General features: G+C 71.4%; 58 protein-coding genes and 1 tRNA gene (2 of these 59 running past the window's edge). 29 read left to right on the plus strand and 30 right to left on the minus strand.

Translation table 11 applies throughout. From position 1 onward, the window contains the following. The 3 genes from ASF49_RS24105 to ASF49_RS21415 all read right to left on the minus strand — a co-directional run. A protein-coding gene (locus ASF49_RS24105) for a hypothetical protein (protein WP_056477814.1) crosses the window boundary here: on the minus strand, window positions 1-100 show its 5' portion. The gene continues 86 nt to the left of window position 1, outside the view; 100 of the gene's 186 nt are visible here — the first part of the coding sequence; its start codon is at window positions 98-100; its stop codon lies off the left edge, out of view. An 81-nt stretch (window positions 101-181) separates the two neighbouring features. Further along, entirely contained in the window at window positions 182-304 is a 123-nt protein-coding gene (locus ASF49_RS24795; RefSeq protein WP_272481520.1) for a hypothetical protein, read from the minus strand. Between the two features lie 309 nt (window positions 305-613). Next, window positions 614-1195 carry a 3'-5' exonuclease gene (locus ASF49_RS21415; protein WP_243214819.1) on the minus strand — a complete coding sequence of 194 codons (582 nt, stop codon included), beginning with the start codon at window positions 1193-1195 and terminating at the stop codon, window positions 614-616. Between the two features lie 110 nt (window positions 1196-1305). Between ASF49_RS21415 and ASF49_RS21420 the strand changes: the two genes are divergently transcribed. The 5 genes from ASF49_RS21420 to ASF49_RS21440 all read left to right on the plus strand — a co-directional run bounded on the left by ASF49_RS21420 (window position 1306) and on the right by ASF49_RS21440 (window position 5156). Beyond that, entirely contained in the window at window positions 1306-2391 is a 1086-nt protein-coding gene (locus tag ASF49_RS21420; protein ID WP_243214818.1) for a phosphatase PAP2 family protein, read from the plus strand. Window positions 2392-2447: 56 nt separating this feature from the next. After that, a complete protein-coding gene (locus ASF49_RS24665) occupies window positions 2448-2852 on the plus strand; it encodes a hypothetical protein (protein WP_082511461.1) in 405 nt (134 codons plus the stop codon). A gap of 152 nt (window positions 2853-3004) precedes the next feature. After that, a complete protein-coding gene (locus tag ASF49_RS21430; RefSeq protein WP_056477964.1) occupies window positions 3005-4483 on the plus strand; it encodes a protein adenylyltransferase SelO in 1479 nt (492 codons plus the stop codon). A gap of 69 nt (window positions 4484-4552) precedes the next feature. Beyond that, the gene (locus ASF49_RS23980; RefSeq protein WP_156653139.1) at window positions 4553-4849 is read left to right on the plus strand and encodes a hypothetical protein; all 297 of its coding nucleotides are present in this window, start codon (window positions 4553-4555) and stop codon (window positions 4847-4849) included. Between the two features lie 118 nt (window positions 4850-4967). Continuing rightward, entirely contained in the window at window positions 4968-5156 is a 189-nt protein-coding gene (locus ASF49_RS21440; RefSeq protein WP_056477823.1) for a hypothetical protein, read from the plus strand. Window positions 5157-5177: 21 nt separating this feature from the next. Here ASF49_RS21440 and ASF49_RS21445 read toward each other — a convergent pair whose 3' ends face one another. Together ASF49_RS21445 and ASF49_RS21450 are read right to left on the minus strand one after the other, a co-directional pair. Further along, entirely contained in the window at window positions 5178-6512 is a 1335-nt protein-coding gene (locus tag ASF49_RS21445; protein WP_082511462.1) for an adenylate/guanylate cyclase domain-containing protein, read from the minus strand. 78 nt (window positions 6513-6590) lie between these two features. Next, window positions 6591-7076 (minus strand): MmcB family DNA repair protein, encoded by a 486-nt coding sequence (locus ASF49_RS21450; protein WP_056477827.1) that lies wholly within the window; start codon window positions 7074-7076, stop codon window positions 6591-6593. A gap of 206 nt (window positions 7077-7282) precedes the next feature. Between ASF49_RS21450 and ASF49_RS21455 the strand changes: the two genes are divergently transcribed. Beyond that, window positions 7283-7711, plus strand: coding sequence for a hypothetical protein (locus tag ASF49_RS21455; RefSeq protein WP_243214817.1), 429 nt, complete (start codon window positions 7283-7285; stop codon window positions 7709-7711). A 6-nt stretch (window positions 7712-7717) separates the two neighbouring features. On the opposite strand, the gene ASF49_RS21460 is transcribed toward ASF49_RS21455, so the two are convergent. Both ASF49_RS21460 and ASF49_RS21465 read right to left on the minus strand, forming a co-directional pair. Further along, window positions 7718-8503, minus strand: coding sequence for a cobalamin-binding protein (locus ASF49_RS21460; RefSeq protein WP_056477829.1), 786 nt, complete (start codon window positions 8501-8503; stop codon window positions 7718-7720). 6 nt (window positions 8504-8509) lie between these two features. Further along, window positions 8510-9031, minus strand: coding sequence for a DedA family protein (locus ASF49_RS21465; protein WP_056477830.1), 522 nt, complete (start codon window positions 9029-9031; stop codon window positions 8510-8512). A gap of 151 nt (window positions 9032-9182) precedes the next feature. Between ASF49_RS21465 and pdxY the strand changes: the two genes are divergently transcribed. From pdxY to ASF49_RS21480, 3 genes are read left to right on the plus strand one after another with little or no spacing between them, the layout of a single operon-like run. Next, window positions 9183-10031 (plus strand): pyridoxal kinase PdxY, encoded by an 849-nt coding sequence (gene pdxY / locus ASF49_RS21470; protein ID WP_056477832.1) that lies wholly within the window; start codon window positions 9183-9185, stop codon window positions 10029-10031. A gap of 36 nt (window positions 10032-10067) precedes the next feature. Next, window positions 10068-10964, plus strand: a complete 897-nt coding sequence (locus tag ASF49_RS21475) for a PhzF family phenazine biosynthesis protein (RefSeq protein WP_056477834.1) — start codon at window positions 10068-10070, stop codon at window positions 10962-10964. Next, a complete protein-coding gene (locus ASF49_RS21480) occupies window positions 10957-11673 on the plus strand; it encodes a hypothetical protein (RefSeq protein WP_056477836.1) in 717 nt (238 codons plus the stop codon). The genes ASF49_RS21475 and ASF49_RS21480 overlap by 8 nt, the downstream gene beginning before the upstream one ends. Here the strand turns inward: ASF49_RS21480 and ASF49_RS21485 are convergent. After that, on the minus strand, window positions 11664-11996 hold the full coding sequence (locus ASF49_RS21485) for a hypothetical protein (RefSeq protein WP_056477838.1): 333 nt from the start codon (window positions 11994-11996) through the stop codon (window positions 11664-11666). The two genes, ASF49_RS21480 and ASF49_RS21485, sit on opposite strands and share 10 nt — an antisense overlap. Before the next feature lie 189 nt (window positions 11997-12185). Beyond that, window positions 12186-12671 carry an SRPBCC family protein gene (locus tag ASF49_RS21490; protein ID WP_056477840.1) on the minus strand — a complete coding sequence of 162 codons (486 nt, stop codon included), beginning with the start codon at window positions 12669-12671 and terminating at the stop codon, window positions 12186-12188. A gap of 562 nt (window positions 12672-13233) precedes the next feature. Here ASF49_RS21490 and ASF49_RS21495 point away from each other — a divergent pair. Both ASF49_RS21495 and ASF49_RS21500 read left to right on the plus strand, forming a co-directional pair. Continuing rightward, window positions 13234-14811: a 2-isopropylmalate synthase gene (locus ASF49_RS21495; protein WP_056477842.1), complete on the plus strand. Its 1578-nt coding sequence runs from the start codon at window positions 13234-13236 to the stop codon at window positions 14809-14811. Window positions 14812-14914: 103 nt separating this feature from the next. After that, window positions 14915-14990: transfer RNA gene (locus ASF49_RS21500), tRNA-Lys, on the plus strand. A 57-nt stretch (window positions 14991-15047) separates the two neighbouring features. On the opposite strand, the gene ASF49_RS21505 is transcribed toward ASF49_RS21500, so the two are convergent. The 7 genes from ASF49_RS21505 to ASF49_RS21535 form a co-directional block, all read right to left on the minus strand. Continuing rightward, window positions 15048-16256, minus strand: a complete 1209-nt coding sequence (locus ASF49_RS21505; RefSeq protein ID WP_056477844.1) for a hypothetical protein — start codon at window positions 16254-16256, stop codon at window positions 15048-15050. Next, window positions 16256-16513, minus strand: a complete 258-nt coding sequence (locus tag ASF49_RS21510; RefSeq protein ID WP_056477845.1) for a hypothetical protein — start codon at window positions 16511-16513, stop codon at window positions 16256-16258. Before ASF49_RS21510 ends, ASF49_RS21505 begins: the two co-directional genes overlap by 1 nt. A 4-nt stretch (window positions 16514-16517) precedes the next feature. Next, entirely contained in the window at window positions 16518-17081 is a 564-nt protein-coding gene (locus tag ASF49_RS21515) for a MerR family transcriptional regulator (RefSeq protein ID WP_056477847.1), read from the minus strand. Between the two features lie 125 nt (window positions 17082-17206). Beyond that, window positions 17207-17524, minus strand: a complete 318-nt coding sequence (locus ASF49_RS21520) for a hypothetical protein (protein ID WP_056477849.1) — start codon at window positions 17522-17524, stop codon at window positions 17207-17209. 233 nt (window positions 17525-17757) lie between these two features. Continuing rightward, the gene (locus tag ASF49_RS21525) at window positions 17758-18021 is read right to left on the minus strand and encodes a hypothetical protein (RefSeq protein WP_243214816.1); all 264 of its coding nucleotides are present in this window, start codon (window positions 18019-18021) and stop codon (window positions 17758-17760) included. Then, window positions 18012-18503, minus strand: coding sequence for a hypothetical protein (locus ASF49_RS23985; protein WP_156653140.1), 492 nt, complete (start codon window positions 18501-18503; stop codon window positions 18012-18014). Before ASF49_RS23985 ends, ASF49_RS21525 begins: the two co-directional genes overlap by 10 nt. An 11-nt stretch (window positions 18504-18514) precedes the next feature. Beyond that, entirely contained in the window at window positions 18515-18694 is a 180-nt protein-coding gene (locus tag ASF49_RS21535) for a hypothetical protein (RefSeq protein ID WP_243214814.1), read from the minus strand. Window positions 18695-18871: 177 nt separating this feature from the next. On the opposite strand from ASF49_RS21535, the gene ASF49_RS24295 reads away from it, so the two are divergent. The 8 genes from ASF49_RS24295 (at window position 18872) to ASF49_RS21570 (ending at window position 25218) form a co-directional block, all read left to right on the plus strand. After that, on the plus strand, window positions 18872-19144 hold the full coding sequence (locus ASF49_RS24295) for a toxin-antitoxin system HicB family antitoxin (protein ID WP_200930098.1): 273 nt from the start codon (window positions 18872-18874) through the stop codon (window positions 19142-19144). Continuing rightward, entirely contained in the window at window positions 19141-19479 is a 339-nt protein-coding gene (locus ASF49_RS21545) for a hypothetical protein (protein ID WP_243214812.1), read from the plus strand. The genes ASF49_RS24295 and ASF49_RS21545 overlap by 4 nt, the downstream gene beginning before the upstream one ends. 5 nt (window positions 19480-19484) lie before the next feature. Further along, window positions 19485-19622 (plus strand): DarT ssDNA thymidine ADP-ribosyltransferase family protein, encoded by a 138-nt coding sequence (locus ASF49_RS23990; protein WP_156653141.1) that lies wholly within the window; start codon window positions 19485-19487, stop codon window positions 19620-19622. Window positions 19623-19782: 160 nt separating this feature from the next. After that, window positions 19783-20304, plus strand: coding sequence for a helix-turn-helix domain-containing protein (locus ASF49_RS21550; RefSeq protein ID WP_243214707.1), 522 nt, complete (start codon window positions 19783-19785; stop codon window positions 20302-20304). A gap of 67 nt (window positions 20305-20371) precedes the next feature. Then, window positions 20372-21691 carry an O-antigen ligase family protein gene (locus ASF49_RS21555; RefSeq protein ID WP_056477857.1) on the plus strand — a complete coding sequence of 440 codons (1320 nt, stop codon included), beginning with the start codon at window positions 20372-20374 and terminating at the stop codon, window positions 21689-21691. After that, window positions 21688-22848: an acyltransferase family protein gene (locus tag ASF49_RS21560; RefSeq protein WP_056477858.1), complete on the plus strand. Its 1161-nt coding sequence runs from the start codon at window positions 21688-21690 to the stop codon at window positions 22846-22848. The genes ASF49_RS21555 and ASF49_RS21560 overlap by 4 nt, the downstream gene beginning before the upstream one ends. A gap of 163 nt (window positions 22849-23011) precedes the next feature. Then, a complete protein-coding gene (locus ASF49_RS21565; protein WP_056477971.1) occupies window positions 23012-23305 on the plus strand; it encodes a GCG_CRPN prefix-to-repeats domain-containing protein in 294 nt (97 codons plus the stop codon). A gap of 146 nt (window positions 23306-23451) precedes the next feature. After that, window positions 23452-25218, plus strand: a complete 1767-nt coding sequence (locus ASF49_RS21570; protein ID WP_056477860.1) for a methanol/ethanol family PQQ-dependent dehydrogenase — start codon at window positions 23452-23454, stop codon at window positions 25216-25218. Window positions 25219-25240: 22 nt separating this feature from the next. On the opposite strand, the gene ASF49_RS21575 is transcribed toward ASF49_RS21570, so the two are convergent. Beyond that, window positions 25241-25726 (minus strand): hypothetical protein, encoded by a 486-nt coding sequence (locus tag ASF49_RS21575; RefSeq protein WP_056477862.1) that lies wholly within the window; start codon window positions 25724-25726, stop codon window positions 25241-25243. A gap of 110 nt (window positions 25727-25836) precedes the next feature. After that, window positions 25837-26931, minus strand: coding sequence for a replication protein RepA (locus ASF49_RS21580; protein ID WP_056477864.1), 1095 nt, complete (start codon window positions 26929-26931; stop codon window positions 25837-25839). A 635-nt stretch (window positions 26932-27566) separates the two neighbouring features. On the opposite strand from ASF49_RS21580, the gene mazG reads away from it, so the two are divergent. Next, window positions 27567-28391: a nucleoside triphosphate pyrophosphohydrolase gene (gene mazG, locus ASF49_RS21585; protein WP_056477867.1), complete on the plus strand. Its 825-nt coding sequence runs from the start codon at window positions 27567-27569 to the stop codon at window positions 28389-28391. Here the strand turns inward: mazG and ASF49_RS21590 are convergent. The 4 genes from ASF49_RS21590 to pabB are packed head-to-tail and all read right to left on the minus strand — an operon-like array spanning window position 28388 to window position 31668. Further along, window positions 28388-28825 (minus strand): DoxX family protein, encoded by a 438-nt coding sequence (locus ASF49_RS21590; RefSeq protein ID WP_056477869.1) that lies wholly within the window; start codon window positions 28823-28825, stop codon window positions 28388-28390. The genes mazG and ASF49_RS21590 overlap by 4 nt on opposite strands. Next, on the minus strand, window positions 28822-29655 hold the full coding sequence (locus tag ASF49_RS21595; protein WP_056477871.1) for an aminotransferase class IV: 834 nt from the start codon (window positions 29653-29655) through the stop codon (window positions 28822-28824). The genes ASF49_RS21590 and ASF49_RS21595 overlap by 4 nt, the downstream gene beginning before the upstream one ends. Beyond that, window positions 29642-30262: an anthranilate synthase component II gene (locus tag ASF49_RS21600; protein ID WP_056477873.1), complete on the minus strand. Its 621-nt coding sequence runs from the start codon at window positions 30260-30262 to the stop codon at window positions 29642-29644. The genes ASF49_RS21595 and ASF49_RS21600 overlap by 14 nt, the downstream gene beginning before the upstream one ends. Further along, window positions 30259-31668, minus strand: coding sequence for an aminodeoxychorismate synthase component I (gene pabB / locus ASF49_RS21605; RefSeq protein WP_056477876.1), 1410 nt, complete (start codon window positions 31666-31668; stop codon window positions 30259-30261). Before pabB ends, ASF49_RS21600 begins: the two co-directional genes overlap by 4 nt. A 269-nt stretch (window positions 31669-31937) precedes the next feature. Between pabB and rimO the strand changes: the two genes are divergently transcribed. Beyond that, window positions 31938-33293, plus strand: coding sequence for a 30S ribosomal protein S12 methylthiotransferase RimO (gene rimO / locus ASF49_RS21610; RefSeq protein WP_056477877.1), 1356 nt, complete (start codon window positions 31938-31940; stop codon window positions 33291-33293). A 99-nt stretch (window positions 33294-33392) separates the two neighbouring features. On the opposite strand, the gene pncA is transcribed toward rimO, so the two are convergent. Together pncA and ASF49_RS21620 are read right to left on the minus strand one after the other, a co-directional pair. Next, entirely contained in the window at window positions 33393-34025 is a 633-nt protein-coding gene (gene pncA, locus ASF49_RS21615) for a bifunctional nicotinamidase/pyrazinamidase (protein ID WP_056477973.1), read from the minus strand. 44 nt (window positions 34026-34069) lie between these two features. Beyond that, window positions 34070-35044, minus strand: a complete 975-nt coding sequence (locus ASF49_RS21620; protein WP_056477879.1) for a quinone oxidoreductase family protein — start codon at window positions 35042-35044, stop codon at window positions 34070-34072. A gap of 343 nt (window positions 35045-35387) precedes the next feature. Between ASF49_RS21620 and ASF49_RS21625 the strand changes: the two genes are divergently transcribed. Continuing rightward, window positions 35388-35612, plus strand: coding sequence for a hypothetical protein (locus tag ASF49_RS21625; protein ID WP_056477881.1), 225 nt, complete (start codon window positions 35388-35390; stop codon window positions 35610-35612). Window positions 35613-35670: 58 nt separating this feature from the next. Here ASF49_RS21625 and ASF49_RS21630 read toward each other — a convergent pair whose 3' ends face one another. Next, window positions 35671-37062, minus strand: coding sequence for a GntP family permease (locus ASF49_RS21630; RefSeq protein ID WP_056477883.1), 1392 nt, complete (start codon window positions 37060-37062; stop codon window positions 35671-35673). Window positions 37063-37247: 185 nt separating this feature from the next. Here ASF49_RS21630 and ASF49_RS21635 point away from each other — a divergent pair, with 185 nt between their 5' ends. Continuing rightward, the gene (locus tag ASF49_RS21635; RefSeq protein WP_056477885.1) at window positions 37248-38459 is read left to right on the plus strand and encodes an FAD-dependent monooxygenase; all 1212 of its coding nucleotides are present in this window, start codon (window positions 37248-37250) and stop codon (window positions 38457-38459) included. Here the strand turns inward: ASF49_RS21635 and ASF49_RS21640 are convergent, their stop codons facing one another. Next, window positions 38460-39743 carry a patatin-like phospholipase family protein gene (locus tag ASF49_RS21640; protein WP_056477887.1) on the minus strand — a complete coding sequence of 428 codons (1284 nt, stop codon included), beginning with the start codon at window positions 39741-39743 and terminating at the stop codon, window positions 38460-38462. A 206-nt stretch (window positions 39744-39949) separates the two neighbouring features. Between ASF49_RS21640 and ASF49_RS21645 the strand changes: the two genes are divergently transcribed. Together ASF49_RS21645 and hspQ are read left to right on the plus strand one after the other, a co-directional pair. Continuing rightward, entirely contained in the window at window positions 39950-41002 is a 1053-nt protein-coding gene (locus ASF49_RS21645; protein WP_056477889.1) for an HpcH/HpaI aldolase/citrate lyase family protein, read from the plus strand. A 108-nt stretch (window positions 41003-41110) separates the two neighbouring features. Then, on the plus strand, window positions 41111-41437 hold the full coding sequence (gene hspQ / locus ASF49_RS21650; RefSeq protein ID WP_243214705.1) for a heat shock protein HspQ: 327 nt from the start codon (window positions 41111-41113) through the stop codon (window positions 41435-41437). A gap of 122 nt (window positions 41438-41559) precedes the next feature. Here the strand turns inward: hspQ and ASF49_RS21655 are convergent, their stop codons facing one another. Continuing rightward, the gene (locus ASF49_RS21655; RefSeq protein ID WP_056477893.1) at window positions 41560-42351 is read right to left on the minus strand and encodes an invasion associated locus B family protein; all 792 of its coding nucleotides are present in this window, start codon (window positions 42349-42351) and stop codon (window positions 41560-41562) included. A 562-nt stretch (window positions 42352-42913) separates the two neighbouring features. On the opposite strand from ASF49_RS21655, the gene ASF49_RS21660 reads away from it, so the two are divergent. Continuing rightward, window positions 42914-44224, plus strand: coding sequence for an AMP-binding protein (locus tag ASF49_RS21660; RefSeq protein WP_056477895.1), 1311 nt, complete (start codon window positions 42914-42916; stop codon window positions 44222-44224). Between the two features lie 307 nt (window positions 44225-44531). Beyond that, window positions 44532-44876, plus strand: coding sequence for a hypothetical protein (locus ASF49_RS21665; protein ID WP_056477975.1), 345 nt, complete (start codon window positions 44532-44534; stop codon window positions 44874-44876). 85 nt (window positions 44877-44961) lie between these two features. Here the strand turns inward: ASF49_RS21665 and mfd are convergent, their stop codons facing one another. Next, window positions 44962-48555, minus strand: coding sequence for a transcription-repair coupling factor (gene mfd, locus ASF49_RS21670; RefSeq protein ID WP_056477897.1), 3594 nt, complete (start codon window positions 48553-48555; stop codon window positions 44962-44964). A 969-nt stretch (window positions 48556-49524) separates the two neighbouring features. Here mfd and ASF49_RS21675 point away from each other — a divergent pair. Beyond that, on the plus strand, window positions 49525-51537 hold the full coding sequence (locus ASF49_RS21675; RefSeq protein ID WP_243214703.1) for a PAS domain-containing protein: 2013 nt from the start codon (window positions 49525-49527) through the stop codon (window positions 51535-51537). A gap of 39 nt (window positions 51538-51576) precedes the next feature. Here ASF49_RS21675 and ASF49_RS21680 read toward each other — a convergent pair whose 3' ends face one another. Then, window positions 51577-51927 carry a hypothetical protein gene (locus tag ASF49_RS21680; RefSeq protein ID WP_056477900.1) on the minus strand — a complete coding sequence of 117 codons (351 nt, stop codon included), beginning with the start codon at window positions 51925-51927 and terminating at the stop codon, window positions 51577-51579. Between the two features lie 312 nt (window positions 51928-52239). Further along, window positions 52240-52533 (minus strand): FAD assembly factor SdhE, encoded by a 294-nt coding sequence (locus ASF49_RS21685; RefSeq protein WP_056477903.1) that lies wholly within the window; start codon window positions 52531-52533, stop codon window positions 52240-52242. Between the two features lie 319 nt (window positions 52534-52852). Between ASF49_RS21685 and recG the strand changes: the two genes are divergently transcribed. Next, a protein-coding gene (recG, locus tag ASF49_RS21690; protein ID WP_056477904.1) for an ATP-dependent DNA helicase RecG crosses the window boundary here: on the plus strand, window positions 52853-54529 show its 5' portion. It continues 471 nt past the right edge of the window; 1677 of the gene's 2148 nt are visible here — the first part of the coding sequence; the start codon lies at window positions 52853-52855; the stop codon falls past the right edge of the window.

Here is a 54529-nt window from a genome sequence, read left to right on the forward strand (position 1 = left end):
GTTTGGGGGCGATCTTGCCGACCTGTTCGATCAAGAGGCCCGCGAAGTGGCCTCTGCGCCCAGCCAGCCTGACGCGGCAGACGAAATCCTTGCCGACCACCTTCAGCAGGAAGCTGTCCGGCCGTTGGAAGGACGCAGGGACCGCGATCTCGGCGCCGGTCTTCGAGAGGTCCTTGACGGTTCAGGGGATCTCGATGCCCTCCAAGGTCCGGATGAGCCCGATCCAGTCCGTCTCGTTGCGGGGCGCGCGCGCACCGAACTCCGCCGAGGCATCCGCACGCGCCTCTTGCCCGTCCTGAGACATTTCCGATCACCCCGGCGCCTTCGTGAGCGAGATTTTGAACCAGCGCGCATAAGAACCTCGTCGGGGCCCGCTGCGGCTGTAGCCGGATGGGAATCGCGCGATCCATGATCGACAGCCTTCGCGATCACCCGCCAGCCCGACCGAATCCAGGGCCTGCGGCCAGAGGGGGGGGCACATCTAAGCGGCGCGTGTGAGCATGTGGGATCCGTATTTTGACGGTGGAGGGCCGACGCGCTCCTCGCCCTCGGCGTGGGAGAGGAGCGCGTCCGCGAACGCCAGGCGATCGGCCGGCCTTCGCCGTCAGACCGCTCAGCCCGCCGGGCGGCCGACGTCCTCGCGGAGAAGCGCCTCGGCGCGGCTGCGGGCGCGCGCCCAGCGCCGGCACTCGCGCTGGGCATCCGACAGGGCGCGATGCTCGGCCGCCGGATCGTCGCGCGCCTCCACCCGCAGGGCCGCCAGGAGCTTGCCGGCCTGGGCATCGCGCGCGGCCGGCGCCACGCCGCCCGCCGCGAGCACGTCGAGGATGACGCGGCGCTGCGCCTCCGCCGTGGCCCTCAGGCGAAGGGCGTGGCGCGGCAGGCCGGCCGCGCGCAGCAGCCGGCTCAGCCACTGCCCGTCCCAGGAGGGCGCCGAGGCGTAGAGCGTCACGTCGCGCAGGGCGGTGAGCATGTGCAAGGCCACCCAATCATGGGCCGCGCCCTCGCGCGCCAGGCGCTCCCGGGCGAGCCCGTGCACCGCTTCGGCCTCGGGCGCCCAGTCGGTCCAGCCCGGAGCCGGGCGGATGAGGAAGCTCTCCGAACCGCCATCGGGAAACACCCACGCCACCTCGATCGGGTAGCTGGTCTTGGCCAGCGAGGATGCCTCGAAATCCAGGAAGGCGATGCGGCTCAACGGTGGACCATCGGGACTGAGACCGGACCGGGATCGGAAAAGGAACGATGCTGGGCAACAAACCGGCGCAAAGCCGAGTTCCGGCTTCGACGAACCAAGAAGGATTCCGGGTGAGCGACGCAACACCGATCCCGATGCCCGCGCGCGGAACCCGCCGCTGGCTCGCCGATGCCGCCCCCGTCGCAGGATCCTTTCTCGTCAGGTCCGCCACCCTCGCCAGGCCCGTCGCGCGCATCCACCGGATCTCGGCCGCCCTGGCCGCGCCGCATCCCGCCCTCTGGGGCCTCGCCGTGGCGGTCGCCCTCCTCGATGCCGTGTGGCTGCGCCGGAGCGGGATCACCCTGGCGCCGTTCGGCTTCGGCGTTGCGGCGGCGCTGGTGGCAGCGCTCCTCGCCCTCGCGGTCCTGTTCGGCCCGGTCCTGTCCGAGCCGAAGCTCCGGGCGATGGCCCTGGCGAGCGCCTGCCTCATCGCCGTGACCGTGCCCATCGCGGTGCTGCACTACCTCACCGCCACCTGGGCGCTGCCGCTGGCCGATGCGCGCCTGGCGCGGGCGGAGGCCGCGCTCGGCTTCGACTGGCCCGCCTACCTCGCCGCCCTGCAGGCGCAGCCGCGCCTCGCCTGGTGGCTGGCCCTCGCCTACCACACCAGCGGGCCGCAGGTCGGGCTCACGGTGATCGTGCTCGGCGCCACCCTCCGGGTCGGCCGGCTCTGGGCCTATGTGCGCCTGTTCGCGGTGCTGCTCCTCGCGGTCGTGCTCGCCGCCGCCCTGGTGCCGGCGGCCGGACCCTTCGTGCATTACGGTCTCGGCACCGTGCCGGACGGGTCCATCGAGACCCTGGGCGCGCTCTGGCACCTCGACGCCCTGGAGCACCTGCGCGCCGGGACCCTGCGCACCCTCGCCCTGGAGGACATCCGCGGCCTCGTGACCTTTCCCTCCTTCCACGTCTGCCTCGCGGTGCTGACCGCCTGGGCGCTGGCCCCGGTCCGGGTCCTCGGCCCCCTGGTCATCGCGCTCAACGCCGTCATCGTCGTGGCGACCCTCGGGGCCGGCGGGCATTACCTGCCCGACCTGCTCGCGGGCTTCGCGCTCTCGGTCACGGTCATCGGCGGACGCGCGGCCCTGCGCGGACGCCGCACGCATGCGCCGGGCCTCCGGCCAGAACCCGCCCCGCACGGGTCGCGTTGTCCGGGGTGAACGCGCGCGGCCGAGCCCGGCGGCACGCCCGACCCCATCCGACGGAGAGGATCGACATGCGTCCTTCCAGCCTCGCCATCGCGGCGGCCCTGGCCTGCGCCGCGGCCTCCGCCCTGCCGTTGCCGGCCGCGGCCCAGAGCACCGGCTACGTCACCGGTTTTCCCGGCAAGGACCCGGCCGGCGACGACGAGATCGGCTGGGGGCCGGCCTATCGCCCGGAGACCAGCTTCACGCAGCCGGGCACGCCCCCGACCCCGGGCGATTTCGCGGGCGCCGCCTACCGGGCGCGCACGGGGCGCGGCCCCTACGACGAGGTGCAAGGGATCCGGCGGGAGGCCGGGCCGCGGTCCGGCCTGCGCGGCGCCCGCTTCGCGCCCGACGATGCGGTCGAGGCTCCGCCCCGTCGGCGTCACCGCGCCGTCCGCCATCACACGGCCCGGGGAGGGCGCGCCGACCGCTGAGGCCCTCGCTCTCCGACAGGACGGCACCGCGCGACGTCAGGCACGGAGTCCGGCGCGCTGTCGGGGCTGACAGGATTTGCCTTGGCGCGCGCGGCGCCCCACCTCGTGGATCGAAGCCGTTCGCGGCGCCGCACATGGGACCGACCCCCTCGATGACAGCCGCCATCCCCTTCGCCAACACCTATGCCCGCCTGCCGGAGCACTTCTTCGCCGCGGTGAATCCCACGCCCGTGGCGGCGCCCCGGCTGATCCGGGTCAACCGGGAACTCGCCGCGGAGCTCGGGATCGAGGCCGCCTGGCTCGAGAGCCCGGAAGGCGTCGCGGTGCTGGCGGGCAACCGGGTGCCGGAGGGGGCCGAGCCCCTGGCCATGGCCTATGCCGGGCACCAGTTCGGCAACCGCGTCCCGCAGCTCGGCGACGGGCGGGCGATCCTGCTCGGCGAGGTCGTCGGGCGCGATGGCCTCCGCCGCGACATCCAGCTCAAGGGTTCCGGCCCGACCCCGTTCTCCCGGCGGGGCGACGGCCGCGCCGCCCTCGGGCCGGTCCTGCGCGAATACGTGGTCAGCGAGGCCATGACGGCGCTCGGCATCCCCAGCACCCGCGCCCTGGCGGCCGTGCTCACCGGGGATTCCGTCATGCGCGAGACGGTCCTGCCCGGCGGCGTCCTCACCCGCGTCGCCACCAGCCACATCCGCGTCGGCACCTTCCAGTACTTCGCCATGCGGGGCGACGTCGACGGCGTACGGGCGCTCGCCGACCATGTCATCGGCCGGCACTACCCGGAACTGGCGGAGGCGCCGAATCCCTACGGCGCGCTGCTGACCCGGGTGGTCGAGCGCCAGGCCGACCTGGTCGCGCGCTGGCTCCTCGTCGGATTCATCCACGGGGTGATGAACACCGACAACTGCGCCGTCTCCGGCGAAACCATCGATTTCGGCCCCTGCGCCTTCCTCGACGCCTACGATCCCTCGGCCGTGTTCAGCGCGATCGACGAGCATGGCCGCTACGCCTACGGCAACCAGCCGGGCATCCTGCACTGGAACCTCACCCGCTTCGCCGAGGCACTCCTGCCGCTGCTGGCGCCCGAGACCGAGGACGGCATCGCCGTGGCGCAGGACCTCCTCGGCGCCTTCGGCCCCCGGTTCGAGGCGGCCTATTACGGCGGCCTGCGGGCCAAGCTCGGCCTCACGACGGAGCGGGAGGAGGACCGCGAACTCGGCCGCGCCCTCCTGGAGGCGATGCAGGCCGGGGGCGCCGACTTCACCCTGACCTTCCGGCGTCTCGGGGGGGCGGCCCTCGGCCCGGAGAGCGACGGACCGGTGCGCGACCTGTTCACCGATCCCGCGGCCTATGACGCCTGGGCTGCGCGCTGGCGGGCACGCCTCGCCGCGGAGCCGTTGGACCCGTCCGAGCGCCGGGCGGCGATGGACCGGGTCAACCCGGCTTTCATCCCGCGCAACCACCGGGTCGAGGCGGTGATCGAGGCGGCGATCGCGCGCGACGACTTCGCGCCCTTCCACGAGCTCGTGACGGTCCTGGCCCGGCCCTACGACGACCAGCCCGCCTTCGCGCCCTATGCCGCGCCGCCCCAACCGCACGAGCGGGTGCTGCGGACCTTCTGCGGCACCTGATCCGAACCGGCTCCGTCCGGGCGGCGTTCTCCGGTCGAGGAGACCCTGCTCATGACGGAGACGCGCCGGATGCCGACAGATCCCTTCGCCGAGGCCGGCTCCGACCCGTCGCGCGGTCCCATCGTTGCAGCCAAGCCGGAATCGGGCGGCCTCGCCACCGGGCCGCGAGACACGGTCACCGGGCAGGTCGAGGACGCGCCCGGCGAACCGATGGACCGGCCCGGAACCGAGGCGGCGGAGGACGGCGCCATCGACGGGCCGCGCCTGACACCGCAGGGCCGCACCGGCGACGCGGCGCAGGACGCGGACGAGACCGATCCGATGGGCGGCGTGAAGACCGGGCAGACGGACAAGGCCGAGGGCTGAGGCCGCCGGACCGATCGATCCGTTCTCCCCAAGCGGTGACGGAACACGGCTTGGCTTGCGGCGTTTCTGGTATACTGTATTTCACCGACGACCGTCACCGCATGCCAGGGGTGTCCCGATGAACCAGACAGTGAAACCGGACCGTCCGATCTGGCCCTCCGTCCCGGACGATGTCCCGTCGCCGCAGACCACGCGCCCGGAGGCCCCGGTTCCCGAGATCGATCCCGCGATCCTCGAGCGGCCGAAGCTCGACGAGGCCGCGAGCCAGCGCGTCGGCTTCGAGGGCTTCGGGTCGTTCTCGGGCTGAGCGGCCGGAAAGCGCCCCGGCTCACGCCAGGCTGGCGACCGGCTGCTCAGGCGCCGCGACATCCTCGGTCCAATCCACCGCGAACAGCACCATGTCGCGGGTGTCGCGGCACTCCGAAGGCGGCATTCCGGAGAGTCGCAGGACCGCATGCGTGGCGGGCGAGAGCAAACGGATCACATCGTCCGAGGCCGCCAGGGTCAAGTCGGCGGCCTTCGCCCGGGCCTCGATCCGCGCGAGGCGGTTCATCGCCGTGCCCAGCACGGTGAACTCGGCGCGATGCCCGTCGTCGAAGACCCCGACCAGCACCTCGCCGGCATGCAGCGCCATGGTGACGCGCAGCTCCGGGCGCCCGTCCCGGCGACGGTCCCCGTTCAGGCTCACGAGGCGCGCGACGATGGTCCGGGCGCAGGCCAGCATCGCCTCGGCCTGGGCCTGTGGCCGACCGACGATGAACTGTGCCAGGATGCCGTCGCCCACGTACTTGTCGACGATGCCGCCGTGCTCGCTCACCGCCACGTGGGTCAGGGCGCGGATATCGAGCAGGGCCCGCACCACCTCCTCCTGGGCCTGATCCCGGGAGAAGGCCGAGAAGCCGCGCAGGTCGAGCCCGAACAGGCCGGCATGGCGGGACTGCACCGCGCCGACCCCGCCGCCGCTCTCGGCGAGTTCCCCCGCCACCCGGCGCGGCACGAAGCGCGCGAGGCTGGTGCGTTCCCGCTCCATCCGCAGGGCGGTCGTCACCGCCATCTGCAGCCGCCGCACGCCGTCGATCACCACGAGGCTCGCGGCCAGGAAGGTGAGGAGGCCCGGAACCTCCTCATCGAGGGTGACGTGCGGACCGAGGAGGGCACTCTCGGGAGCGAGGTAGGCGAGGAGGATCGTGCCGCCCCAGGCGAGGCTCACCAGCCCCGAGAAGACGGCGGTGTGCCAGACCCGCATGCTGAGCCCGGTCTGGAGCAGGAGCAGGAAGGCCGGCAGCCGGCTCACCGCGGTCGCGGTCTCCTCGGTCTCCACCGCGCCGACCAGCATATGCTCGACGATGAGGAACAGCGCGACGCCGGCATTCAGCAGGGTCGCGGTCCAGGCCAGCCACTCCCTCCCGGGCTCCGCCCCGACGTCGCGGCGGGACGCGCGCCAATCGGCGATCCCGAGGCCGAGGGAGAAGACCGCGTAGATTCCGAGGCCGATCCAGTGGTGCGCGGAATGGCTCGAACCGTCGTAGCCCTGGGCGGTGGCCAGGAGCACCAGGACGATGACGAAGTAGAGCGCCAGTGAGCGGCGGCCCGAGGCGGCCTGGAGCCGTCGCAGGATGGTGGGATCGCCGTCGATGGGACGGCGACGGGAGGGCAGGCGCATGATGTCGGCCGTCGCTGAGTGGAGCGTGGCTCCTTATCATGCCGGGCCGCCGGCGCAGCGGCGGCGATTCGCCGTGCCTCAGAGCGCGCCTTCGCGGATGGCGCCGGGATCGGCCAGCGCGTGCAGGAGGCGCGCCGCGCTGTGGGCGAAGCGCAGGGTCACGGCCTTGCGCCGGGGGCCGCTCAGGGGATGGTCCGCCGGGTCGCGCAGGATCGCGGCGCCGAAGGCGTCGGCGACGATGAGGCCGGCATCCTCCGGGGTCAGGGTGGTGGAGAGCGTCTCCGGGATCGCGAAGTAGAAACGATCGCAATAGTCCCGGTAGTCCGGCCATTTCCGGTCGGCCCGGAAGTCGGCGACGCTGGACTTGATCTCCACGATGGTGAGGCGTCCGGCCGGACACAGGGCGATGACGTCGGCGCGCCGGCCGTTCGCCAGGGAGAATTCCGGTATGGTGACGTGGCCGAGTTCGGCGAACAGGCGCCGGACGCCACGCTGGACCTGGAGCGCGGTCGCCGACTGACGCCGGTCGGGCGGAAGGATCACGGACGCGAGGGCTGCTGACATACGGCTCTGATGCATCGGAACGGTGTCCCGAATCGGGACCGCCGCCAGGAAATCAGCCGCCGGGCGGCTTGTCACCTGCGACCTCGTTGCCGCTGCCGGGGTGGAGCGGAAGCCCGGTTCGTGGCACCCATGCGGCGGAGCCGATACGGGGGGAGGCGGGTCTGCCGGAGAACGGAACCGCGGTTCGGGCTGCGGAGGCGGCCCGGGTGTCGCGCGAACTGGAGCGGCTGGAGGCGCTGGCCGCACGACGGCGCCTGCGGGTGCGCCTCCTGCGGGCCGCGCGCGGCTTCCTCGGGGGCGGCGCGACCCTGGCGGCCCTGATCAAGCTCAAGCTCGCGGGCTCGCTGGCGCTCAAGCTCGGGATCGCCGCGCTGGTGGCCCTCGGCCTCGCCTGGCCCTTCGCCGCCCTGGCGGTTCTGCTGCTCGTCGGTTTCGTCGTGTCCCTGGTGAGCCTGTTCGAGGGCGGTGCCCTCGACTGTCCCGACGCTGCGTCCTGCGACGGCTGCGAGCGCCGGGAAAAGCGGGCCGCACGCCTGCGCCACCTCATCGCCCGGCGCCGGGCCTGGCTCACGGCCCCGTCGGGACCGGCCCCGAGCGCGCGCCGGCGCGAGGCCGACCCCCTGCCGGCCGCGTGAAACGCCTCAGGGGCCGTCCCGCAGGGCGGCGCGGATCGCGTCGAATCCGTCCGTGAGGGCGGCGGGTCCCGGCTGAAGGATGAGCGGCGACTTGATCTCGTGGATGCGCCCGGCCGCCACGGCCGGGATCGCGTCCCATCCCGGGCGGGCGCGGATGCGCTCGCGGTTCACCCGCTTCCCGCACCACGAGGCCAGGATCACGTCGGGCCGTGCCGCGATCACCGCCTCCGAGCTCACGATCCGGTCCCGGGCCGCCGCCTGTCGACTGAGTTCCGGGAAGACGTCGTCGCCGCCGGCCGCCGCGATCAGGTCCGAGACCCAGCCGATGCCGGAGATCATCGGCGCGTCCCATTCCTCGAAATAGACGCGCGGGCGCGGCCGGCCGGCGCTCTCCAGCGCCGCCTCGGCAGTCCGGTCGGCGAGCCGCGTCGCCAGCGCGTCGGCCTCGGCCGGCACGCCGGTCAGCGCGCCCACCGTCCGGATCATCGCCAGGCAGCCGGCCAGGTCGCGCTGGTTGAACAGGTGCACGGCGATGCCGGCCCGGGCGAGGTCGGCCACGATCTCCGCCTGCAAGTCGGAGAAGGCGAGGACCAGGTCGGGAGCCAGGGCCAGGATCTTGGGCAGGTCTGCGCTGGTGAAGGCCGAGACCCGCGGCTTCTCCCGCCGGACCCGGGCCGGGCGCGCGGCATAGCCCGAGACCCCGACGATGCGGTCCTCCTGGCCGAGGAGGTAGAGCGTCTCCACCGTCTCCTCCGTCAGGCAGACGATGCGCTCGGGCGGAAACCGGCGCACGGCGCCTCAGCCCTTCAGATAGCCGAGGAGCCCGGCCCCCGGCGCCAGCATGAGGAAGGCCCAGGCCAGCGCCGAGGTCACGTTGGCGATCTGGAACGGCAGGCGCTTCACCCCGAACACCCCGGCGATCAGCGGCACCACGGCTCGGGCCGGCCCGATGAAGCGCCCGATCAGGATGCCGCCGGCCCCCCACTTGCGGCAGAACTCCTCGGCGCGGGCGACGATCGCGGGATAGCGCCGCATCGGCCACATCTGCTTGGCGCCTTCCTTGTAGTAGTGCCCGAACTCGTAGGAGACCCAGTCGCCGAGTGCCGCCCCGAGGGCACCGGCGAGCATTACCGGCCAGAACGGGATGCCGATCGACCCCATCAGCGCGCCGATCCCGAGGAGCAGGAAGGTGGCGGGCACCAGCAGCGACAGGAAGGCCAGGGACTCGCAGAAGGCGAGCACGCCGACGATCAGCGGCGTCCAGCCCTGGTTCGCCTCCACGAAGGCGAGGGTGCTGGTGCGGATTGAGTCGAAGTCCATGGGTCTCGCTTGAGGTTCGGCGCCTCCCTGTGACCGAGGGCGCGGATCGGGGCAAGCGCACGGGGCGCCGGTGGGGGTGCGTCGGGACGGAAAACCGGGTTAAGGGCTGGCGCCACCGCTGCTTCGCCGCGCGACCTCGGGAGATTCCATCATGAACATCCTCTCGATTCAGTCCCACGTCGCCTTCGGCCACGTGGGCAACGCCTCCGCGGTGTTTCCGATGCAGCGCCTCGGCGTCGAGGTCTGGCCGATCCACACGGTGCAGTTCTCCAACCACACCGGCTACGGCGCCTGGCGCGGGCGGGTCTTCGACGGCCCGGCGATCGAGGACCTCGTGGCCGGCATCGCCGAGCGCGGCGTGCTCGGGACCTGCGACGGGGTGCTCTCGGGTTACATGGGCTCGGCCGATATCGGCACCGCCATCGTACGGGCGGTGGCGTCGGTGCGGGCGCTCAACCCGCAGGCCCTCTATGCCTGCGACCCCGTGATGGGCGACACCGACCGCGGCATCTACGTGCGCCCGGGCATCCCCGAATTCATGCGCGAGCAGGCGGTGCCCGCGGCCGACATCGTGACCCCCAACCAGTTCGAGCTGAACCACCTCTCGGGCCTGCCCACGGGCACCCTCGCGGAAGCCAAGCGCGCGGTGGCCTCGGTCCAGGCGCTCGGACCCCGTGTCGTCCTCGTCACGTCCCTGATCACGCACGACACGCCCGACGACGCCATCGACCTCCTGGCCGGGGAGGGTGGCCATTTCTGGCGCCTGCGCACGCCGCGCCTGCACCTCGACGTGAACGGCGCGGGCGACGCCATCGCGGCCCTGTTCCTGGTGCACTACGCCCGGACGCGCTCGGCCGCCCTGGCGCTGGGCATGGCCGGTGCCTCGGTCTACGGGCTCCTGCGCCGCACCGCCGAGGCCGGCTCGCGCGAGATCCTCACGGTGGCGGCCCAGGACGAGTTCGTCACGCCGAGCGAGACGTTCCCGGTGGACACCGTTTAAGGTGATCCCACGCTCGCAGCGCCCGGAGACCCCGCCATGCCTCGCCGCTTCGTGACCCTCGACGTGTTCACCGACACGGCGCTGACCGGCAATCCCCTCGCCGTCGTGCTCGATGCCGAGGGGCTCGACACCGCCGCGATGCAGGCCCTGGCGGCCGAGTTCAACCTGTCCGAGACGGTGTTCGTGCTCCCGCCCGAGGCGCCGCGGCACCGCGCCCGGATGCGCATCTTCACCCCCGCCTCCGAACTCCCCTTCGCCGGGCATCCCACCCTCGGCACCGCCATCCTCCTCGCCCTGCGCGACCAGCGGGCGGGACTCGCCGACGCGATGGCCTTCGGGCTTGAGGCCGCGCTGGGGACCCTGGCCTGCGTCGTCGAGCCCGGGGAGGGGCGCGGCACGGGGCGCTTCAAGATGCCGGTGCTGCCGGAATACCTGGGGGAGGGGCCCGAGGCGGACCTCGCCGCCGCCGCCCTGGGCCTGGAACCGGGCGAGATCGGCTTCGCCCGCCACGCGCCGAGCCGGCACCGGGCGGGGCCGGCCTTCCTGTTCGTGCCCCTCGCGAACCGGGCGGCCCTCGACCGGGCCCGCGTGGTGCCCGCCGCCCTCGACGAACTCGGGTCGCCCGCGGCGCTCTACTGCTATGCGCCCGATCCCGACGGCCTCGGCCATCGCTATCAGGCCCGGATGTTCGCGCCCCATCTCGGCGTGCCCGAGGACCCCGCGACCGGGTCGGCGGCGGCGGCCTTCGCCGGCGTGATGATGCAGTTCGAGCCCCTCGGCGACGGCGAGCACGACATCGTCCTGCGTCAGGGCGTCGCCATGGGCCGGCCGAGCACGATCGGGGTCCAACTCGTCATCGAGGCCGGCGCCCTGCGCTCGGTGGAGATCAGCGGGGCGGCGGTCCTGGTGAGCGAGGGCACGCTGCTTGTCTGACGGCTTCGCGCTGACGCCACTCCGGCGAATCGAAGCCCGGCTGGTGCCCTCCGACTGGGCCTGGGCCCGCGACCACGCCGAGGCGATCGCCGAGACCTGGGCGGCCCGGCGCGCCGAGCGGCCGGACCTGTTCGACGGGCGGGTGCTCCTTGCCCGCGACTGCCGCATCGACGGATCGACCTGTCTCGTGGACCTGTTCGAGGTCGCGTATTCCCAGTTCCTCGCCTTTCGCCTCGCCGGCTCCCCGGATCCGGCCGTGACCAACGCCTTCGCGGCGGTGGTGCCATGGAGCGCCGACGGCGCGGCCCTCCTCGGCATCATGGGCGGACACACCGCCAATGCCGGGCAGATCTACTTCGCCTGCGGAACTCCGGACCGGGCCGATATCCGCGACGGCGGCCGCGTCGACCTCGCCGGCAGCGCCGGGCGGGAGTTCCTGGAGGAGACGGGCCTCGCCCTGCCGCCCGACGCACCGGACGCGTGGGTGCTGGTCTCGGGCCAGAGCCAGCGCGCCTTCCTGCGCCCGGTGCGCTTCGCCGAGACGGCCGCGGCGCTGCAGGCCCGGATGGAGGCGCATCGCCTGAGCGAGGCCGCGCCGGAACTCGCCGGCTTCGCCGTCGCGCGCGGACCGGACGACCTCGATGCCGCCCGGACGCCCGGCTTCGTGCGGGCCTATCTCGCCCGCGCCTTCGCGGAAGCTCAGCGGTAGCCGTAGCGCGCCTTGGCGGCCCCGAGCAGGCTCAGCGCCTCGCGCTCGCGGCCGCCCGCGCAGGCATCGGCGGCGTTGCGCAGGTCGGCGCTGAAGCGTTCGCCCACGGGCGGGTTGAGATTTCCGGTTGCGACATCGCTGTCGACCACCGCCTGGGTGCGGGCGATGGCCGGGCCGCAGCCATTGCCCTGCGGCAGCGGCGCCGCGACCACGGGAGCGGCGGCGGCGACGGCGGCCGCGGGCGGCGCCGAGGCGGTGGGCTTGCAGGCGCCGAGCAGGGCGGCGGAGAGAAGGGCGGCGACGGCGAGGCTGACCCGGGACACGGCGGCTCCTGACTGTAACCGTGCCGGGAAACGGCACAGCTTGATCCGGGGCGGTTTTGCGCCGTGCGCCCCGGCCGGTCAATCGGGCGGGGCCGATCGAGCCTGCAAGGGGAGGGCGTCCGGGAGGGCCGCCCTCGGTCTCGATCCGGTTCCGTGGTTCGGTTTGCCCGGATCAACTTGGACTTGGATCTACTTGGACTTGTCGGCGATGGCCTTGAGGCCCGAATCGTAGATGCCCGAGACGGCGTCGACCGCGACGGCGTCCGGGGCGCCCTTGGCCTTGAAGCTGCCGGTCCAGTTCACCGTCGAGCCCGAACCCTTCGGCATCACCGAGATCGTCGAGGAATAGTCGCTCACCGGCAGCGGGCCGGAGACGATGGCGTAGGTGTAGGACATCGCCTTGTCGTCGCGCTTGGTCTGCGATTCGACGATGGTGCCGCCGCCCTTGAGGCTCAGGGTCCGGAGGGTCTTGCCGCCGTCCTGCGACAGCACGCACTTCTCGATGGCCGGATGCCACTGCCCGATGCCGCAGAAGTCGCCGATCGTCGCCCAGACCTTGGCCGGAGGCGCGGCGACGTCGATGGTCTTGGCGGCATCGAGTGCCAGCACCGGCGCCGTTCCGGCGAGCAGGGCGAGGATGGGCAGGGCCAGGGTGCGCGACAGCATCCGCGACATGGTGGGGGATTCCTTCCAGATTTTTTCTTGCGTGGACGGACTGATTTCGCCGCCGGATCGTATTCGATCCGTCAGCGAAGCTAGGCGGAGCGGCCCCCACGGCAATGCGTTCGACACAAACGATCGCGAATTCCGTCGATACCTTGTGGGGAACCGGGCCCGACGGACGGATTCGGTCTCCTTCGGTGGCCGGGAGGGGCACGGCGGCCGCGCTGCCGAACCTTGTCAAGCCGGCGGCCAGCAGCTAGGTACACCGCCTTCGCAAGCGTTCGCGCGCCGTCGCGGCGCGCCCTTGCCCCTCGGGAGAGACGAGCCTTGGCCAGCGCCGGCTCCACGCGCAGCACCACCGACGCCGCCTTCGCGGCCGCCCGGTCGCGCGCGTCTCTTGCCGCCCTGCTGCTCCTTATCCGCCCCTGAGGGCCGTCCGGGCGGATTCGCCTGGGCTCTCAGGGGCGTGCCGTTCGCGAAGGCCGGCGCCGGGACCGTGGCGTCCGGCCCGGACCCCTTCGATCTTCAGGGCGCCGCGTCCCTTCCCGGACCGCGCCGCGACAGGACATCCGCCATGACCAGCTCATCGAATCCGGCCCCCGACGCCCGCGCGAAGGACCGCGTCCTCATCTTTGACACCACCCTGCGCGACGGCGAGCAGTGCCCCGGCGCGACCATGACCCTCGACGAGAAGCTCGCGGTCGCCGAGCTCCTCGACACGATGGGCGTCGACATCATCGAGGCGGGGTTCCCTATCGCCTCGCACGGCGACTTCGAGGCCGTCGCCGAGATCGCCCGACGGGCCAAGCGCGCGACCATCGCGGGCCTCGCCCGCGCGATCCCGGCCGACATCGCCCGGGCCGGCGAGGCGGTGCGGCAGGCCAGGCGCGGCCGCATCCACACCTTCGTGTCGACCTCGCCGATCCACCTCGCCCACCAGATGCGCAAGTCCGAGGACGAGGTGGTCGAGATCATCCTCAAGACCGTGTCCCAGGCCCGCGACCTCGTCGAGGACGTGGAATGGTCGGCCATGGACGCGACCCGCACGCCGATCGACTACCTCTGCCGCTGCGTCGAGGCGGCGATCCGCTCGGGTGCCACCACCATCAACCTGCCCGACACCGTGGGCTACGCCACGCCCGACGAGTACCGCCGGATGTTCCAGGATGTCCGGAGCCGGGTGCCGAACGCCGACAAGGCGATCTTCTCGGTGCATTGCCACGACGATCTCGGGCTCGCCATCGCCAACTCCCTGGCGGGGGTCGAGGGCGGCGCGCGCCAGGTCGAGTGCACCATCAACGGCATCGGCGAGCGCGCCGGCAACGCCGCTCTGGAGGAGATCGTCATGGCGATCCGCACCCGCGGCGACGTGATGCCCTACGAGACCGGCATCGAGACCACGATGCTCACCCGCGCCTCGAAGCTCGTCAGCCACGCGACCAACTTCCCCGTGCAGTACAACAAGGCGATCGTCGGCCGGAACGCCTTCGCGCACGAGAGCGGCATCCACCAGGACGGCATGCTCAAGCACACCGAGACCTACGAGATCATGACCCCGGCCTCGGTCGGCGTCGCCAAGACCTCGCTGGTCATGGGCAAGCATTCCGGCCGGGCCGCCTTCCGTTCGAAGCTGGACGAGCTCGGCCTCGTGCTGAGCGACAACCAGCTCCAGGACGTGTTCGAGCGCTTCAAGGCGCTGGCCGACCGCAAGAAGCACGTCTACGACGAGGACATCGAGGCGCTGGTCGACGAGAACCTCGCCACGGCCCATGACCGCATCCGCCTCGTCTCCCTGTCGGTGATCGCCGGCACCCGGGGTCCGCAGCGGGCGACCCTCAAGCTCGACATCGACGGCCGCGTCGTCACCGAGGAGGCCGACGGCAACGGCCCGGTGGATGCGGTGTTCAACGCGATCCAGGCCCTGGTGCCCCACGCGGCCGACCTCGAACTCTACCAGGTCCACGCTGTGACCGAGGGTACGGACGCCCAGGCGGAAGTCTCGGTGCGCCTGAAGAGTGGCGAGCGCAGCGTCACGGCGCGCGGTGCCGACCCCGACACCCTGGTCGCCTCGGCCCGCGCCTACCTCTCGGCCCTCAACAAGCTCGAGGCCTGGGCGGTGCGCCTGCACGCCCAGAGCCCGGCCTCGGTTTAGCCGAGAAAATAGCGCCCCGGGGGTGGACACCCCCCGGGGCGTTTGCTATCAGCCCCCTCGTCGCAGCGGACTTGGTGGGCTGCAGCGACCGCCGCAAGGCGTTGGGTGCATAGCTCAGTTGGTAGAGCAGCTGACTCTTAATCAGCGGGTCCAAGGTTCGAACCCTTGTGCACCCACCAAACATCTCAATGACTTAGCCGATATGTAGAACGTCGTTTCGACACGACGTCATCGGCTCATTTCGACAAACCTTCCTTCTTCGTTCTTGCGTCCAAGCGTTTACGCGCTCCCGCCTGCCGTTGCTTCGGGGTCGCTTGCGCGTACCGAAGCAGAGCTGCGGTGGTCAGGTGGCCGCTCAGAGCGCGGAGCTGAGCGTCTGTCAGGTCGGCCTCGGCGCCTTCGACGTTGCCGCCGTCGCGCAGGCCCATGAACTTCACTTCGGGGTCGATGCCGGCCGCCTCACGGATGCCTGCGATGCGATGCCGGAAGTAGTCCTCGCCCCAGGGGAGGTGGACCTTCCGGCGCCGGTCCGGCTGGTCGCGAGTAACGATCAGAGTGCCACGCCGCGGGAAGCGCTCCAGACGATCCATGAGCTCGGGCCAGAGCACCGTGCCATCTACGTCGAACAGCGGCAGCTCGACGAGTTCGCCGGTCTTGTGGTGGAAGATCTGGGCAAGGCCCGGCTTGTCGGCCGGGCGGTAGTGCGTCCATGCCAAGCGCTTCAGGATGTCCTCCTGACGCTGTAGCCAGAAGAACGCGATCATCGCCGCCGTACCGATCGAGGGTTCACCGGCAGCATCCGCAGCGGTCACGAAGCGCAGTAGCTCCTCGTGGGTAACCGGCCGCGTCGGCTTGGCCTTGTATGCGAGATCCATCTTCGCGAATGGATTCTCAGCCGGGACGATATCGGGCTTGTCGCGGCGCGCTACGTTCCAGGCGCGCTTCGCGATGCTCATGGCGAGGATGCCTGTGCGGATGCGCTCCGTACCATCGGCCTTGAGCTTCAGGCGCTCGTAGAGACGATCGGCAGCGCCAGGCGTGATGCTTCCGAGTGCCAGAGTACCGAAACGCCGGCCATCCTTCAGCACGTAGCTGGAGACGAGATGCAGGGCCGCGTCGTAGCCCTTGCGGGTCTTGGGCGGCTTGCTGGTGTACTTCGGCGACGTCTTATAAAGCGCGGCCATCCAATCGAACGTTCCGGTGCGAATGCGGACGGTCTCGACCGGTACGGCACCGCGCTGGCGCCAAGCATCGAACTGGGGATTAAGGACGTCGTCGCAGCGGGCCTTCGCGGCTCCGTAGTCGCTTCCAAGGGCTTCTGACCGCGTCGGACATCCTGCCTCTTTGGCCCAGGTTGGCGGAACCCAATAGTAGCCGGTGAGGCCCGACTTCAGCCGCCGCGCCACCATCAGCTTGGGCCAGCCCTGAGGCTTGCGACGCGGCATCAGATCAGGCCCTCGATGCTCTCGGCTATCGGGACGACGGGCATCGCGAGCCCGTGACGACGGGCGATGTCCTGCGCCAAGCGTTCACGATGCCATTTCGGCAGACAGCCCCTTTCGGTGCGCGGGCGCGAGTAGATGCCGCGATCGACCTTTGCGCGGAACGCCTCGACGCTCGGCTCGTCGCAGAAGGCAGCCGCCGTCTCTGCACGCATTTCCAGCGGCCAGGAACCGAGCGGGTATGCAACCGCGCGTGCCATCGGATTAGGCCTCCTGATTCCAGCGCAGGGCGCGAAGCTCAGCAATGTGCTTCTCGAACGCGGTGATGCCCTCGGTAACATTGCCGGGGTAGGGCGGCTTGTCGGATGCGCCTTCCTTCTCGATCAGGGCGCGCACGCGGGGCCAGAGTTCGTCGAAAAGGGGCCAACAGCGGATCTGGATGCTGACCAATGTGTCGGCGCTGTCGAACTGCACGTACTCCCCATCGTCATTCAAGGAGAGGAACAGCGTCCCGGGGTAGGTGAAGAGGGGCTCCTGGTCGGGGCCGTAACCGTCGGTCAGCATCGCATGGTAGGGGCCCCGGCTTCGACGCAGAGCCTTCGCAGCTTCCTCGGCCGACAATCCCCCGTTCTTCATCAGGGCCTTCACGGCGGAGAGAAGCAGCAGGTCGGCCAGCTTGAAGTCGACGTGATAGCCTTTGCCCTTCGGCCGGGCCGGAAAGAGATCGTACCGCGTGAGGTAGTTGCCGATCTGACCGCTGGTCATGCCGACCAAGGCGGCGGCATCGCTGCGAGAGAATGCCCAGGTCTCAATCTGCGTCGCTTCCACGGCATCACTCCAAAACGTCATAGCGATGCTATGACGTGTGCTGACGTTTGTAAAGCATCGAGATGATGCTCTGTCACAAAGGGACCGCAGCGGGTTGCTGGGCGGCCCGATAGCCTCCTGCCGCTTCACTGCGATCCAACCTCGGCAGCACGAAGCCTCTGGGCCGTCCGCTGCACCATGATCGTGAGGCGATCGGCAGCAGCCTCCCTGCCGAACTTCCGGGTGACGCGCCTGAGGACTCTGCCCACGAACCCGGGCACGGCGTTGGGATCGCGAGCGAGGATCACCAGCAGCTCATCCAGGCACGCCGTAGCGAAGTCGTCCTTCTGTGGGATTGCCTTCTCCTTCAGCCGCTGGCGGTAGCCGGCCTGGTACCTGCGTTGCCTCCGGAGGCGTGCGCGGTACCGCCGAGCATCATTCCCGTCGTGAAAATCGTCTGCCATCGCGTCCTCCGATCCCTTCGAGCAAGGTTCGCGACGAGCCATGAAAATCGCAATGGCGGGTCGTTCGAGGTGGGCCCGCCCCGGGATGGGGCGAAACCGCGTGAACTGCCTCCGTTTCCCCCTGCTCAACCTATTAGGAGGCAGGGGGAGAGCTAACACCGTGAACAAACCGGGCAAGAAGCAGTCTCGATTGAGTTCCCGGTTCGAAGGTACGAACGAAGCCTGATTTGGTCTCAATCCGCCTCCAGATCGCGGTCGCTACCGACAGCCCAGACGCGTTGGGAAGGGCGGCCAATGGGTGAGGCGAGCGAAGGCTCTCTGTCGGCATCGGGCTCGAGGTCGGCGTCGCCATCTGCAGCATCAAGGATGGCGACGATCTGGTCGACGACATCCAAGGCAAGATCGGCGAGACGCTCGAATTCGGCCCTTGAGATGCTGGCAGCCTGGATCCGGCGAGGGGTGGGAAACGGCACGACATTGCTCATGGTCAGCCCCATGCCTTCAGCGCTTCGAGGAGGAGGTCGGGTGCGTCGAGGCGATCGACCCGGCCGTTGCAGTCGATCTCATGCATGATGCGCACGCTAAGGATCTCGTCGTGCTCGGACTTGTTCGCCGGCGCACGCCGAGTGATTTCGGCGACGCAGCTGTCACGAAAGAAGGAAAAGCGCTGGCTCTCACCCTCGACGAACCAGCCGATGCTCGACAGACGCGATGAACCGTCGGAGCTTTGGCAAAGCGGCATGTTACCGATATGCCCCCAAAAACTGTCGGCCTGTCGCGTGATCTCGTATAGACGGGCGAGCTCTTCGATGCTGAAGGGAGCAAAATCGAACTCGGCAGCATAGCGCCGGCAGTTGGCTAGAAGTGCCTCCAGGGGCGCCTGTGGAGGCAGACGGGCAGTGGCTGCCCTTAGCGCCCCGGCACGCTCTTGGATCGATTGCTCGGGAGCGGTAGTGCTCGGTTTGCGACGAGCGTTCATAACAGCCTCCCTCATCCGATCTGCAGGAAGCCATAGGCGAACACGCCCCCGGCAATGATCAGGACGGCCGAGACGAGGTCTCCGGCGAAGTCGAGGAAGCGGGGAGCTCGGACATGTGCCGAGTCGGGCCGCACCGGGGTGATAACCGGGCCGTCCTCCGCTTCGGCCTCATCAGGCTCCAGCAGGGGCATGGGACGGGAGTAAACCGCTGCAGAAGGCGAGCGAGAGCGTTCACCGGCGCGAGCCGATGCTGTAGAATTCCGGATAGCCATGATGCGTCGTCCCTCGACGTGAGTGGTCAGGCTCGCTCTGGTGCTCCAATACCTCGGCGGGCCGTTTGCTTTGTAACGCCACTTACGTTACGCTTGATGCTCCTGATGTCAAGCCACTGGCGTTACATTTTTATGGTCGAGCAGCGGAAGAAGACAGCGACCCTCAACCTTCGGATTGATCCAGAGCTGAAGGAAGCTGCCGAGCGCGCAGCTGCCGACGATCAGCGGTCGCTGACCTCGCTCGTGGAGAAGCTGCTCTCCGATCACCTGAAGGCGAATGGCTACCTCGGCGGTACCGCTACCGGCACGCTGAGCAACGAACCTCATCTCGCAACGGCTGAGGCGCCTACGCCTGCGAAGAAGCCATGAGCAGCCAGCTTGGGATGCCTGAGAGTGAGGGAGCAGACGCTCTCGATCGCCTCTCCGAGGTGGTTCGCCTGGCGACGCTTCTCGCCGACCAGGTGCTGGACGCCCAGATCATGAGCCGGCCAGTACCTGATGAGCACATCCGCGCGCTCCTCGAAGCTGCGTTGGTGCTCAGACAGCATGGCCAGGAGCTGCCGTCCCTGCTCGGTCAGATCATGCATGGGATCTCTGCGGAGGCGCTGAAGGATCCCGCTGAAGCGCAGCAGAGCGCCGCTGAGGACGAAGCTACCGGGCGGCTCGCCTGGATGTTCCGCCCGCTCCAGGGGGCGAAGGACTAAAGAAGATGACGCGTCGGGCACCCGCCAACCCGAAGATTTATCACGTGACCCACGTCGACAATCTTCCAAATATCATCCGTGACGGGAGGCTATATTCCGACTCGGTAATGGTGGAAGAGGCGAAGGCGTGCACTAGTGGTTGAGGTCTGACGGTTGAGTCCGCGTGGGGTTTTGGTTTGAGGCCTGTCCTGCGAGTCTGGCGGAATGCGCAGTGGCATCTCCTTTACGCTCCTAGTGGTTGAGGTCTGACGGTTGAGTCCGCGTGGGGTTTTGGTTTGAGGCCTGTCCTGCGAGTCTGGCGGAATGCGCAGTGGCATCTCCTTTACGCTCTCCAGTTCGGATCGCCTTCGGCTCGAAGCGCTCGTTGCGGATCGGAACACGTCGCAGAAGCACGTCTGGCGCGCTCGTATCGTGCTGCTGAGCGCCGATGGGCTCGGGACGCACGCGATCATGCGTGAGGCGGGCGTGTCCAAGACGGTGGTCTGGTGCTGGCAGGACCGCTTCGCGCAGGAGGGCGTCGACGGGCTTCTTCGGGACAAGACACGGCCGGCGCGCATCCCGCCGCTGGGGCCGGAGGTGGCGGCGCGCGTGGTGGCTCTGACGCAGGGAGAACCACCCGGCGAGACCACGCATTGGACGGCCGCCGCCATGAGCAAGGCCGCGGCCATCAGTATCTCGTCGGTGCAGCGGATCTGGCGGGGGCATGGTCTGCAGCCGCATCGGGTCCGGCAGTTCAAGCGAGCAACGGCGACCCAAAGCCCTTCGTCTGGACTGCCGACCCGGATCGCATCATCCAGGCCGCAAAGCGCGGGCACCAAGTGTTAGACTCGCACCACTAGAGTGCGGGTCCTCGAATGCGTGACCTTGCCGGCCCTCGAGCGCGGAGTGGACCATGACCACGGGCATCGCCACCGGCGCGGGCGCGACGGCCCGCGCGGACCTTCCCGATGCCGTGCGCATCGGGGCGATGGGCGCGATCCTGCTCTTCGTCCTGATCGGGGCCGATCCGTTCCTCGACGGGACGGCGGCGGAGAACGCCGCCTCGCGGGCCGGCGGCAACCTTGTCAACCAGGGGCTGTTCCTGGTCATGGCGGGCATCGCGGCGGCGGTGCTCGCCTGGCGCGGGCGCGAGGCCCTGCGGCCGCTGGCCACCCTGCCGATCCTGGCGACGCTGGGCTGGATCGGCGTGTCCACCGCCCTCTCGATCGAGCCCGCCGTCTCGGCGCGGCGCCTCGTCTCCCTAGTCATCATGTTCGGCGGGGTGGTGAGCGTGCTGGTGCTGGCCCGCGACGTCCGCCAGTTCGCCCACGTCCTCGGCGGCAGCGTGCTCGTCGTGCTGGCGACCTGCTACCTCGGTCTCGTGCTGGTGCCCGAGCGCGCGATGCACACCGCTCTCGACCTGATCGAGCCCGAGCATGCCGGCAGCTGGCGCGGCGTCTTCGCGCACAAGAACGGCGCCGGCGCGGCCATGAGCCTGTTCATCATCGTCGGGCTGTTCTGGGCCGGGATGGGCCAGCGCCTCCTGGGCTCCGCGGTCGTGGTGCTGGCGGGCGTGTTCCTCGTCTTCACCAACGCCAAGACCTCCCTGGTCATGACGCCGGCGGTGCTCGGACTGACCTGGGCCTGCACCCTCTCGGCCTCCGGCGCCTGGCGCCGGCTGGTGCTCCTCGGCCCGTTGGCGCTGCTGCTCCTGCTCACGGTGGGCTCGGTGATGTCGTCCGGCCTCGGCGCCCTGGTGGCGGCCCTCGCCGCCGACCCGACCTATACCGGCCGCACCGAGATCTGGAGCTTCGCCCTCGACAACATCGCCAAGAAGCCCCTCACCGGCTTCGGCTACGGCGCCTTCTGGGAGAGCGTGTTCTACGGCGGCGGCGGCGATGCCACGACCTGGGTCAACCGCGCCACCGACGCCCATGACGGCTACCTCAACACCGCCCTGGAGAGCGGCCTGCCGGGCCTCGCCCTGACGGTGTGGTGGATGGTGCTGGCTCCCCTCTCCGACCTCCAGGCCCAGCGCCGGGCCGAGGCCGGCCCCGGCCTCGACCCCCTGCGGCTGCTGTTCCTGCGGATCTGGCTGTTCGGCCTGATGGTGGGGGTCTTCGAATCGGTGTTCTACCAGGCCACCAACGCGCTGTTCTTCCTCCTCGCCCTCTCCGTCTTCGGCCTGCGCTTCGGTGCCGCCGGACGGGTCGTTCCGGGGACGCCGCGGTGAGCGCCCCCGCCCCGTCCGCCCATCCGCCGACGGCGCCGCTGCCGGCGCTCACCGCCCTGCGCTTCGTGGCCGCCGCCTACGTGGTGGTGTTCCACTATGCCGGCTTCTTCTTTCCCGACGCCGCGATTCCCGGGGCGGTCCGCCTCGGCTATTCCGGGGTGACCTTCTTCTTCCTGCTCTCGGGCTTCATCCTGGCCTACACCTACCGGGACGTGGACCTGACCGACCGTGCCGCCCGCGCGCGGTTCGCCTGGGCCCGGGTGGCGCGGGTCTACCCGGTCTACCTCCTGTGCCTCGTCCTCGCCCTGCCCTGGTTCGTCGCCTGGGTGGCGAAGTCCGCCCCACCCCTGCAGGGGCTGATGGCCGCGGGCGCGGTGCTGGCGCCGCTGGGCCTGCACGCCTGGGTGCCCGGGGCGGCCTGCTCCCTCGACTGCCCGAGCTGGTCGGTCTCGGTGGAAATGGTCTTCTACGCCCTGTTTCCCCTCCTGCTGCCCCTGGCGCTCGCGGCGCCCGGGCGCATCGCGCGCCTGACTCTCGCGGCCTGGATCGTCCTGACCGGCGGAGCCGCCCTCGCCTTCGCGCGCTACGCCCCCGGCCTCTCGCTGATCGGGCCGGAGCCGGGGGGCGCGGGGCCGGTGCTGCTGGCCCAGGCCATCAAGTACAACCCCCTGATGCGCGTGCCGGAATTCGTCGCCGGGCTCCTCCTCTACGCCGCCTGGACCCGCTGGCGGCTGCCCACCCCCGTCCTCCTCGCCCTCGCGGCCCTGGCCGGCCTCGCCCTGGTGGCGGGCGCGCCCCACCTGTCCGAGGTGCTGCTCCACAACGGGCTCACGGCATTGGCCTGGGCGCCCCTGATCCTGGCCGGCGCCCAGCTCCGCAGCGGCCCCCTGGTGACGCCCGGCTTCGTCTTCCTCGGCCGGATCTCGTTCGCCCTCTACATGATCCACGTCCCGGCCTACGCCCTGGTGAACAGCCTCGACCGGGTCGTCCTCGGGGGCCGGCTCGCCGCCGCACCCTGGCTCGGATCGGGCCTCGCCGCCGCCCTGGCCCTCACCCTCGGCGTCCTCCTGCATCGGGGCCTCGAGGAGCCTATGCGCCGGCGCATCCTGCGCCGGGCGACGCGCCCGCGGGCCGCTGGCTCCGTCGCGGTGGGGTGAACCGCACCCCGTCAGCGCGCGTTCAGCAACCGCCCGGCATCCTGGAGCACTTCGAGCCCTGTGAAGGTCTTCGAACCTCCACGAGGCCGGAGGATCAACACCAGCAAAGGTCACACCAGCAGAGGGTCATGGCTCCATGTCCGTGAAATCGCTGTTTCGCACGATGCTCGCCCGCACGACTCTGGCCGCGACGCTCGGCGTCGCCGGTGCCGTCGGCCTCGCCGCGGCCGCCCAGGCGGCGCCGATCGCGCCCGCCGGCACCCTGGCGGGCGCGGCCGTCGAGACCGTCGCCTATGGCTGCGGTCCCGGCTTCATCCCGAACCGGTTCGGCTATTGCCGGCCGATGTACCGCCCCTACGGCTATGACCGGCCGCGGCCGTTCTACGGCCCCCGTCCCTTCTACGGACCGCGCTACGGCCACTACCGCCCGCGGCCGCTCTTCGGACCCTATTTCTAGGACGCGGGCCAGGCCCGACCGCGGGCCTGGCCCGGCGCGAGACCGGGCGGCGGCGCGCCGCCCGCGTCATTTCGCTGACGCGCGCCGGGGCCGCGCCGGGACTAGGACGCTGGGCCCGTCCCGAAACCCCGCACCGGGGGAACCCCATGCGCGCCCTCCTCCCGCTCGGCCTGCTGGCCGGCGCCCTCCTCGGCCCGGCTCCGGCCCGGGCCCAGACGGTGCTGCCCACGATCGACGCGGCCAACACCCGCTACGCCGCCCTCGACGGGATCACCGCCGACACTGTCGGCCGGCTCCGGGTCGCCTGGACCTTCTCCACCGGGATCCTACGCGGCCACGAGGGCGCGCCCCTGGTGGTGGACGGGGTGATGTACGTCCACACCCCCTTCCCCAACACCGTCACGGCCCTCGATCTCGACCAGGACGGCCGCATCCTGTGGCGCTACGAGCCGAAGCAGGATCCGGGTGTCATGGCCCTCCTGTGCTGCGACACGGTCCATCGCGGCCTCGCCTATGCCGACGGCGCCCTCTTCCTGCAGCAGGCCGACACCACCCTGGTCTCCCTCGACGCGAAGACCGGTCGGGTGAACTGGTCGGTCCGCAACGGCGACCCCGCCCGGGGCGAGACCAACACCGCCGCCGTCCTGCCCGTGAAGGGCAAGGTCCTGGTCGGCCTCTCGGGGGGCGAGTTCGGGGTCCAGTGCCACGTCACCGCCTACGACGCGCGCACCGGCGCCCGGCTCTGGCGCGCCACCGCGACGGGCACCGACGAACAGATGCGGGTCGACCCCGAGCGCACGACGTCGCTCGGCAAGCCGATCGGCCGGGATTCCTCGCTCAAGAGCTGGGAGGGCGACCAGTGGAAGACCGGTGGCGCCTGCGCCTGGGGCTGGTTCGCCTACGATCCGGGGCTCGACCTCGTCTATTACGGCACCGGCAATCCCTCGACCTGGAATCCGCGCCAGCGCCCCGGCGACAATCGCTGGGCGGCCTCGATCGTGGCCCGCGATCCCGACACGGGCATCGCCCGCTGGCTCTACCAGATGACGCCCCACGACGAGTGGGACTACGACGGCGTCAACGAGATGATCCTCACCGACCAGGTCCTCGGCGGCGTCACCCGCCCGCTCCTCACCCATTTCGATCGCAACGGGTTCGGCTACACCCTCGATCGGGCCACCGGCGAGCTCCTGGTGGCGCAGAAATTCGACCCCGCCGTGAACTGGGCGACGCGGATCGACCTCGACCGGGCCTCGCCGGGCTACGGCCGCCCGGTCCGCGACCCGCGCGCCTCGCCGGAGGCCAGCGGCGAGGACGAGACCACCCGGGGCATCTGCCCCGGCGCCATCGGGGCCAAGAACCAGCAGCCGGCGGCCTATTCGCCGCGCACCCGGCTGTTCTACGTGCCGACCAACCACATCTGCATGGACATCGAACCCTTCCGGGTCACCTACACCCCCGGACTGCCCTATGTGGGCGCCACCGTGAGCCTGCACCCGGCCCCCGACGATCCCCGCACCGGCACCCTGACCGCCTGGGATGGGGTCGCGGGGGCGATCCGCTGGTCGATTCCCGAGCCGTTCTCGGTCTGGTCCGGGGTGCTCGCCACCGCCGGGGACGTGGTGTTCTACGGCACCCTCGAGGGCTACCTGAAAGCGGTCGACGCGCGCTCGGGCCGCGAGCTCTACCGCTTCAAGACCCCCTCGGGCATCGTCGGCAACGTCACCACCTACCGCCACCGGGGGCGGCAATACGTGGCTGTGCTCAGCGGCGTCGGCGGCTGGGCCGGGATCGGCCTGGCGGCCGGCCTGACCGACCCGAACGACGGCGCCGGCGCGGTGGGCGGCTACGCCGCCCTGTCGCGCTACACGGCGCTCGGCGGCCAGCTCACCGTCTTCGCCCTGCCCGAGTGAGCCTTGGGATACGCGCCGGCCGTCAGCCGAGATCCTCGTCCTCCTCGGCCGGGGCGTAGACCGCCTCGCCCAGGCGCTTCAGGGGGCCGCCCGGGCCCGAGCGCTTCCACAGGCGGGTGTTGAGGGCCGCCACGGGGTCGTGGCCGGGCAGTTCGAAGCCCAGCGCCGTCAGGCCCTGCAGGATCTCGCCGGCATGGAGCGGCCGGCCGGCCTCGTGCAGGAGGTTGACGGCGGCCGCCACCAGGGCGCGCCCGTGCCGGCGGGCGGCCACGAGGTCCTCGCCCGCCCGCACCGGGTCCGAGGCCCGGCCGGGCAGGCTCCCGGCGCCAGGATCCGAGACCGCCGGCCCGGCCCGGGCAGGCTCGGCGGCGGGGGCGGGGGCCGGCGCGCCGAGGCGGCGCCCCAGTTCGAGGTAGAGCTGATGCTCGGCGATGGCGCGGTCGAGTTCGTCGCGGCGGTGGCGCAGGTCGCGCAGGACCGCCTCGGCCTGGGCCTCGGACAGGAACATGGATGTCTCGCGGAAGAAGGTTGGGCCGTCACCAACGGAACATTCCATAATTATTCCGTAAGGTCCATCACTGGATGATCCATATTCCTCTTCCTGTAAGGAATATTCGGTCAGGCGACGGCCTGTGCGGCCCTGCGCGGCAGCTTGGCGCCGCGCGGCGGGATCAGTAGGGCGCCCGGGTCGGCGGGCTGCAGCAGCATGCCGGTGTCGTCGAGACGGATCGGCAGTTTCGGAAACACCTCCTGCAGGTGGGCGAGGTCCGCCTTGAAGGCCTGCCGGAAGCTGCGGAGGCTGGCATTGTCGGCGCCGAACTGCTTGTGCAGGTTGTCCCAGGTCAGCCGCAGGGGCCGTTGCAGGGCGCGCAGGCGGTAGCCGACCCAGAACAGCAGGTCGAGCTTGCGCGCCGAGCCCGAGAAGGCCCGGGCCGCGCGGATGTCCACCGGTAGGGCGTGCTGGATCAGGTTGTCGTAGAAATCCTGGTGGAACTGGATGCTCTTCTGCCAGACCACCCCGTCGGCGCCCTGCGGCAGCCAGAGGTCGAGCTGGCGGAAGGGCGGCACGTTGAGGGTGCTGGCGCTGCCGGCCCCGTCCCAGAGGCCGATCTGCAGGGTGCAGGCGGCCAGCCGCGCCAGCTGCTCCTTGAACTGCCGGATGGTGCCGCGCTCGCCGCCCGTGACGGCGAAGCCCATCTCCTTCATGAAGCCCGACAAGCTGTCGGCCACCGCCACGGTGGGACTGCGCTGGCGCACGGCCTCGGTGCAGAGGTGGAGCAGGACGAGGCGGGCCTTGGGGCCGTAGGGCAGGCCCTGGAACTCCATCTCGCCAGTGGCGGGGTTCTTGAGGCGCCCGGCCAGGAGGCTCAAGGAATTCCGGCCGTATTCCCGGAAGAATTCGCGGGCGTCGCCGGGATCGCGATAGGGCAGGCCGCAGAGCGCCAGCACCGAGTGGATGTGCTGCAGGTTCTCCGGACCCGTGGGCTCGGTCTCGATGACCTCGCGGATGGCGTCGCGCCGGCGCTGGTCCCGGCCCATGGCCTGGCGCCGGCCGGCCACGGCGCCGCGGGCGGCGGCCTCCGCGTCCCGGGCCCGCTGCCGGTGCAGGATCGTCTCCGCGATGGTGGCGAACAGGAAGCTGCCCCGCGCCGCCTCGACCTCGCCGAGAAGATCGGCGTCGCGGATGCCCGCCAGGATGTCCTCGATCCTCATGATCCCGGTGGTGACCCTCGTGCCATGCGAAAAGGCTCACCCGGGGATCGCCCCCGGACCGCGTCGCGCGGCGACCATGCCCGATTCCCCGCCGCGGAGTCTCGGCGCCCGAGGCCGGATCCCGGCGCCATCCCGGCTATCCACCGGCCGGGACGGAGAAACCCCGCACCCGGTCGACGGGCCGGATCCGGCCCGCGCGCCCCGACGCAGAGTTCGATACGGGACCGAATCCGGCACAATCCCCGGAGTTCACCGCCCGGAGCGCCGATCCACGCCGAACCCAATACACAGGCACGCAGAATCCCATGCACCGACCGGGTTTACCCACGCAGAGTTCGATGCGCGGACGCGCAGAGTTCGATACGCCCCCGCGCAGAGTTCGATGCGCGAACACCCGCCAAGCCCCTCCTGCGACAGGGCTTTCGGCGTCCCCATATAACTCTCAGAAATGACTCTCTGAGAATCTCTTACTGATAGCTTTCCTAAGGGTCCGGGAGCCGTTCGGAAGAACGAACACATCCCCGGCCAAGGCTTTTTCAGGGGAATTTTCCAAAGGAAGACACCGTCTCTCCCGCCTCCATCCCCAGCCTGACGGGTTGGCCCGCAATCCGCTAAGGAAGGCGCAGCGAGGCCCGATGCGGAGGAATGGGGTGAGGATCGAGGATCTGCTGGCGCTGATGGCGCAACTGCGCGACCCGGAGACCGGCTGCGCCTGGGACGTGGCCCAGGATTTTTCCAGCATCGCGCCCTACACGGTGGAGGAGGCCTACGAGGTGGCCGACGCCATCGCCCGCGGCGACGTCGAGGACCTGCGCGACGAGCTCGGCGACCTCCTCCTTCAGGTGGTCTTCCACGCCCGCATCGCCGAGGAGGCCGGGCTCTTCGCCTTCCCGGACGTGGTCCGGACCGTGATGGAGAAGATGGTCCGGCGCCATCCGCACGTCTTCGCGCCGGACGGCGCCCTGCTGCCGGCAGGCTCGCCCCGGCGCGACCCGGAGGCCGTGGCCGCCCAGTGGGCGGCGATCAAGGCCGAGGAGCGCCGGATGAAGCCGGCCCGGGAATCGGGACCGCTGGCGGGCATTCCCCTGCCCCTGCCCGCCCTGACGCGGGCGGAGAAGCTCTCGGCCCGGGCCGCCACCTACGGCTTCGACTGGACCGACCCGGACCAGGTGGTGCTGAAGGTGCGCGAGGAGATCGACGAGGTCGCGGATGCCATGGCCCACGGCACCCGGGCGGCGGTGGTGGAGGAGCTCGGCGACCTGTTGTTCTCGGTCGCCAACCTCGCCCGCCACCTCGGCATCGATCCGGAATATTCCTTACAAGGAGGGAATATGAAGTTCGAGCGCCGCTTCGACGCGATGGCGGCGGCCCTCGAGGCGCAAGGGATCGGCCTCGCCGAGAGCGATCTCGACGCGATGGAGGCCGCCTGGCGGGCCGTCAAGATTTCGGAGAAGGGCTAGGATTTCGGGGAAGGGCTGACCGCGGGCGCTTCGGCGGCGCGACGCCGGAACGGCCGGTCGATGACCCCGCCGGCATAGAGCGCCCACCAGACGAAGACCGGCTGAAACGCCAGCCGGGGACCGTGATACCACCAGCTGTCGGGCAGGCCCGGCACGACGATGCCCTCCAGCGCATGCTTGAGGTTGGCCGGGAAGACGCAGACCGCGTAGAGGGCCAACCCGATCCCGGCCCAGCGCCGGGTCGGCCCCCAGGCGAGTCCGAGGACCCCGGCCAGTTCGCACAGGCCGGTGGCGATCACCACCAGGCGGGGTGCCGGCACCCAGTCCGGCATGATCGGCAGGAAGGCGTCGGGGGCGGCGAGATGCACGCATCCGATGAAGCCGTAGGCCGCCATCAGGGGCAGGCGCCAGCGGAGCCGGGATTGCGCTGTCATGCAGCGAACGCGCCGTGCAGATCGGCCGCGAGGGCCTTCACCACCGGATGCGCCGGGCTCGCATAGGCGGTCTCGCCGATCGCCGTCACCGGGGCGAGGCCCCGCAGGGAATTGGTCACGAATACCGCTTCGGCGCGCAGGAGCGCGTCCACGCCGAAACTCCGCTCCGCGACGCGCAGGCCGAGGCGCGGCGCTCGGACCGAGAGAATCTCCGCACGCAGGATGCCGGGCAGCACGCCGTCCGCGAGGGGCGGGGTGACGAGGGTGGCGTCGATCACCGCGAACAGGTTGCCCGTCCCGGCGCAGGCGACGTGCCCCCGCGTGTTCCGGAACAGGGCCTCGTCGAAGCCGGCGGCCCGGGCCGCGCCGGCGGCCAGCACCGCGTCGAGGTAGCCGAGCGTCTTCAGGGTCGCGGCCGGCGAGGTCTCGTTGCGGCGGATCTCCGTGGGGTGGAGGGTGAGGGGCGTGAAGGCCAGGGCCGTCCCGACGGGGGCGGCGCTCGCCCACAGCACCGGCCGGGGCTCGGCCGGGGGGCTGAGCCCGCGCGGCCCGGAGCCCCGGGTCACGGTGGTGCGGATCGCCGCCAAGGGATGGGCCCGGCCCGCCGCATCGGCGAGCCCCCGCATGGCCTCCCCGATGCGCTCGGGCGCCACGGGAAAGCCCAGCGTCGCGGTGGCGGCGGCGAGGCGGGCCACGTGCGCGGCCTCGAACACGATGCGGCCGTGCCGGGCCAGGGCGGTGTCGAACACCCCGTCCCCGAGGGTCAGGCCCCGGTCGGCGAGGTCGAAGGGCACCGGCCCCTCGGTGAGGCCGCCGTCAAACCACAGCATCGATCCGGCCCGGCAGGGGGTGGTCGGCGCGCCGGTCGCGCGCCAACCGCAAAAAGTTGGCGAAGAGGGCGTGGCCGTTCTCGGTGAGCACCGATTCCGGGTGGAACTGCACGCCCCAGGTCGGATGGCTCCGGTGCGACAGGGCCATCACCTCCCCCTCGGTGGAGACCGCGTCGATGCGGAGGCGGTCGGCCATGCCGGGCTCCGGCGCCACGATGAGCGAGTGGTAGCGCCCGACCTGCATCGGGTCGGGCAGGCCGGCGAACAGCCCGGCCCCGTCGTGCCGGATCGGCGTCGCCTGCCCGTGCAGGGGGCGCCCGGCCCGCGCGACCCGGCCGCCGAAGGCCGCGCCGATGGCCTGGTGGCCGAGGCAGACGCCGAGCAGCGGCACCGCGCCGGAGAGCTCCCGGATGGCGGGCAGCGAGATGCCGGCCTCCGCCGGGGTGCAGGGGCCGGGCGAGATCACGATCGCCTCGGGGTCGAGGGCGCGGATGCCGGCGACGTCGATCGCGTCGTTGCGCGCCACCCGCACGGTCTCGCCCAGCTCCTCGAAGTAGCGCACCACGTTGAAGACGAAGCTGTCGTAGTTGTCGATGACGAGGATCACGGCACCCTCCCCGCATCCGGATCCGAGGGATCGGGCTCGAAGGCCTGGAACACCCGGGCGGCCTTGGTCAGGGTCTCCTCGTATTCCGGGCCCGGCTCGGACAGCAGGGTGACGCCGCCGCCGGCCTGGAGCACGGCCCGGCTCGCATCCATGAACACGGTGCGGATGGCGATCGACGTGTCGAGGTCGCCGGTGAAGTCGAGGGCGCCGATGGCGCCGCAATAGAGCTCGCGCGCGTCGCCCTCGATCTCCGTGATGATGTCCATGGCGCGCAGCTTCGGCGCGCCGGTGATCGAGCCGCCCGGGAAGGTGGCGGCGATCAGGTCGAGGGCGTCCAGGTCCGCCTTCAGGGTTCCGGTGACCACCGAGACGAGATGGTGGACCGAGGCGTAGGATTCGAGGCCGCACAGCACCGGCACCCGCACGCTGTGGGGCTCGCAGATGCGCGAGAGGTCGTTGCGCAGGAGGTCGACGATCATGATGTTCTCGGCCCGCTCCTTGGCGTTGGCCTGCAGCGCCTCGCCCAGGCGTGCATCGGCGGCCGGGTCGGCCACGCGCCGCACAGTCCCCTTGATCGGCCGGGTCTCGATCGCCCGCCCGCTGAGCTTGAGGAAACGCTCGGGACTGCTCGAGGCGATGCGCAGGGTGTCGAAGTCGAGATAGGCGCCGAAGGTCGCCGGGTTGGTGGCGCGCAGGCGCCGGTAGAGGCCGAGCGGGTCGAAGCCCTCCGGCAGGTCGGCCTCGAAGCGCTGGGCGATGTTGGCCTGGTAGATGTCGCCGGCGCGGATGTAGTCGCGCACCCGCTCCACCGCCGCCTCGTAGCCGGCGCGGGTGAAGTTCGAGCGCCAGGCGAGCGGCCCCTGCGCGGCCGGCTCCGGACTCGGCCGGGCCTCTGCCAGGAGCGCGCCGAACTGCGCCAGCCGGGCTCGCGCCCGGGCTTCGCGCGCCGCCGGGTCGATCTCGGGAAAGCCGGTGGCGAGGAGGCGGCAGCGCCCGCTGCCGTGGTCGATGCTCAGCACCGTGTCGTAGAGGTTGAAGGCGATGTCGTCGCAGAGGCCCGCCCGCCGGGCCGGGGGCGCCACCCGCTCCAGCGTCGCGCCGAGGTCGTAGGCGAAATAGCCGATGGCACCGCCCGCGAAGGCCGGGAGACCGGGATCCCGCGCCCTGCGGAAGGGCGCGAGGCAGGCGCGCAGCGCCTCCAGGCCGGAGCCCGGCACGGGACGTCCGTCCAGCGTCGCTCGGCCGTCGCGAAACCGGAAGCGCCCGAAGGGGTCGGCCGCCAGGGTCGAGCTCCGCCCCAGGGTGTCGTGGTGCATGGCGCTGTCGAGGAAGGCGAGCCCCGGCAGGGCGGCCAGGGCCTCGGCCGCCGCGACGGATTCGACGAACGGGATATCAGCAATCCACATGACGACTCGAAGGTTTCAGGGCGGCGACGGACCGATGATCCCGGCGTACCGAAGCATCGGGGGCCGAAGCATCCGTCGCGGCCTGCGGTATCATGCACAGGTGGCATGCGCGACGGCGTGGCAAAAGCGCGATCCGCGCATGGCTCGGACCCGCCCGGCTCGCTTAGACGGGCGAATCCCGTTATAGGGCTGTCAACCTTTTTGTCCCGCCCTCCCCCGATTCCAAGGCCGGTCCGGTTCCCGCAGCCGCGCCGGTCCGACGAGCATCCATGACCGCATCCCCCCTGTCATCGACTCCCGCCGAGACGGCGCCGAAAAGCGCCCCGAAGATCTCCTTCGTCTCCCTCGGCTGCCCCAAGGCGCTGGTGGATTCCGAGCGCATCCTCACGCACCTGCGCGCCGAGGGCTACGAGCTCGCCCGGCGGCATGACGGCGCGGACGTCGTCATCGTCAACACCTGCGGCTTCCTCGATTCGGCCAAGGCCGAGTCGCTCTCGGCCATCGGCGAGGCCATGGCGGAGAACGGCCGCGTCATCGTCACCGGCTGCATGGGCGCCCAGCCGGACGAGATCCGCGAGAAGTATCCGAACCTGCTCGCGGTCACCGGGCCGCAGGCCTACGAATCGGTGGTGGCGGCGGTGCACGAGGCGGTGCCCCCGGCTCACGACCCGTTCCTCGACCTCGTGCCGCCCCAGGGGGTGAAGCTCACCCCGCGCCACTACGCCTACCTGAAGATTTCCGAGGGCTGCAACAACCGCTGCACCTTCTGCATCATCCCGTCCCTACGCGGAGACCTCGTCAGCCGCCCGGCCGGCGACGTGCTGCGCGAGGCCGAGAAGCTGGTGAAGGCCGGCGTCAAGGAACTGCTGGTCGTCTCGCAGGACACGTCCGCCTACGGCGTCGACATCCGCTACGCCACGAGCCCCTGGCGCGACCGGGAGGTGCGGGCGAAGTTCTACGACCTCGCGGCCGAGCTCGGCGAGCTCGGGGCCTGGGTGCGGATGCACTACGTCTACCCCTACCCGCACGTGGACGAGGTCATCCCCCTGATGGCGGAGGGCAAGGTGCTGCCCTATCTCGACATGCCGCTCCAGCACGCGAGCCCCTCCGTGCTCCGCCGCATGCGCCGGCCCGGCAACCAGGAACGCCAGCTCGAGCGCATCCGGCGCTGGCGCGAGATCTGCCCGGATCTGGCCATCCGCTCGACCTTCATCGTGGGCTTCCCCGGCGAGACCGAGGCCGAGTTCGAGGAGCTGCTCGCCTGGATTCGCGAAGCCAAGCTCGAGCGCGTCGGCTGCTTCGAATTCGAGCCGGTGGGCGGCGCGGTGGCCAACGGCCTCGGCGACCCGGTGCCGCCGGAGGTCAAGGCCGAGCGCAAGCGCCGCTTCATGGAGGCGCAGCAGGGCATCTCCGCCCGCCTGCAGAAGGCCCGCATCGGCAAGCGCCTGCCCGTCATCATCGACGCGGCCGACGGCACCGTCGCCAAGGGCCGCTCGAAATACGACGCCCCCGAGATCGACGGGAACGTCCACGTCACGGCGCGCCGGCCCCTGCGGGTCGGCGACATCGTCACCGTGAAGATCGAGCGCGCCGACGCGTACGATCTCTACGGGAGCGCGGTGTAGGACCGGGGCGACGTCCGCCAGGGACTTCGAGCGACATGCGCCGCTCCTCTCCCGGCAGGCGGGGAGACGGGATGCGGACGCATCGGCGTGCATCGGGCCCTACCCGCCCCCGATCGCCCCGCTCGTGATCCGTGTGACGCCGGCCGCCTGCATGTCGGCCCAGGCCCGCGCCACCGAGCCGTCCAGGTCGATGCCCCGCACCGCATCCGCGACCACCAGGGCCTCGAAGCCGGCCGCCCGCGCGTCGAGGGCGCTCCAGGCCACGCAGTAATCGGTGGCGAGGCCGCACAGGATCACCCGGGTGAAGCCGCGCTCGCGCAGGTAGCCGGCCAGCCCCGTGGGCGTGCGCCGGTCGGCCTCCAGGAAGGCGGAATAGCTGTCGACCCGGCGGTGGTGGCCCTTGCGGATCACCAGCTCGGCGCGGTCGGCCGCGAGGCCGGGGGCGAGGGCGGCCCCGGCGCTGCCCTGCACGCAATGCTCCGGCCACAGCACCTGCGGGCCGTAGGCCAGGGGCACGGTGTCGAAGGGCGCCCGGCCGGGATGGCTCGTGGCGAAGGAGACGTGCCCCGGCGGATGCCAGTCCTGCGTCAGCACCGCGTGCGGGAACAGCCCGAGGAGGCGGTTGACCGGCGCGACCACGGCGTCGCCGTCGGGCACGGCGAGCGCCCCGCCGGGCAGGAAGTCCACCTGCACGTCGATGACGAGGAGGACGTCCCGCGCTCCCGGGATCACGGCATCCTCCGATCCCGGAAGAGCCGGATCCTGGGATGTCCGGATCACGGGATCATCACCGTGGCGCCGGTGGTCTTGCGGGCGGCGAGATCCCGGTGGACCTGCTGCGCGGCGGCGAGCTTGGCGGTGCTGTGGACCGGGATCTTCACGGCGCCGCGCGCCACCACCGAGAACAGGTTCTTGGCCATGGCATCGAGGGTCTCGCGCTTGCTCGCATGGGCGAAGAGCGAGGGGCGGGTGGCGTAGAGCGAGCCCTTCTGGCCCAGCAGCGCCAGGCTGAAATCGTCCACCGGGCCGGAGGCCGAGCCGAAGCTGACGAACAGGCCGAGCGGGCTGATGCAGTCCAGCGAGGCCGGGAAGGTGTCCTTGCCGACGCCGTCATAGACCACCGGCACGCCCTTGCCGCCGGTGATCTCCTTGACCCGGGCGGCGAAATCCTCGTCGCGGTAGAGGATGACGTGGTCGCAGCCGTTGGCGCGGGCGAGTTCGGCTTTTTCTTGCGACCCGACGGTGCCGATCACCGTGGCGCCGAGGTGCTTGGCCCATTGGCAGGCGATGAGGCCGACGCCGCCCGCGGCGGCGTGGAACAGGATGGTGTCGCCGGGCTTCACCGCGTAGGTCCGGTGCAGCAGGTACTCGGCGGTGAGGCCCTTGAGCATCATCGCGGCGGCGGTCTTGTCGTCGACGTCGTCGGCGAGGTGCACGGCGGCGCTCGCCTCGATCACCGCCTCCTCCGCATAGGTGCTCGCGGCCGAGCCGTAGGCCACCCGCTCGCCGACCCGGAACTCGGTGACGCCCTGCCCGACCGCCACGACCTCGCCGGCGCCCTCCTTGCCGGGGGTGAAGGGCAGCTGCGGCGCCTTGTAGGCGCCCGAACGGAAGTAGATGTCGATGAAGTTCACCCCGATGGCGGTCTGCCGGACGTGGATCTGGCCGGGGCCCGGAGCCGGCAGCGTCACGTCCTCGTAGCGCATCACCTCGGGGCCGCCGTATTCGTGAACCTGGATCGCCTTCGGCATCGTGTCGTTCCTCTCTGTGGGTCGTCCGCGGTCTTCGCGTCTGCGGCCGTCTTCTTCCGCCCGTCTTCGACGCGGCCGATGCGGGTCCACCGGCTGCGATCATGAGCGACATAGACGGACCCGGCGCGCCGGCAATGCCGCAGGCTCTCATCCCGCGCCCGCCGCGCCATGTGCGGCGGCGCACCGGCCCGTCCTCCGCGCATGCCGGAGCGCACCCGGATTGCGTCCGCGCCGCCTGCATGATTAACGCAGGTTATCCGGTGCGTCCGCGTCGCGCGCTTCACCGGAAGACCGCCGACCCGGCCCGGCCGGGACGACACGACCATGAAGGCGGATCGGCTGGATGGATGAGATCGTGTGGATACGGCCCGCCGGCTACGACCCCGCCGTCCAGCCCGGGACGATCCTGCGCCCCGAGGCGGGATTGCCGGAGTTCCAGGTCCTGGCGCGCCGGCCCGTGGTGATGATGTTCCATGCCGGGCCGGCCTGGGACATCCGGCCCTTCACCCAGCTCACCCTGCGGCTCGTCGAGCCGGGGGAGACCTCGGCGCGGGTCCGATCGGACTGATTCCCACCGGGACCGGCCCATCGTGGCACCGCGCAGGCCCGGACGAGGCCGGGCCGGCTCAGACGATGCCGGTCAGGTAGTAGACCCCGATCACCAGGAACACCGCCGCGGTCTTCAGGAGGGTGATGGCGAAGATGTCGGCATAGGCCTGCCGGTGGGTCAGGCCCGTCACCGAGAGCAGGGTGATGACGGCGCCGTTATGCGGCAGGGTGTCCATGCCGCCGCTGGCCATGGCGGCGACCCGGTGCAGCACCTCCATGGGGATGTTGGCGGCCTGCGCCGCCGCGATGAAGGTGGAGGACATGGCCGCCAGGGCGATGCTCATGCCGCCCGAGGCCGAGCCGGTGATGCCGGCGAGCGCCGTCACGGTCACGGCCTCGTTGACCAGCGGGTTCGGGATCGCCGAGAGGGCGTCGCGGATGACGAGGAAGCCCGGAAGGGCGGCGATGACCGCGCCGAAGCCGTACTCGGAGGCCGTGTTCATGGCCGCCAGCAGCGAGCCCGCCACCGCGGCGCGACTGCCCTCGGCGAAGCCTGAGGCGACGGGCCGCCAGGCGAAGACCAGCACGGTGAGGATGCCGGCGAGCAGCGCCAGCTCCACCGCCCAGATCGCGGTCACGGACGAGACCGTGGTGACGATGGGTTTGTCGAGGCCGGCGAGCGCCGTCTCGGCCTTGGGCCCGTAGAAGCGCGGGATCGCGGCCGTGAAGGCGAGATTCGACAGGCCGACCACGATCAGCGGCAGCAGGGCGATGGCCGGATGGGCGCGGGAGGCCTCGTCCATCACCTGCGGCTCGTTGCTGTGGCCGGTGCCGTAGCCCTCCCCCCGGCGCTTGGCCGCGGCGATGCGCCGGTCGAGATAGGCGACGCCGACCACGAGGATGAAGGCCGCGCCGATCAGCCCGAGCCAGGGAGCGGCCCAGGTGTTGGTGCCGAAGAAGGTGGTGGGAATGATGTTCTGGATCTGCGGCGTGCCGGGCAGCGCATCCATCGTGTAGGAGAAGGCGCCCAGCGCGATGGTGCCGGGGATCAGGCGCTTGGGGATGTCGCTGAGGCGGAAGGCTTCGGCCGCGAAGGGATAGACCGCGAACACCACCACGAAGAGCGAGACGCCCCCGTAGGTGAGCAGGTTGCACACCAGCACGATGGAGAGCACCGCCCGCCTCGCGCCCACGAGCTCGATCACGGCGGTCACGATGGAGCGGGAGAAGCCCGACATCTCGATGACCTTGCCGAACACCGCGCCGAGCAGGAACACCGGGAAGTACAGCTTCACGAAGCCGACCATCTTCTCCATGAACAGGCCGGAGAAGACCGGCAGCACCGCCGACGGATCGGTGAGCAGCACCGCCAGCAGGGCGGCCACCGGCGCGAACAGGATGACGCTGAAGCCGCGATAGGCGACGAGCATCAGGAATCCGAGCGCCAGCAGCGCGATGAACAGGCTCATGGAACGGGCATCCTTCGGCCGGTCGATGTCCACGGCCTTGCCCCGGATGGTACAAGCCCCGCCCCTGCGGCACCATCGCGGCCTTGACCGGCGGGGTGACACGCCTCTGTAAGCGTTAGATCTCAGGGGGGACCCGTCGGCTCGGACGGCCGGCGGCCCGCTGCCGTGCAGGAGACCGCGAGCCCGTGGCGACACATTCTCCGAAATCCGAGGCCTTCGCGGTCGCCGTGGTCGGTGCCGGCGCGGCGGGCCTGAGCCTCGCCCTGGCGCTCGCCCGCGAGGGCGTCGCCACCGCCCTGGTCGGCCGGCACGCTCCCGTGGCCGACGGGCGCACGGTGGCGCTCCTCGACGGTTCGGTGCGCTTCCTCGACGCCCTCGGGGTCTGGGCGGCGATCGCGCCCCATGCGAGCCCGCTGGCCGAGCTCCACATCGTCGACGACACCGGCAGCCTGTTCCGGCCGCCGCCGGCCCGCTTCGTCGCCACCGAGATCGGCCTCGACGCCTTCGGCTGGAACGTCGAGAGCGCCCGCCTCGTCGAGGGTCTGCGCGCCGAGGCGCGGGCCGCCGCCAACCTGACCCTGTTCGAGGAGGACGCCGCGGGCTTCGCGGCCGGCGCCGACGCGGCCACGATCACGCTCGCCGGCGGCGCCACCCTGTCGGCCCGCCTCGTGGCGGGCGCGGACGGCGCCCGCTCGAGGCTGCGCGAGGCCGCCGGCATCCTGCCGCGCACCTGGTCCTACCCGCAGAGCGCCATCACGACGATCCTGGCGCATACGCGGCCGCACCGCGACGTCTCCACCGAGTTCCACACCCGGCAGGGGCCGTTCACCCTGGTGCCGCTGCCCGGCGGCCTCCGCTCCAGCCTCGTCTGGGTGATGGGCGAGAGCCCCGCCAAGCGTCTCTCCGCCCTCGACGACGACGCCCTTGCCCGGGCGGTCGAGCACCAGGCCCAGGCGATGCTGGGCGCGATGCGCATCGACGGGCCGCGCGGCCTCGTGCCGATGCGGGGCCTGTCCGTGCCGAGCCCGGTCGCCGCTCGCCTCGCCCTGGTCGGCGAAGCCGCCCACGTCTTCCCGCCCATCGGGGCGCAGGGCCTGAACCTCGGCCTGCGCGACGCGGCCTCCCTGCGCGACGCGGTGATGCGGGCGGTGGCGGACGGGCGCGACCCGGGTTCGCGCGCGGCGCTGGCCGGCTTCGCCCGCGGGCGCGACCTCGACGCGCGCTTGCGGTCGACCGCGGTCGACGCGCTCAACCGCAGCCTGCTCGCCGACCTCCTTCCGGTGGACGCCCTGCGCGGCCTCGGCCTCCTCGCCATGACGACGATCGGGCCGCTGCGCCGCATCGTCATGCGCGAGGGCGTGCTGCCCCGCCTCGGTGCCCCGAGCCTGATGCGCTGATCACCGCCCGGCCACGCTCCGGACCGGTGGCTGGACCGCGCCGTCCTGCACGGACGTCCGGTCCAGGGAGCCGGTGGCGATCTCCGCCGGGTCCGCCGGGCCGCCCTGGAAGGCGGTGCCGGCCCGGCCCAGGGCAACGCCGTGGTCGAACAGGGCCCTCATGTAGCCCTGGTCGAAGGGCGCGGCGGAGGTCTTCCCGAAGCGTCCGTCGATCTGGGCGACCTGAAGGTCCAGGCCGGTGCGCCGGGCAAAGCCCTGGCTGAGGGCGAGCGCCGCCCGGGTCTGCGCCTTGATCGCCGCCGACATCGAGCGGCCGAGCACGCTCAGGGTGGTGCGCGACGCCATCTGGAAGTCCGGCGCCAGGCTGTTGTTGACGATGAGGTAGACCTGGTGCGTCGGCAGCGGCGCGGGATCCGTCGCCAGGAGCATCGATTCCGGGGCGAGGTAGTACGGTGCGGTCGTCCCGCCGTCGTCGTGCATTTCCTGGATGCGCTTGCCGTCCCCCGCCACCGCGTCGATCATCACCGGCGGAAACACGCCGGGCACGGCCGAGGAGGCCAGGATCACCGACCGGAACAGCGCGAGCGCCTTCGGGTCGCCGGTCTGCGCGATGGCGCCCATGTCCCACAGGACCGGGCGCTCGCCGTCCACCGCCGTCGTCGCCACCAGGAGCCGGCGGCCCTTGGCGTGCTCCGCGGCCACCGCCTTCAGCAGGGCCGGGGTCACCGCCCTGTCGATCCGGCGCTTGAGCGGCCAGGTGTCGGTGAGGGCCTCGTTCGTGCCGCCGAACTCGAACACGTCGGCGGCGGAGATCTCGGTGTAGTTCTGGCGCAAGGCGGCGTCGCCGGAGGCGCCGATGAAGGCGAAGGGCGCGATCATCGCGCCGGTGCTGACGCCGGTGATGATGCCGAAATCCGGCCGGGTGCCGGCGTCGCTCCAGCCGTTGAGGAGGCCGGCCGCGTAGGCGCCGTTCTCGCCGCCGCCGGAGAGCACGAGCCAGGGCCGGTTCGCGGCCGAGGCTCCGTCGAGGAGGGTACGGAAGGCGGTGGCATCGTCTCCGGGAATGCGCACGCCCGCGGCCAGCCCGTCGGGCCGGGCCGTCGCGGCCTCGGTGGCCGTGAAGGCCACGCGTCCGGCCTGCGTCTCGGACCGGACCTGCTTCTCGGCCGGCGGCCTGTTGCGCTCGGCGGCGAATGCGGTCTGCGGAAGGCCGAGGCCGAGCAGGGCCGCCGCGAGCAGCGCCGGATGGCGGAAGCCGGTCCGCCTGATCGATGATCCGGACATGGGTCCGTCCCTCGTATTCTGTGAGGTGCCCCCTCGATCGTGAGAACGTGAGGCGCAGATCGACGTTCCGCCCCCTGGACTGCAGCGGCCGCATGGCAAACGGCTTGCGTGCGCCCGCACACCTTTACGGCGGGGTCGGCCTTGTCCTAACCGCTGGTTCGGGACGCCGATCTCACACAAGAAATCTCCGGGAGCCAGGAACACCCATGAAACTGCCACGCCGCTTCTTCCAGCCGCTCGCCACGGGCGCACCGGCTCCCTTCCGCGACCTCCCCGTCAAGCTGGAGCGGATGATCCACTTCGTGCCGCCCCACAACGAGAAGGTCCGCGCCCGCGTGCCGGAGCTCGCCGCCACCGTGGACGTGGTGCTCGGCAACCTCGAGGATGCGGTGCCGATCGACCAGAAGGAGGCCGCCCGCAAGGGGTTCGTGGCCATGGCCCAGGCCACCGACTTCGCCGCCTCCGGCACCGGCCTCTGGACCCGCATCAACGCCCTGAACTCCCCCTGGATTCTGGACGACCTGTTCGAGATCGTCTCCCAGGTCGGCGACAAGCTCGACGTCGTGATGGTGCCCAAGGTCGAGGGGCCGTGGGACATCCACTACATCGACCAGTTGCTCGCCCAGCTCGAGGCCCGGCACGGCGTGACGAAGCCGATCCTCGTCCATGCCATCCTCGAGACCGCCGAGGGCGTGGCCAACGTCGATGCCATCGCCTCCGCCTCGCCGCGCATGCACGGCATGAGCCTCGGCCCCGCCGACCTCGCGGCCTCCCGCGGCATGAAGACCACCCGCGTCGGCGGCGGCCACCCGGACTACCGGGTCATCGCCGACCCGACCCAGGACGGCGCCGTCCGCGCCTCCGCCCAGCAGGACCTCTGGCACTACACCATCGCCAAGATGGTCGATGCCTGCATGGCCAACGGCCTCAAGGCCTTCTACGGTCCCTTCGGCGACTTCTCCGACGGCGAGGCCTGCGAGGCCCAGTTCCGCAACGCCTTCCTAATGGGCTGCGCCGGGGCCTGGACCCTGCACCCGAATCAGGTCGCCATCGCCAAGCGGGTCTTCGCCCCCGATCCGGCCGAGGTCGCCTTCGCGGTGCGGATCGTCGAGGCGATGCCGGACGGCACCGGCGCGGTGATGCTCGACGGCAAGATGCAGGACGACGCCACCTGGAAGCAGGCCAAGGTCATCGTCGACCTCGCCAAGCTCGTCGCCGAGAAGGACCCGGAGTTGGCCAAGACCTACGGTCTCGCCTGAGCGCTTTTTCCCGTCCCCTGCGTCGTCGGCGGGGCACCGCCGATGACAAGTGGCCCGGGTCCGCTTATTTTCCGTCGCATGACCGATACGCTCACTGCTGATTTCGTGATGAGAACCGCCAAGTTCGGCCTCGGCGCCGTCGTGCGCCACCGCCTCTATCCCTTCCGCGGCATCGTCTTCGACATCGACCCGGTGTTCGACAACACCGAGGAATGGTGGCTGGCGATTCCCGAGGAGGTCCGGCCGCGCAAGGACCAGCCGTTCTACCACCTGCTCGCCGAGAACGCGGAGAGCGAGTACGTCGCCTACGTGTCCGAGCAGAACCTCGTGCCCGACACCTCCGGCGAGGCCCTGCGCCACACCGGCATCGCCGAGGTGTTCGAGCGCGACGCCGACGGCAGCTACCGGATGCGCGGGGCCGCCCAGGCCAACTGACGGGCCGGTCCGACCGGCGCCGGCCGGCCGGAAGGGTGCGAAAACGAAACGAGGCCGGGCATCGCGCCCGGCCTCGTTTCGTTCGAGGGCCGGCCGCGTGGGCGGCCGGCAGGATCGCGATCTCAGGGCTTCGGCGCGGCCGGCGCACCGGCGGCCGGGGCAGCGCCGGTGGCGTTCTGCTGCTCGAGCTTCTTGCGCATGTCCTCGCTGCGCTTCTCGAGCTCGGCCTGCAGCTTCTTCTGCTGCTCCTCCAGCACCTTCGGGTCGATGGCCGGGCCGTCGAAGGCCTTGCCGAAGCCGGTGATCGGCACCGCGAAGGTGACCTCGCGCTGGGTCTGGTTCTGGACGCTGACGTTGAGGGTGGTGCCCTTCTTCATCGCGGTGATCAGCTCGGGACCGACATTGCCGGCCTCGGCGAAGCAGCCGTTGGGGAAGCAGACCGCGAACTTGCCGGCGGTGCCCTGCTGGCCGTCGACGGTGAAGCGGATGCCCGGCTGCAGCAGCAGGCCGAGGGGCAGCAGGTAGCGGACGACCCGCACTTCCTGCTTCTGGGCGGCGTTCTTCATCTCGTAGACGGCGACCGCCAGGACGGGCTGGCCCTGGTCGGAGACGAAGTCGCGGGTGGTGTAGCAGACGTCGGTGCCGCTGCCCTGGTCCTTGCCGCAGACCTTGGTCCATTCCGTCTGGGCCGGATCGGACTTCACGTTGACGATCTGCGGACCCGTCTGGGCCGCACCGGTGGGTGCGGCGGCCGGGGGCGCCGTCGGCGCGGGAGCGGTGGGGGCCGGCGCGGCCTTGCCCTTCGGCGCCTGGGCGAGAGCCGGTCCGGCAACCCCCGCCACTCCGGTAAGGCCCGCCAGGGCGAGGAACGCGGCGACGCGCAGCGGGCGCGCGGGACGGTTGGCGAAGAACATCAGCTCTGACCCCTTAAGATGACGGCGTAACGGATTCGGCTCGCGGGATGCGCCTCGAAACTGAGCGCGGATTCGCATCGAACGGTTCGGACTTCAAGGGCGCTTCGGGGCCCGGGGCGCGCGTTCGGCACTCGGCCGGGCGCATTCATCGCACCAGGCCTGCCGGACACGCACCTTCGGACCGCGATCGCTTCGAAGCCGAGATCGCCCCTGGGCCGAGATCACGACCGGACCGGGATCGCAGCGGCGCGGCGGATGAGACCCTCCGCCACCGCGCGGCGACCCGCGGACCGCGCCATCGACGGCGCAGTCCCGCCCCGACGACAGGGCGGCCTGCTTTCCCCCCGAATGCGGCGAAGACATGACACCGCGGCCGTGACACCGCGGGCATGGCCGGGACGCGGCGGCCGCGCGGTTAAGGCGGGCTTAACCCTAAGCGTTCATCAACGGAGGGTCGCGGGAGTCAGCGCACGTGTCGGCGCAGCAAGCAGCCCATCTTCAAGCCGCCCACCTTCTGGACTCCGTCCGGGCAGGCATTCCACTGTCTCAGGCCAGCCGCCGCATGACCGGTGCTTCCGGGACGGGTCCGGGCCGCCCGGCCCTGGTCGGTCCGGGGAGCGGGCCGGCGAGCCCCCCGGGCGAGGGTCCCGACAGCGCGCGGGTCCCACCCCGGGCGCAGCGCCTCTGCACGCTCCTCGCGGGCACGGCCCATGCCCATCCGGATCGCGTCGCCTTCGTCGACCCGCCGCACAAGTCCCTCTGGAGCGGGCGGCCCGCCATCACCTGGACCTACGGGGCGGCGGCCGAGATCGTGGCCCGCCTCGCCAACGGCCTGCGCAGCTGGCGCCTGGCTCCCGGCAGCCGCATCGGACTCGCCCTCCCGGGCAGCGCCGAGAGCTTCCTCGCCTATCTGGCCGTGGAAGCCGCCGGCCACATCCCCTGCCTCCTGCCGCTCACCCTCGACGAGGAGGGCCTGCTCGCCGCCGTCCAGCAGGCCGCCCTCCCCGCCGTCATCACGCAGACGCGGTTCGGCCCCCTCGCCCTCGCCGAGCGTCTGTGCCGCGTCGCGGTGCGCTATTTCGGCCTGCGCTACCTCGCCGCCTTCGGCCCGGAGGTTCCGGACGGGGTGATCAGCCTCGACGCCATGGCCCTCGATCAGGCGGGCGGCCCCTTCGCGGCCGGGCCCGGCGGCGTCATCAGCTTCGCCGAGGGCGACCCCGCGCGTCCGGTCCATCGCGGCGGCGACGCGCTGCTCGCGGCCATCGCCGTCTACCTCGTCACCGCCCGGGTCGAGCCCGGCGACCGGATCCTCAGCCTGGTGCCGCAGAGCGACCTGCGCGGCCTCGTGACCGGTCTCGGGGCCGCCCTGGTGGCGGGGGCCGGCCTCGAGACGCTGCCGGTGTTCGAGGCCCGCAGCTTCGCCGCCGCCCTCGACCGGCCGCTGCCCACCCGCCTCGTGGTGCCCGCGGCCCTGGAGCGCAACCTCTCCGTCAGCCGTCTGCCGGCCACGCTGCACGGCGTCGTGCTCGCCCATCGCGCCCCGGGGCGCCTTGGACCGCGCAGCCTGGCGCCCGCGCCGCACCGCCCGGTGGTCGACGTGATCGCCTTCGACGAGACCGCCCTCCTCGCCGGTGCCCGGGAGGCCAACGACGTCGCCCTCTCGCTGACCCATCCGGAGCGCGGGCACCTGTTCTCGACCCTGATGGCCCTGCGCCGGGATCCCGACGGACATCTCGCCTTCCGGGGCCGCGCCTGCCACGCCGAGGCGCTGCAGCGCGATATCGCGATCCCCGAGACGGTCGATGCCTGGGCGGCCTCGCCCTTCGCCGCCGGCATCGAGGACGACCGCACCCTGGCCATCCGCCGCGCCTGAACCGCCACGCGTCCGCCGCGCCGGCCGGGGACCGAAGGCCCGCCCGGCGTCTGCCCGTGGCCGCCGCCCGCCGCGGTGCGCCCGCGCTGCCGAAGCCCGGATTGTCGATTCGTCGGAACGGCTTGGGGCCGGGCCGCGGCGCGCCGGCATCGGGGAATGATGCGCCGCACCGGTCCGGTTCATCCCGCGCTCAGACGGCGACCCTCATGGTCGCGTTAACAACGTGGCCGGCGAACCAACCGCCCGGATGTGTGTTGTCACACGAGTCTCTTTCCAAGGGACGAAGGATGGGCTAGCACTGATGCTCATGGGTGCGCTGCAACAAGTTCTCGTTGTCGACGATGGCCACCGCGCCATCGATCATTCGCTCGCCGCCGAGCTCGCCGAGCTCGGTTACGCCAGCGTCACCGCCTCTCTGGAGGCGGCGCATGACGTGCTCGCGGTCATCGCGCGCCCGGCCGCCGTTCTGCTCCAGGCCTCGTCCCGGCGCGACCCGGCCTATGACCAGCTCTCCGAACGCCTGCGCGAGCAGATGCGTCAGGCCGGCATCCCGGTGATCGTGGTCGACGAGGCGATGGGGCGTCGCGCCGGGACCTATGTCGACCTGCAGAGCCAGATCGGCCCCTACGTGCTCAACCAGCCGGACCTCTGAGGCGCCGGTCGAAGAGACCGACCCAACCGCCTCATCCGTTTGCGAAAAGGGCGTGCCGGCGGCGCGCCCTTTTCGCGTGTCCGGGTCAGGCCGCCTTCCTGCGGCGGGCGATCGTCGACAGGCTGCGCAGGATCGTCGTCGTCACCTTGAGACGCTCCGGAATGGTGTCGAGCTCGCGGATGAAGACGATGCTCATGTCCGGCCGCACCTTGGCGAAGGAGGCCTGCTCGGCGACGTAGGCCACGAGCCCCTGCGGGTTGGCGAAGGCCTTGTCGCGGAAGTGGACGACGACGCCCTTCGGACCGGCCTCGACCTTCTCCACGTTGGTGTCGCGGCACAGGATCTTGATGGTGACGATCTTGAGGAGCTGCTCCACCTCCGGCGGCAGCGGGCCGAAGCGGTCGATCAGCTCGGCGCCGAAGCTCTCCATCTCGGCGTCGTTCTCCAGGGTCGAGAGCCGGCGGTAGAGTCCGAGGCGGACCGTGAGGTCCTCGACGTAGTCCTCCGGGATCGTGACCGGCGCGCCGAGCGCGATGGTGGGGGACCAGGCCTCCTCCACCGGCTCGTCGATGCCGGCCTTCAGCGCCGTGACCGCATCCTCCAGCATCTGCTGGTAGAGCTCGTAGCCGACCTCCTTGATGTGGCCGGACTGGGCGTCGCCGAGGAGGTTGCCCGCACCCCGGATGTCGAGATCGTGGGAGGCGAGCTGGAAGCCGGCGCCGAGCGTGTCGAGGGTCTGGAGCACCTGCAGGCGCTTCTCCGCCTGGACCGTGAGGGTGCGGTTGGCCGGCGTCGTGAACAGGGCGTAGGCCCGGGCCTTGGCGCGCCCGACCCGGCCGCGCAGCTGGTAGAGCTGGGCCAGACCGAACATGTCGGCCCGGTGCACGATCAGCGTGTTGGCCGTGGGGATGTCGAGGCCGGATTCGACGATGGTGGTGGAGAGCAGCACGTCGTACTTGCCCTCGTAGAACGCCGTCATCACGTCCTCGAGCTGGCCCGCCGCCATCTGGCCGTGGGCGACCGCGACGGTGGTCTCGGGCATCTCCTGGTCGAGGAAGCGCTTGACCTCGGCGAGATCCTCGATGCGCGGCACCACGTAGAACGACTGGCCGCCGCGATAGCGCTCGCGCAGCAGGGCCTCGCGGATGAGGAGCGGGTCGAAGGGCGTCACGAAGGTGCGCACGGCCAGGCGGTCCACCGGCGGCGTCGCGATGATCGAGAGCTCGCGCACCCCCGTCATGGCGAGCTGCAGGGTGCGGGGGATCGGCGTCGCCGAGAGGGTGAGCACGTGCACGTCGGCCTGGAGGGCCTTGAGGCGCTCCTTGTGGGCCACGCCGAAATGCTGCTCCTCGTCGACGATGATGAGGCCGAGATCCTTGAAGGCGACGTTCTTGGCCAGGAGCGCGTGGGTGCCGACCACGATGTCGACGGTGCCGGCGACGAGGCCGTCGCGCACCCGCTTCATCTCGGTGCTGGAGACGAAGCGCGACATCTGGGCGACCTCCACGGGCAGGCCCTTGAAGCGCTCGGCGAAGGTCCGGTAGTGCTGGCGGGCGAGCAGCGTGGTGGGCACCACCACCGCCACCTGCTTGCCGCCGAGCGCCCCCGCGAAGGCGGCGCGCAACGCCACCTCGGTCTTGCCGAAGCCGACGTCGCCGCAGACGAGGCGGTCCATCGGGCGGCCCGCATTGAGGTCGGTGAGCACCGCGTCGATGGCGTTGGCCTGGTCCTCGGTCTCCTCGAAGGCGAAGCGGGCCGCGAACTCGTCGTAGAGCCCCTCCGGCGCGTGCAGGCGGGGGGCCTGGCGCACGAAGCGCTCGGCCGCGACCTTGATGAGCTGGCCGGCCATCTCGAGGATGCGCTTCTTCATCTTGGCCTTGCGGGCCTGCCAGGCGCCGCCGCCGAGACGGTCGAGGGCGATCTCGGCATCCTCCGAGCCGTAGCGCGTCAGGAGCTCGATGTTCTCCACGGGCAGCAGCAGCAGGCCGCCGGCATACTGGATCTCCAGGCAGTCGTGCGGCGCGCCCGCGGCCGTCACGGTCTTGAGGCCGACGAAGCGGCCGATGCCGTGGTCGGCATGGACCACGAGGTCGCCGGGCTGGAGGGCCTGCACCTCCAGGATGATGTCCTGCGGGCGCTTGGCCTTGCGCTTCTGGCGCACCAGCCGGTCGCCGAGGATGTCGCCCTCCGAGATCACCGCGAGCCGGTCCACGACGAAGCCGGAATCCAGGCCCCAGACCGCCACCGCCACGTCGGTGCCGCGCTTGAGCGCGTTCACCGCCGCCAGGGTGTTGATGGCCACCGGCTTCTTGAGCCCATGATCGGCCAGCACCGAGCAGAGCCGGTCGCGCGAGCCGTCGGACCAGGATCCGAGGATCACGTGATGACCGGAGCCCTGCAGGTCCCGCACGTGGGCGACGGCCGCGTCGAAGACGCTGGCGGATTCGTCGGCGCGCTCGGCGGCGAAGCTGCGGCCCTGGCGGCCCTCGCAGTCGATGGTCGCCCGATCCGGGTTCTCGGGCATCGAGAACGGCGAGAGCCGGGCGACGGACGCCGCCGCGACCCGGTCGCGCCACTCGTTGGGGGTGAGGTAGAGGGCGGAGGGTTTCAGCGGCTTGTAGGGCGCGACCCCGGGGGACGGCGCCTTCATCGCCTCGGCGCGGGCGTCGTAATAGTCGCGGATCAGGGTCAGGCGCTCGCCGGCCGCCTCGTCCACCTGGGCGTCGAACACCATCGGCACGCCGGCCACGTAGTCGAACAGCGTGTCGAGGTGGTCGTAGAACAGCGGCATCCAGTGCTCGAGGCCGGCATAGCGCCGGCCCTCGCTGATGGTCTCGTAGAGCCGGTCGTCGCGGTTGGCCGCGCCGAAGGTCGAGAGGTAGCCCTGGCGGAAGCGCCGGATCGTCTCGGTGGTGAGCTGGACGTCGCTCATCGGCACGAGGTCGAGGGAGCGCAACTGCCCGATGGTGCGCTGGGTCTCGGGGTCGAAGGCGCGGATCGACTCGAGCGTGTCGCCGAAGAAGTCGAGGCGGATCGGGTTCGGCAGGCCGGGCGGCGACAGGTCGAGGATGCCGCCGCGCACGGCGTACTCGCCGGTGTCCCGCACGGTGCCCGTGCGCAGGAAGCCGTTGGCCTCGACCCAGGCCGTCACCGTGTCCATCGGCACCACGTTGCCGATCGCCGCCGAGAAGGTCTCGATCGCGATCTTCTCTCGGGGAGGCACCCGCTGGATCAAGGCGTTGACGGTGGTGCAGAGGATGCGGGGCTGCGCCTCGGAGGAGCGCGAGCGGGCGAGCCGCGACAGGGCGGTCATGCGCTGGGCCGCGATGGCCCCGTTCGGCGAGACCCGGTCGTAGGGCTGGCAGTCCCAGGCCGGCACGCTCATCGCCTCGATCTCGGGGGCGACGAACTTGAGGGCGCCGACGAAGGCGGCCGAGCGCCCAGAATCCCGGGCGACGTGCACCAGCACCGCCGGCCCCTCGACCTCGCGGCTGAGCGCCCGGGCGAGGTCGGCCACCACGACCGCGTCGAACCCCTCCGGCACGTTGGCGAGCGTCGGGCTGTCGCCGCGCTTCAGCGCCTCCAGGGCGCGGGCCAGCGCGCCGGATTTCGGCAGGGCGAAGCGCGCCGTCTGGGGTTTCGCCGCGGGCGCGGGGGCTTTGGGTTGGGGTTTGGCCATCGGGTCGGGGTTTTGCACTCGTGCTGCGCCGGTCGGACCCTGACGGTCCCGTCCGGCTTCGTTCGTCTGACGGATCGCCCCGGGGCGCGGACCGCGCGGAATCGAAGCGCGGGACGGGAACGCGGGACCGGAACGTATGTAACCGCGCGCCCGGTCCTTACCAGACCCGCGCGGGTTACCGCACCCCGGCGCGTTGATCCAGCGCGGCGGCCGGCCGCGCATCCCCCCTTCCCCGGTCGCTCCGCGCGCCCTCCCCCGCAAGGGGCGGGCGGGACGGACCCACGCGGCTTCACCCCCGCGCGCGGTTCCGCGCCGGGGGCATGGCCCGGAAACACGACACGCCGAACGGGGACGCGGGACGCCGCGGAACCCATGGACTGCGCTTCAAGATGTGCCGGTTCCCCGGCGTCCCGGGCTCCGGCGTCGCCGCCGGGGCCGTTGGCGTCGCGGTGTCTCCGACGGGTCTCGCGCTGGCGCTAAGTTCGGCGGGTTCTGGGGAGACCCCGCACGCTTCGGAGCGAGCCTTCGTCGCACGCCGCCTCGTCATGGGCGGCGCCGCAGCTTCTTCCCGCTGGCCCAGCGACGGGTCGGACGGCCAAGGGCATTTCCTCCCCCGGCGCGCCGCCCTGTGCCGAGCCGGCGGTCATAGCGAGCCGTCGCCCGGGGCGGCAGCGACCGAAGCCACCGACGCGGGCACCGCCCCGCCGCCCTTCAGCCCGCCCGGTCGGTCTCCGGTCAGGCTCCCGATTCGTCCGGGCGGCAGGTCGGGGGATATGGGCACGGATTAGGAATATTGTCAAGATCTTTCGCAGGACCGGCGGGCCGAGCAGCGCCAGGGCTCGACCTGGTCTCCGGGGCATCCGTCGGGGTTCACGGGAACCGTTGATCGCCAGGAATTGAACGCCGCCGAGGGGGCGCCTCGAAGCTGTTTCGGGTTTGCTTAATCGAAAGCGACTAGGACGAGCCGGGATGCGGGTCGCGCATCGTGGGAACATGTCCGTGCCGTTCTTCGACACCGATCTGCGCGCGCTGATGGCCGCCATCGACAGGTCCAGGGCGCGGATCGAATTCACGCCCGACGGCACGGTGCTCACCGCCAACGGCCCCTTCCTCGACCTGATGGGCTACAGCCTGGCCGAGGTGACGGGGCAGCCGCACACGCGCTTCGTCTCCCCCGCGGAGCGGAGCAGCGAAGCCTATCGCGCGTTCTGGGACGCCCTGCGCCGCGGCGAGCCGCAGACGCGCGCGTTCAAGCGGCTCGCGAAGGATGGCCGCGAGGTCTGGATCCAGGCCACCTACGACCCCGTCCGCGACCGCGCCGGCCGCGTGACCCGGGTGGTCAAGCTCGCGAGCGACGTCACCGCGCAGGTCCTGCGCAGCATCGACCATGACGGGCAGCTCGAAGCCCTGCAGCGCTCCCAGGCCGTCATCGAATTCGCCCTCGACGGCACGATCCTGGAGGCCAACGCCAACTTCCTGGCCGCGGTGGGCTATGCCCGCGACGAGGTCCGGGGGCGCCATCACGGCCTGTTCGTCGATCCGGCCGAGCGCGCGGGGGCCGCCTACCAGGCGTTCTGGGCCGACCTCGCCCGCGGTGAGTTCCGCGCGGGCGAGTTCAGGCGCATCGCCAAGGGTGGCCGCGAGATCTGGATCCAGGCCACCTACAACCCGATCCGGAACCGGGACGGGGTCCCGGTCAAGGTGGTCAAGTTCGCCACCGACATCACGGCGCAGAAGCTGCAGGTCGCGGATGCGCTGGCGCGGCTGGCGGCCGTCAACCGGTCGCAGGCGGTGATCGAGTTCGCCCCCGACGCGACGGTCCTCGACGCCAATGCCAATTTCCTGGCGGCCCTCGGCTACGGGATCGAGGAGATCCGGGGCCAGCCGCACGCCCTGTTCGTCGAGCCCGGCTACGCCCAGACGCCGGACTACGCCGCCTTCTGGGACCGCCTGCGCAGCGGCCACTGCGCGGCGGGCATGTTCCAGCGCTTCGGCAAGGGCGGCCGGCCCGTCTGGATCCAGGCGAGCTACAACCCGATCCTCGATCCCGCCGGCCGCCTGACCAAGATCGTCAAGTACGCCACCGACGTCACCGCCAACATGGAGGCGCGCTCCGTCGCGGTCGAGGCCGCCGAGCGCACCCTCGACAACGTCCAGGCGGTCACGGATGCGGCCGACGCCATGAACGACGCCGCGCTGGAGATCTCCCGCAGCATGGCCCAGTCCAAGACCGTCGTGGACGACATCCACGGCCGGGCCGGGGAGGCGGATGCCGCCACCGAGCGGCTGCGCGGCGCGGCCCAGGCGATGAGCGGCGTCGCCACGCTGATCACGGACATCGCCCAGCAGATCAATCTCCTGGCGCTGAACGCGACGATCGAGGCGGCCCGGGCCGGAGAGGCCGGGCGCGGCTTCGCGGTCGTGGCGACCGAGGTGAAGAACCTGGCCGGCCAGGCGGCGGCCGCCACGCGCCGGATCAGCGGCGAGATCGCCGGCATGCAGGCGGTCTCCACCGAGGTCGCCACCACCCTGGCGACGATCACGGCGGCGATCGGCACGATCAGCCGGCATGTCGACGGGGTCACCGCCTCGATGGACGAGCAGGCCCAGGCCACGGGCGCGATCCTGACCAGCATGCAGCGGGCGGCCGATGGCGTGTCGCGCATCAGCACGGGGCTGGACAACTGGACCATCGGCATGGAGGAGCGGCGCACCGAGCGGCGGGCGCGCGTCCTGCTGCGCGCCGCGATCCACCTGCCCGGCGGGGAGCGGATCGCCTGCTCCATCCGCGACCTGTCGGAGGGCGGCGCACGGCTGCATCTCGGCCAGTCCGTCGAGGTGCCGGATCGGTTCGCGATCGTCGTCGCCGCGGACGGACGGCGCTTCGACTGCGCCGTGCGGCACCGGTCCGGCCCGAATCTGAACGTGCAGTTCCTGGCCTCGGCCGAGGGACGACCGGCGGCGCGCGCCTCCGGGCGTTGACCGAACCGCCCCGGCCTGCCGCCCGCGATCGCCTGCCTCTCAGTCGACGTGGACGGCGAGCGTCATCTTCGGGTGCACGCCGCACAGAACCAGGAAGTCGCCCCGCTGCGAGAACACCAGCGTGGTGCGGCTGCCGGGCGCCTGGTCGCCGAAGTCGCGGCGGATGCCGTCCGCCTCGATATAGGCGTGGTGGACGGCCGTGGCTTCCTCGTTGGACAGCACGATGGACCCGCCGGCCTGCAGGGTGACGGCCCGGAAGCCGAATTGTCTGGCCTTCTGGATGACGATGCCGGCGACGGTCGATGCGTTGGCGTAGGCCTGGAGGCCCCCGAGACAGCAGGCCAGCCCTGCTGCGGACGCGAAAACGCGCCCCTTGATCGAAGATCCCATCAGACAGACCCGCGCTATGTCTTCGCTTTATGTTCTGCCGGAATCAGTAGATCGGGAAGGTTTCGAAAGCATTTCGGCCCTGGTCCGAAGAGAAATTCGAACGGATCTAGTTGATGCAGGATGGAACGTCTCGGCCGCTTTTGGGGATCGCCGGTAACGTTCGAGGAACGACGTTCGTCCCCCGATGATCGACGGCGAGCCCCCGCGCTTCCCGGCCGGCCGGCGGGCTCCTGTTCTTCTGCGGTCTCCCGAGCGCGAGGGAGACCGTCCGGGCCGGCATCGGGCCGTCGGCGTGGAAGCGCCCGCCGTCGCCTAGTGGATCGGGGCGTCGTGCTTGTGGAAGGCCTTGAGGCGCCGATAGACCGGCGTGTCGTAGTTCTCGGGCGTCGGGTCCTCGCCGGTGAGCCAGCGGAACAGGTCGCGGTCGGGCACCTCGATCAGGGCTTCGAAGGTGGTGAGCTCCTCCTCCGAGAGCGTGCCGATCTCGGCATCGGCGAAGCGGCCCATGATCAGGTCCATCTCGCGGATGCCGCGGTGCCAGGCGCGGAAGAGGGTGCGGCGGCGGCGCGGATCGAGGTCGGCGCTGGTGCGGGTGGTGCCGGACATGCGGTCAGCCTGTGATGCTGTGATCCCGGGATGCCGTGATCCCTGGATCGGAGGATCCTGTGAGGCGGGGCGGCCCCGGCCCGGCCCCGCTGCGTCATCCGTCGCGGGACCAAGCCTTCCGCGCGGTATATAGAGACAGCGGGCCGCGCCGCCATCCCGCCCGTGCGCGGGGCGGGGGCCTGGCTCTGCCGGGGTCCCGCCTCTGCCGGGGGCTGTCCCTCCTCCGGGTTCCCTTTCTCGCCCGTGTCCTGCCTTTCGCCCGTGTCCCGCCAAGTCCCACCATGTCCCGCCCTTCGCCCGTGTCCCGCCCCCGAGCCGCATGACCGACGCCGCGTCCCGCCAGCCCCTGCTCCGCCCGAGCATCCTCGACGCCCTCTTCGCGCCCGCGCGGGGCCTGCCCGGCATCGGGCCCAAGATGGCGCCGATGATCGAGCGGCTGCTGGGCACGCCCGAGCAGCCGGCCCGGATCGTCGACCTCCTGTTCCACCTGCCCCAGGGCGGCGTCGCCCGCCGGATGATGGGCTCCATCGCCGAGGCGCCCCCCGGCGAGCCCGTGACCCTCGGCGTCACCGTGACGGGCTACCGGGCGCCCCAGCCGGGGGCGGGGCGCCGCCCCTTCCGGGTGCTGGTGGAGGACCCCACCGGGGACATCACCCTGGTGTTCTTCGGCATGCCCCAGGCCCGGGTCGAGAAGATGCTGCCGCTGGGCGCCCACCGCTACATCACGGGGCGGATCGACCTCTGGGACGGGCATCGCCAGATGGTGCATCCGGCCCGCATCGTCGACGAGGCGGGGCTCGCCGCCCAGCCCAGCGTCGAGCCGGTCTACGGCGCCACCGAGGGCCTGACCTCGCGGGCGATCTCGAAGCTGGCGCATGCCGCCCTGGAGCGCCTGCCGGTGCTGCCCGAGTGGCAGGACCCGGCCTGGCTCGCCCGGGAGGGGCTGCCGGCCTTCGCCGACGCCCTGCGGGCCGAGCACCGGCCCGAGTACGCGCCGCCGCCCGTCCCCGAGGGGGCAGCCACGCCGCCGCGCTCCCCGGCCCGGCGCCGCCTCGCCTACGACGAGCTGCTGGCCTCGCAGCTGGCGCTGGCCCTGATGCGGGCCCGCAACCGGCGCGCGCCGGGCCGGGCCAATGCCGGGGACGGGGCCTTGAGCGGAAGGATCGAGGCCGCCCTGCCCTTCGGACTGACGGGCGCGCAGCGGCGCGCGGTCGCCGAGATCCGGGGCGATCTCGCCTCGGACCGGCGCATGCTGCGCCTGCTCCAGGGCGATGTCGGCTCCGGCAAGACCGCGGTGGCGCTGCTGGCCATGGCCTCGGCCGTGGAGGTCGGGCGCCAGGCCGCCCTGATGGCCCCCACCGAGATCCTGGCCCGCCAGCACTTCGAGCGCCTCGCCCCCCTGGCCGCCCCCCTGCGCCTGCGCCTGCTGACCGGGCGCGACCGGGCCTCCGAGCGCCGCGCCACCCTGGCGGCCCTGGCCGCGGGCGCGGTGGACATCGTGGTCGGCACCCACGCGCTGTTCCAGGACAGCGTGGTCTTTGCCGATCTCGGCGTGGCGGTGGTGGACGAGCAGCACCGCTTCGGCGTGCACCAGCGCCTGGCGCTGGGGGCCAAGGGCGCGGCCGTCGACATCCTGGTGATGACGGCGACCCCGATCCCCCGGACCCTGGCCCTGACCTGCTTCGGCGACATGGACGTCTCGGTGCTCGACGAGAAGCCCGCCGGGCGCCAGCCCATCGCCACCCGCCTCGTCTCCACCGACCGCCTCGACGAGGTGGTGGCGGCCCTGGGCCGGGCGCTGGCCGCCGGCGACCGGGTCTACTGGATCTGCCCCCTGGTGGCGGAATCCGAGTTCGTCGACCTCGCCGCGGCCGAGGAGCGCTTCGGGGACCTGCGCCACAGCTTCGGCGACGCGGTCGGGCTGATCCACGGCAAGATGCCGGGGCCCGACAAGGACGCCGCCATGGAGCGCTTCGCTCGGGGCGAGACCAGGATC

The sequence above is a fragment of the Methylobacterium sp. Leaf104 genome (assembly GCF_001422885.1).
Lineage (GTDB): Bacteria > Pseudomonadota > Alphaproteobacteria > Rhizobiales > Beijerinckiaceae > Methylobacterium.

Excerpts from the sequence above, each read along its gene's own strand:
- ASF49_RS24795 (WP_272481520.1), bottom strand. The coding sequence starts at position 304 with ATGTCTCAGGACGGGCAAGAGGCGCGTGCGGATGCCTCGGCGGAGTTC.
- ASF49_RS24665 (WP_082511461.1), top strand. The coding sequence starts at position 2,448 with ATGCGTCCTTCCAGCCTCGCCATCGCGGCGGCCCTGGCCTGCGCCGCG.
- ASF49_RS21430 (WP_056477964.1), top strand. The coding sequence starts at position 3,005 with ATGACAGCCGCCATCCCCTTCGCCAACACCTATGCCCGCCTGCCGGAG.
- ASF49_RS23980 (WP_156653139.1), top strand. The coding sequence starts at position 4,553 with ATGCCGACAGATCCCTTCGCCGAGGCCGGCTCCGACCCGTCGCGCGGT.
- ASF49_RS21440 (WP_056477823.1), top strand. The coding sequence starts at position 4,968 with ATGAACCAGACAGTGAAACCGGACCGTCCGATCTGGCCCTCCGTCCCG.
- ASF49_RS21445 (WP_082511462.1), bottom strand. The coding sequence starts at position 6,512 with ATGCGCCTGCCCTCCCGTCGCCGTCCCATCGACGGCGATCCCACCATC.
- ASF49_RS21450 (WP_056477827.1), bottom strand. The coding sequence starts at position 7,076 with ATGTCAGCAGCCCTCGCGTCCGTGATCCTTCCGCCCGACCGGCGTCAG.
- ASF49_RS21465 (WP_056477830.1), bottom strand. The coding sequence starts at position 9,031 with ATGGACTTCGACTCAATCCGCACCAGCACCCTCGCCTTCGTGGAGGCG.
- pdxY (WP_056477832.1), top strand. The coding sequence starts at position 9,183 with ATGAACATCCTCTCGATTCAGTCCCACGTCGCCTTCGGCCACGTGGGC.
- ASF49_RS21475 (WP_056477834.1), top strand. The coding sequence starts at position 10,068 with ATGCCTCGCCGCTTCGTGACCCTCGACGTGTTCACCGACACGGCGCTG.
- ASF49_RS21490 (WP_056477840.1), bottom strand. The coding sequence starts at position 12,671 with ATGTCGCGGATGCTGTCGCGCACCCTGGCCCTGCCCATCCTCGCCCTG.
- ASF49_RS21495 (WP_056477842.1), top strand. The coding sequence starts at position 13,234 with ATGACCAGCTCATCGAATCCGGCCCCCGACGCCCGCGCGAAGGACCGC.
- ASF49_RS21505 (WP_056477844.1), bottom strand. The coding sequence starts at position 16,256 with ATGCCGCGTCGCAAGCCTCAGGGCTGGCCCAAGCTGATGGTGGCGCGG.
- ASF49_RS21510 (WP_056477845.1), bottom strand. The coding sequence starts at position 16,513 with ATGGCACGCGCGGTTGCATACCCGCTCGGTTCCTGGCCGCTGGAAATG.
- ASF49_RS21520 (WP_056477849.1), bottom strand. The coding sequence starts at position 17,524 with ATGGCAGACGATTTTCACGACGGGAATGATGCTCGGCGGTACCGCGCA.
- ASF49_RS21525 (WP_243214816.1), bottom strand. The coding sequence starts at position 18,021 with ATGGGGCTGACCATGAGCAATGTCGTGCCGTTTCCCACCCCTCGCCGG.
- ASF49_RS23985 (WP_156653140.1), bottom strand. The coding sequence starts at position 18,503 with ATGAACGCTCGTCGCAAACCGAGCACTACCGCTCCCGAGCAATCGATC.
- ASF49_RS21535 (WP_243214814.1), bottom strand. The coding sequence starts at position 18,694 with ATGCCCCTGCTGGAGCCTGATGAGGCCGAAGCGGAGGACGGCCCGGTT.
- ASF49_RS24295 (WP_200930098.1), top strand. The coding sequence starts at position 18,872 with ATGCTCCTGATGTCAAGCCACTGGCGTTACATTTTTATGGTCGAGCAG.
- ASF49_RS21545 (WP_243214812.1), top strand. The coding sequence starts at position 19,141 with ATGAGCAGCCAGCTTGGGATGCCTGAGAGTGAGGGAGCAGACGCTCTC.
- ASF49_RS23990 (WP_156653141.1), top strand. The coding sequence starts at position 19,485 with ATGACGCGTCGGGCACCCGCCAACCCGAAGATTTATCACGTGACCCAC.
- ASF49_RS21550 (WP_243214707.1), top strand. The coding sequence starts at position 19,783 with ATGCGCAGTGGCATCTCCTTTACGCTCTCCAGTTCGGATCGCCTTCGG.
- ASF49_RS21555 (WP_056477857.1), top strand. The coding sequence starts at position 20,372 with ATGACCACGGGCATCGCCACCGGCGCGGGCGCGACGGCCCGCGCGGAC.
- ASF49_RS21565 (WP_056477971.1), top strand. The coding sequence starts at position 23,012 with ATGCTCGCCCGCACGACTCTGGCCGCGACGCTCGGCGTCGCCGGTGCC.
- ASF49_RS21570 (WP_056477860.1), top strand. The coding sequence starts at position 23,452 with ATGCGCGCCCTCCTCCCGCTCGGCCTGCTGGCCGGCGCCCTCCTCGGC.
- ASF49_RS21575 (WP_056477862.1), bottom strand. The coding sequence starts at position 25,726 with ATGTTCCTGTCCGAGGCCCAGGCCGAGGCGGTCCTGCGCGACCTGCGC.
- ASF49_RS21580 (WP_056477864.1), bottom strand. The coding sequence starts at position 26,931 with ATGAGGATCGAGGACATCCTGGCGGGCATCCGCGACGCCGATCTTCTC.
- mazG (WP_056477867.1), top strand. The coding sequence starts at position 27,567 with ATGCGGAGGAATGGGGTGAGGATCGAGGATCTGCTGGCGCTGATGGCG.
- ASF49_RS21590 (WP_056477869.1), bottom strand. The coding sequence starts at position 28,825 with ATGACAGCGCAATCCCGGCTCCGCTGGCGCCTGCCCCTGATGGCGGCC.
- ASF49_RS21595 (WP_056477871.1), bottom strand. The coding sequence starts at position 29,655 with ATGCTGTGGTTTGACGGCGGCCTCACCGAGGGGCCGGTGCCCTTCGAC.
- pabB (WP_056477876.1), bottom strand. The coding sequence starts at position 31,668 with ATGTGGATTGCTGATATCCCGTTCGTCGAATCCGTCGCGGCGGCCGAG.
- rimO (WP_056477877.1), top strand. The coding sequence starts at position 31,938 with ATGACCGCATCCCCCCTGTCATCGACTCCCGCCGAGACGGCGCCGAAA.
- ASF49_RS21620 (WP_056477879.1), bottom strand. The coding sequence starts at position 35,044 with ATGCCGAAGGCGATCCAGGTTCACGAATACGGCGGCCCCGAGGTGATG.
- ASF49_RS21625 (WP_056477881.1), top strand. The coding sequence starts at position 35,388 with ATGGATGAGATCGTGTGGATACGGCCCGCCGGCTACGACCCCGCCGTC.
- ASF49_RS21630 (WP_056477883.1), bottom strand. The coding sequence starts at position 37,062 with ATGAGCCTGTTCATCGCGCTGCTGGCGCTCGGATTCCTGATGCTCGTC.
- ASF49_RS21640 (WP_056477887.1), bottom strand. The coding sequence starts at position 39,743 with ATGTCCGGATCATCGATCAGGCGGACCGGCTTCCGCCATCCGGCGCTG.
- ASF49_RS21645 (WP_056477889.1), top strand. The coding sequence starts at position 39,950 with ATGAAACTGCCACGCCGCTTCTTCCAGCCGCTCGCCACGGGCGCACCG.
- hspQ (WP_243214705.1), top strand. The coding sequence starts at position 41,111 with ATGAGAACCGCCAAGTTCGGCCTCGGCGCCGTCGTGCGCCACCGCCTC.
- ASF49_RS21655 (WP_056477893.1), bottom strand. The coding sequence starts at position 42,351 with ATGTTCTTCGCCAACCGTCCCGCGCGCCCGCTGCGCGTCGCCGCGTTC.
- ASF49_RS21660 (WP_056477895.1), top strand. The coding sequence starts at position 42,914 with ATGACCGGTGCTTCCGGGACGGGTCCGGGCCGCCCGGCCCTGGTCGGT.
- ASF49_RS21665 (WP_056477975.1), top strand. The coding sequence starts at position 44,532 with ATGGGTGCGCTGCAACAAGTTCTCGTTGTCGACGATGGCCACCGCGCC.
- mfd (WP_056477897.1), bottom strand. The coding sequence starts at position 48,555 with ATGGCCAAACCCCAACCCAAAGCCCCCGCGCCCGCGGCGAAACCCCAG.
- ASF49_RS21675 (WP_243214703.1), top strand. The coding sequence starts at position 49,525 with ATGCGGGTCGCGCATCGTGGGAACATGTCCGTGCCGTTCTTCGACACC.
- ASF49_RS21680 (WP_056477900.1), bottom strand. The coding sequence starts at position 51,927 with ATGGGATCTTCGATCAAGGGGCGCGTTTTCGCGTCCGCAGCAGGGCTG.
- ASF49_RS21685 (WP_056477903.1), bottom strand. The coding sequence starts at position 52,533 with ATGTCCGGCACCACCCGCACCAGCGCCGACCTCGATCCGCGCCGCCGC.